Source organism: uncultured Allobosea sp. (genome assembly GCF_945957345.1).
Lineage (GTDB): Bacteria > Pseudomonadota > Alphaproteobacteria > Rhizobiales > Beijerinckiaceae > Allobosea.
In genome coordinates this window covers 1-57,111 of the sequence record NZ_CAMFKW010000034.1, presented here as the reverse complement: position 1 = coordinate 57,111, position 57,111 = coordinate 1, and the positions used below count along the sequence as shown (strand labels likewise).

Below are 57,111 nucleotides of genomic sequence, written 5' to 3'. Positions count from 1 at the left end.
GGCAAGCCCGACCAGCGCGAGTCCCTGATGCGACCCCGCCAGCGCCGCGTCGACACCGGCCTGCAATTCGCCCTTGATCGAGCGCGCCGCCTTGCGCATCCAGAACACCATCGAGGTCAGCATCGCCGCCGCGATCAGGCCGATGACCGCCTCGAACAGTTCCTGACCGCGCTGGGGCAACTCGCCGATGAGGATGTCGAGTAGGGCGCCCGCCGCGAGGCTGACGGCACAGGCGAGGCCGACCCCGATCCAGAGCGCTGGCAGCCATTCGCGCCGCCCGCTCCTCACCAGATAGCTCGCGACGATGCCGACGATCAGCGCGGCCTCGATCCCCTCGCGGAGCATGATGAGAAACGGTACGATCACGGCGAACCCGGCGCGGTTGCGCGTCGCGATCAGGCTATTCGCGGCGCAGATAGTCCGTGCCTAGGCAGTCGAAGAGCAGGGGTCAATCAGAACGTGATAGTTTAGAATGATCGTAAACTATTGATTTCGTGGCGGATACTTGCGTAAAGCTCGGTTGCCGGGGTCATTTGCTTGCAAGCTGTCACAATCGATAGACCGGCGAAGGAGCGCGGCGAAGCGTCACGGCTCCGCCGCACGCGCCTTCAGCGGCGCTTGAGCAGGATCATCTTCTCCTGCGTCATGTCATGCATCGTGTAGGGGATGCCCCCGGTGCCGTAGCCCGAGACGCGCCGGCCGGCGAAGGGCATCCAGTCGGTGCGGAAGGTCGTGGGGTCGTTGACCATCACGGCGGAGGCATCGAGTCGGTTCGCTGCCCGCATCGCGACATCGATATCCTGCGCGAAAATGCTGGCCTGGAAGGCGACGGGGAGTGAATTCGCCCGTGCGATAGCGTCGTCGAGCTTGCTGTAGCGGTAGATCGCGACGACCGGGCCGAACACTTCCTCGCTGGAGATGCGGGCTTCCGGATCGGGATCGATCAGCACGGTCGGTTCCAGCGTCGTCTCGGACAGGCGCCTGCCGCCGGTCGCGAGTTTTGCGCCGCCCTTCACCGCCTCGTCGATCCAGGAGGCGACGCGGTCGGCCTCCTTGGGAACGATCAGGGGGCCGACCTCGGTGTCCTTCAGCGTGGGGTCGCCGGTGCGCAATTTCTTCACCCGGGGAACGAGCCGCTCGGTGAAGTCGTTGATGATCGCGTCATGGACATAGATCCGCTGCGTCGACACGCAGACCTGGCCGGCATGGTAGTAGCCGCCCTTCACGATCGGCTCGATGATTGCGTCGAGATCGGCGCTCCTGTCCACGATCGCGGGTGCGACGCCGCCATGCTCCAGCGCCGAGCGGGCGCCATGGGCGAGCTTGGAGTGCAGGTACCAGCCGACCTTGGCCGAGCCGATGAAGCTGAGGAAGGCGATGCGCGGGTCGGTGGCGAATTTCTCCGCCAGCGCCGTCTCCAGCGGAACGAAGGTCTGGCACCAGGCTTCCGGCAACCCGGCCTCGTGCACCAGTTTGACGAAGTCGATGCAGGAGAGCGGCGTCGTGCCGGCAGGCTTGACGATGACCGGGCAGCCGACCGCGATCGCCGGCGCGACCTGATGCACGATCAGGTTGAGCGGATGGTTGAAGGCCGAGATCGCCGCGACGATGCCGATCGGCTCCTTGGTGGTGAAGGCCCAGCGATCGGCGGCCGCGGCCGAAAGCCCCATGGGGATCTCACGCCCGGCGAAGTTCCTGAGCTCCTCGGCCGCGTTGTAGACGCCGTCGACCGCCCGGTTCGCCTCGACGATCGCGTCGGGCAACGGCTTGCCGCCCTCGCGCGCGATCTGCATGGCGAAATGGTCGCGCCTGGCTTCGAGAAGGCCGGCAAGCTTGCGCAGGATCGCGATGCGCTGATGCGGCTTCAGCCAGTTGTCGCGATCCTTGAAGGCGGCCTGCGCCGCCTGGAGCTTGCGTTCGAGCGCGGCCGCGTCATCGGTCTCGATCTCGGCGATGGGCGCGCGGTCATAGGCTTGAACAACCGTGAGCATGGTCGTCTCCTTGAATTCGCTGGCGTGCCGGGGATCAGGCGAGATCGACGTCCGGCACCTTGTTCCGGAGTTCCTCGACGAGGACGCGGGTGTTCTCGGAATAGTCGATCGGGCAATCGACGAGATGGACGCCGCCGCCCTTGAACGCCGCTTCCAGCGTCGGCACCAGCGCCTCGGCCGAGGTCACGCGCGAGCCCTTGGCGCCATAGGCCTTGGCATAGGCGACGAAATCGGGATTGCCGAAGGTCATGCCGTAATCCGGGAACTGGTCGACGGCCTGCTTCCAGCGGATCATGCCATAGGCGCCGTCGTTGAGGACGAGCACGACGAGATTGAGCCCGAGCCGGACCGCCGTCTCCATCTCCTGCGAGTTCATCATGAAGCCGCCATCGCCGCAGACGGCCATGACGCGCCGCTTCGGATGCAGAATCGCCGCCATCATCGCGGAAGGGAGCCCCGCGCCCATCGTCGCCAGCGCATTGTCGAGCAGCAGCGTATTGGCGACATGGGTGCGGTAGTTCCGCGCGAACCAGATCTTGTACATGCCGTTGTCCAGGCAGACCATGCCGTCTTCCGGCATCACCGCGCGCACGTCATGGACGAGCCGCTGCGGTGTCACCGGGAAGCGGTCCTCCTCGGCGCGGGCATTGATCTTCGCCAGGATCTTCTGGCGCAGCTCCAGCATCTGCTTCTGCTCGGGCAGCTTGCCTTCCAGCCGGTCCGCGAGCCCCGTCATGGCGAAGCCGATATCGCCGATCACCTCGGCGTCGGGGTGATAGACCTGCTCGACATTGGCCGATTGGAAGCCGAGATGGATCACCTTCGGCCCGCCGGCATTGCGCATCAGGAAGGGCGGCTTCTCGATCGTGTCGTGGCCGACCGCGATGATCAGGTCGGCGGCGGCGACGGCTTCATGGACATAGTCGCCCTCGGAGAGCGCAGCCGTGCCGAGATAGAGGTTTGAGCCGCCGGTGACGGCGCCCTTGCCCATCTGCGTGTTGAAGAATGGCAGGCCGATGCGGCGCACGGCGGCCGAGAGCGGCTCGACCAGGCGCGGCCGGTTGCCGGCGGCGCCGATCATCACCAGCGGCCGCTTGGCGGCGAGGATCATCGCGGCTGCCCGGTCGAGCGAGGCTGCAGGCGCGATCGGCCGGTCGAGCGGATGGACCGGGATCAGCGGGATGTCCTCGATTTCTTCCGCCGCGATATCCTCGGGCAGTTCGAGATGAACCGGGCCCGGCCGCTCCTCCATCGCGACGCGGAAGGCATCGCGCACCACGGAGGGGATGCTGCCGGGGCTGACGATCTGGCGCGTCATCTTGGTCAGCGGGCGCATCGAGGCGACGACGTCGACGATCTGGAAACGCGCCTGCTTGGCGGTCATGATCGCCTTCTGCCCGGTCAGCAGGATCATCGGCATCGCGCCGAGATGGGCATAGGCCGCGCCGGTCGAGAAATTCAGCGCGCCCGGCCCGAGCGTCGCGATGCAGACGCCGGGGCGACCGGTGAGGCGCCCATGCGTCGCGGCCATGAAGGCGGCGGCCTGCTCGTGCCGCGTCAGCACCAGCTCGATCTTGGATTTGCGCAGGGATTCGACGACGTCGAGATTTTCCTCGCCGGGAACGCCGAAGACGCGATCGACGCCCTCGTTCTCCAGCGCCTCGACCAGAAGATCGGAACCCTTCTTCATCGCCCATGCCTTTCCCGGAGAGAGCCTCGTTTGACGGCAAGGCTAGGCCTTCGAGTTAGGAAGGCAACCGGGGACATGTCAGGGCGCGCGGCGCATGGCTGTCCTGCCCCGCTGCGACTTGAAGCGAACGTACTGAGGCCGGCTCAGGCAGCCTGTTTCAGCGCGATCTCGAAAGGCGAGAAGGTGACCGCGCCGCCCTGCACCGTGACCAGCGTGTTGCAGGGCAGAGCCTGCCAGCATTCGCGCGCGGCATCGACCGGCTCGGAGGCGACGACGACGCTGTCCGGCCGCTCGCAGACATAGAGGCTCGGCGGCTTGGCATCCGAGGACCAGCGGATCGCGTGGATGCTGTCGCCGTCGGCCAGCGCCGCGGCACAACGCAAGGGCTCGCGCACGCCGGCCTGCTCCATCAGGGAAAATGCATCGCGGAGCGCGGCTGCCAGCGCCTCGCCCGGTGCCATGCCTTCCACGAGGTGTGAGAGGGCGAGCAGGAACAGGGCTTCGGAATCGGTCGTGCCGGCACGGGCGCCGTAAAGCGAATCCGGGATCAGCGCCTCCAGTCGCCGGCGGATCGTGCCGTAACCGCCGATCTGGCCGTTATGCATGAAGAGATAGCGGCCATGGACGAAGGGATGGCAGTTGGCCCGCGTCGTCGCGGTGCCGGTCGCCGCGCGCACATGGGCGAAGAACAGATGCGAGCGCACCTGTCTTGCGATCGAGAGCAGGTTCTCGTCGGACCAGGCGGGCCTGACCTCGCGATACTGGCCGGGTTCGGGCCGCTCGCCATACCAGCCGACGCCGAAGCCGTCGCCATTCGTGCCCGTCTTGGCTTCCTCGGCATGCAGCGACTGATGGATCAGCGAGTGGCAGGGCGAGGCGACGAAGTCCTCGAGGAAGACGGGAACGCCGGAATAGGCGAGGAAGCGGCACATCGGCGCCTCGAATCGACGGATGGAAACAGGTCGGAGAATATTGTTCTCCGAAGATGAACGCGAACATAACGTTTCTTCGGCGCGCCGGCGAGCCAATGCGGACGGTCGCAATTTTCTGCCGCAAAAACAGGCAGTCGCACCCTTCGCCTTTGGTCCAATGGATAAGACCCGCACCGTCTTGCGTGGCGCGCATCGCTCCTATACCGATCCAGCCCATAAACCGCGCATAAACACCGACCGGGCTGACATATCCGGCACATGGCGCGCTTGGACGGGAGCGTAAACGTGAAGGGTCTCCTCGCCATCAGCCGCGTCATCGACGCGGTCAACGGCCAGATCGGCAAGAAGATCGCTTGGCTGATTCTCGCGGCGGTGATCGTGGCGGCTGGCAATGCGATCATCCGCAAGGTCTTCAACTGGTCGTCCAATTCGCTGCTCGAGCTGCAGTGGATGCTGTTCGGCGCGGTCTTCCTGATGTGCGCGTCCTGGACGATGCAGGTGAAGGAGCACATCCGCATCGACATCGTGAACGCGATGCTGCCGAAGCGCGTCCGCCAGTGGATCGAACTGCTCGGCCATGTTCTGTTCCTGATGCCGTTCTGCCTGCTGATCACCTACCATTCCTGGCCGTTCTTCACGCGCTCCTACGCCATCAACGAGCAGTCGCTTTCGGCCGGCGGTCTGCCGCAATGGCCGGCCAAGGGCCTCGTCGTGATCGGCTTCGTGATGCTGACCTTCCAGGGCATCTCCGAGATCATCAAGACGATTGCGATCATGCGCGGCGATCTCGAGGACGACGAGGCGGCGCTCGGCCATGCCGCGGCGGCGGAGGCCGAAGCCCAGCGCCTGCTCGATCAAGCCAAGGAACAGGGCCTCGCTTCGTGAGCGGCCCGCAAGAAGTCCGGAACCGTCCTATGCATGCTCATCGCCTCCCGCGCGTCGCCGGCCTGCTGCTCGCGCTGACCCTCTTCGCCTTCTTCGGCCTCCATACCGGCGACGCCTTTGCGGCGGGCGGCGGTGTCGGCGATTTCCTGCGCGTCAACATGGCGCCGGTGATGTTCGCGGCGCTGGTCGTCTTCCTGCTGCTTGGCTATCCCGTCGCCTTCGCGCTCGCCGCCAACGGCTTGCTCTTCGCGCTGATCGGCATCGAGCTCGGCCTGTTCCAGGAGAACTTCCTGCAGGCCCTGCCTGAGCGCATCTACGGCACGATGAACAACGACGTGCTGCTGGCCGTGCCGTTCTTCACCTTCATGGGCCTGATCCTCGAACGCTCCGGCATGGCGGAGGACCTGCTCGACACCATCGGCCAGCTCTTCGGGCCGGTCCGCGGCGGCCTTGCCTATGCGGTGATCTTCGTCGGCGCGCTGCTCGCCGCGACCACCGGCGTCGTTGCAGCCTCGGTGATCTCGATGGGCCTGATCTCGCTGCCGATCATGCTGCGCTACGGCTACGACCGGCGCCTCGCTTCCGGCGTCATCGCAGCCTCCGGCACGCTCGCCCAGATCATCCCGCCCTCGCTGGTTCTGATCGTGCTCGCCGATCAGCTCGGCCGCTCGGTCGGCGACATGTACGAGGGCGCCTTCATTCCGGGTCTCGTGCTCGCGGCGATGTATGCCGGGTATGTCTTCATCATCACGATCATTTCGCCGAGCCGCGCGCCCGGCCTGCCGCCGGAGGCGCAGACCCTGCGCGATGCCGACGGCAAGACGCGGCGCTTCTCGCTGCTGGTCGTCGCGCTGATCTCGCTCGCCCTTGCCTATAGCTACATGAAGCTCTTCACCAAGCTGACCGCAGGCGCCGATTTCGTCATTCTGACGATGTCGCTGATGGTGGCGATTTCCTTCGTCATCGCGCTGGTCAACAAGTTCCTAAAGCTCAACCTGCTCTCGCGCATGACCGAGCAGGTTATCTTCGTGATGGTGCCGCCGCTGGCGCTGATCTTCCTGGTGCTCGGCACGATCTTCATCGGCGTCGCCACCCCGACCGAAGGCGGCGCGATGGGCGCGGCCGGCGCGATCCTGCTCGCCTACGGCAAGAAGCGCATGACCTTCGAACTGCTCCGGCAGGCGACGGAATCGACGGCCAAGCTCTCGGCCTTCGTGCTCTTCATCCTGGTCGGCGCGCGCGTGTTCTCGCTGACCTTCTACGGCGTCAACGGCCATCTCTGGGTCGAGCATCTGCTGGTCGGCCTGCCGGGCGGCGCGACGGGCTTCCTGATCGTCGTCAACGTGATGGTCTTCCTGCTCGCCTTCTTCCTCGACTTCTTCGAGCTGGCCTTCATCGTCGTGCCGCTGCTCGGACCGGCCGCGGAGAAGCTCGGCATCGACCTGATCTGGTTCGGCGTCATCCTCGGCGTGAACATGCAGACCTCGTTCATGCACCCACCCTTCGGCTTCGCGCTGTTCTTCCTGCGCTCGGTCGCGCCGAAGAACGCCTACAGGGATCGCGTCACCGGCCGGATGATGGAGCCGGTCACCACCGGCCAGATCTACTGGGGCGCCGTGCCCTTCGTGGTGATCCAGTGCATCATGGTCGCGCTCGTGGTGCTCTTCCCGAGTATGGTGATGCACTACAAGGCCTCGGCCGTGCAGCTCGACCAGAAGGCGATCGACAAGCAGTTCGACTCGATCCAGATCCCCGGCCTCGGCGGTACGGGCCTGCCGGGCGGATTTGACCTGAATGCGCCGCCGGTCATCACGCCGCCCAAGCCGTAAGGTCGCGCCGTGACGGGGGGGGCAGGCAGGCTGATCGCGTTGGCATCGCTCGCGCTTGTGGCGATGCCAGGGTCCGCCCTGGCGGCGGGCGATATCGGCGGTGCCGGCATGGGCGCCGGCTGGGCCCTGCCTTTCGCCGGGATGCTGCTCTCGATCGCGCTGGGGCCGGTGCTGTTCCCGCATCTCTGGGAGCACCATTACGGCAAGTTCGCCGCCTTCTGGGCCGCGCTGACGCTGGTGCCGCTCGTCCTGCTGCGCGGCGCCGATCCGGCGCTCGGCGCATTGCTGCATACGGCGCTGCTCGACTATATCCCCTTCATCATCCTGCTCTTCGCGCTCTTCACGATCGCCGGGGGCATCCTGATCTCGGGCAATTTGCACGGCACGCCGGCGACCAACACGGTCCTGCTGGCGATCGGCACGGTGCTGGCGAGCTTCGTCGGTACGACCGGCGCCTCGATCATCATGATCCGGCCGGTGCTGCGCGCCAATGACGACCGGCGCTTCAACGTCCATGTCGTCGTCTTCTTCATCTTCCTGGTCTCGAATATCGGGGGCTCGCTGACCCCGCTCGGCGACCCCCCGCTCTTTCTCGGCTTCCTGCGCGGCGTCGATTTCTTCTGGACCACGACGCATCTGCTGCCGGAAACGAGCTTCGCCGTTGCTGTGTTGCTGGCGCTGTTCTACGCGCTCGACAGCTGGTTCTTCCGCAAGGAGGAGGGCGCGCCGAAGCTGAAGGACCCGACGCCGGACCGGGCCATCAAGCTCTGGGGCAAGGTCAATATCCTCCTGCTCGCCGGTGTCATCGCCGCGATCCTGATGTCGGCGAACTGGAAGCCGGGCGTCGCCTTCACCATCCATGGCGTGCCCGTTGAAGGCCAGAATCTGCTACGCGACGTGATCCTGCTCGTTCTTGCGGGTGTCTCGCTCAAGCTCACACCCGGCCCTGTTCGCGCCGGCAACGAATTCTCCTGGGGCCCGATCAAGGAGGTCGCCAAGCTCTTCGCCGGCATCTTCGTCTGCATCATCCCGGTGCTGGCGATGTTGCAGGCTGGCAAGGCGGGCGCGTTCGCCTCGCTGGTCGCGCTCGTTACCAATGCCGATGGCAGCGCCAATACGGTGGCTTATTTCTGGCTCACCGGCGCGCTCTCCTCCTTCCTCGACAACGCGCCGACCTATCTCGTCTTCTTCGAGCTGGCGGGTGGCGATCCCAAGGTGCTGATGACGACGGGCGCCCTCACGCTGACGGCGATCTCGGCTGGCGCGGTCTTCATGGGGGCGAACAGCTATATCGGCAACGCGCCCAATTTCATGGTCTACGCCATCGCCAAGGACCGGAAGGTGAAGATGCCGAGCTTCTTCGGCTATATGCTCTGGTCCGGCGCGATCCTGATCCCGCTCTTCGTGGTGCAGACGCTGCTGTTCTTCCGGTAGGGACGTGTGTCATCCCGTGCGCGCTGCGGCGCGCAGTGCCGCTGCGCAGACACGGGACCGTCTGACGGAAGGGGCGCCTTTTTCGGCGCGCCTCCAGTGAGCCACCTTATCCTGCGCGCGATCCCGCATCTGCGCAGCAGCATTCGTATGCTGCAGCGCGTGCGGGATGACACCCTTCAGCGGCGGTCACGGCCGCCCGGTCGGGACGCCCTCGCGGATCTTCTCCGAGAAATGCGGGTCGTCGGGCGAGATGCCGCGCGCGCGTTCGCTGATGCTGCCGAGGCGGGTGAGCTCGGCCAGCGGGATGTCCTGCCGGATCGCGCCCATATCCCGGAGATAGCCCGGCAGATAGCCGGATAGGAGCACGCGCGGATCGAGCGGAAACGGCAGCCGCCAGCCGGGCATGACGGTGCCCGCCAGATGATAGACCACCGTCGTGCAATTGGTCGTCAACGTGTTGTACCAGCGCGGCTTCGCGGCGAGGTCGTTGATATCCCCGATATAGGCGAGAAGCAGGTCACGCGCCTGGGCTCCCGAAGCGCTGAGCCGGAACAGCCGGACGTCCTCCCCCCGCGCGTGGGTCCGCAACGCCACGATGTCACGTTCGTCGGAAGCGACATAGGCCATCTCGTAGCTGCGGAAGAAACCGGCCAGCGCCGACCAGGCCTCGCCCTTCTCGCGACGGACCTCGATCGAAAAGGTCAGCGGCACGGCATCCGTGAAGGTGAAGCTCACCAGGAGATGCGCGATCGCCTCTCCCGACCAGTAGCTCAGGAAGATGTCGGCGCCGCTGAGCTTCGTCAGGTCGTAGCGCCGGGTCTCCCAGCGCTGGTCGTAATCCTCCTCGGTCCGCCAGCGGAAGTCGCGGAGATTGGAGACGGTGATCGCCTCGCCGTCGCGCGCGATGGTCGGCAGCTTAGCGAGCTCGGGAATCCAGTCGCGGTCATGCGAGGGCTGGAAACTGCTCCACCATCCGAGCAGGCCGACGAAGACGAAGGCGAAGCCAAGCGGCAGACGCAGATCGCCGGTCCAGATGCCGACGAGCCCGGCCAGCGCCGCGATGCCGAAGCCGATCGCGGCGACGATTCCCGTCGCGCCAGGCAGGCGGAACAGCAGGAACCCCGCGCTCCAGAGCGCGACGCCGAGAACGATGAGGGTGAGGAGAAGCTTCAGCACAATGAAAAAGAGGCGGCTCATGGCCGCCTCTCGTAACCCAGTTTGCAGCTTATCCCAACCGGGATCCATGCCGGAACGGTGCAGGCATTGTCCCGGATCGGTGCCTCTTCCGTCTGGCGGTCCCGTGCCTGCGCAGCAGCATTCACATGCTGCAGCGCGTACGGGATGACAGGCGGATATCAGGCCGCGATCGAGGTCGTCGGCGCCGCTGCCTTCACGGCGTCGTCGACATGGTCCTCGAACTTGGCGAAGTTCTTGGCGAACATGCCGATGAGGTCCTTCGCAGTCTCGGCGAAGGCGGCTTTGTCGGCCCAGGTCTTCACGGGATAGAGGATATGCGGCTCGACGCCGGGCACCGAGCTCGGCACCGCGAAGCCGAAATAGGGATCGCGGCGGAAATCGGCGCGGTTGAGCGAGCCGTCGAGCGCCGAGGAGAGCAGGCGGCGGGTCACGCGGATCGGCATGCGCCGGCCGGTGCCGTACTTGCCGCCGGTCCAGCCGGTATTCACCAGCCAGCAATCGACATGGTGCTTGTCGATGAAGTCGCGCAGCAGGTTGGCGTATTCCGACGGGTGACGCGGCAGGAAGGGCGAGCCGAAGCAGGTCGAGAACTCGGGTTCGACGCCGACGAGGCCGCGCTCCGTGCCGGCGACCTTGGCGGTGTAGCCGGAGAGGAAATGGTACATCGCCTCGGCAGGCGTCAGCTTCGCGATCGGCGGCATCACGCCGAAGGCGTCGGCGGTCAGCATCACGATGTTCTTCGGGATGCCGGCGCGGCCGGTGCGCGAGGCATTGGGGATGAAGTCGAGCGGATAGGCCGAGCGGGTGTTCTCGGTCTTCGACTGGTTGTCGAAATCGACCTCGCGCGTCAGGGGGTCCATGACGATGTTCTCGAGCACCGTGCCGAAGCGCAGCGAGGCCGCATGGATCATCGGCTCGGCCTCGGCCGAGAGGCGGATCGTCTTGGCGTAGCAGCCACCCTCGAAATTGAAGATGCCGTCCTTCGACCAGCCATGCTCGTCATCGCCGATCAGCGTGCGCTCGGGATCGGCCGAGAGCGTGGTCTTGCCGGTGCCGGAGAGGCCGAAGAAGATCGCGGAATCGTCCTTGGAGCCGACATTGGCCGAGCAGTGCATCGGCACGACGCCCTTGGTCGGCAGGACGTAGTTCAGATAGGTGAAGACCGACTTCTTCATCTCGCCGGCATAGGCCGAGCCACCGATGAGTACGATCTTGCGGGTGAAGTCGATGGCGACGACGGTCTCGCTGCGGCAGCCATGGCGCTTCGGATCGGCCTTGAAGCTCGGCAGATCGACGATCGTCATCTCCGGCACATAGGTGTCGATCTCTTCGCGCGGCGGGCGGATCAGCAGGTTGCGGATGAACAGCGAATGCCAGGCCATCTCGGTGAAGACGCGGGCCTTGACGCGATGGACGGGGTCGGCGCCACCGTAGAGGTCCTGCGCGAACAGCTCCTTGCCCTCGGCATGGGCCAGGAAGTCGTCCAGAAGCGTCTCGAAATGCTCCGGCGACATCGCCTGGTTGTTCTCCCACCAGACCGTGTTCTCGGTCAGCGCGTCGCGCACCGTGAACTTGTCCTTGGGCGAGCGGCCGGTATGGGTGCCGGTATCGGCGCAGAGCGCGCCGCCGCGGGCGAGCTGGGATTCGCCCCGCTCCAGCGACGCCTCGTAGAGCTGTGGCGCTTCCAGGTTCCAGCGCACGGCCTTCAGCTTGCGGAAGCCGAAGCCCTCGGCGCCTTGGGCGGCGTTGAACTGACCGATATTGTCCACTGAATTCCTCCGGAGGCCGCCATGCTGTCGGCGGCCCGTTGTCTTCACGAATGCGCCGGGGCCGGTGGCGAGGCCCGGGCGTCGAAGGCGTGGCCTCAAGAGGCTGCTAGGGACCTAACAGCCTTTTGAGGCCACGAAGGTCTTTAAGGCGATGCGGCCTTTCGCTCAAGTCGTTGAAAACGCCCGGCCTCCCGCCGAGGTTTTCTAAATCGATTGAATTTCAACCTGTGGTAAACGGCCGCGCGCTTTTGCGGCTGCCGTGTTTGCAGGCGGTTTCGATGACGTCACACGGCCTGGGCGCGGGCCTTGGCGGCAAGCTCCGCGAGGACGCGCCGTAGGCTGCCGGGCCCGTCCACGGGGGCCGGGAAGGGCAGGCGCAGCACCGCGCTGCCGAGCGCCATGTCGAGCCCGTCCGGATCGAGCCCGATGGCGCGCCAGTCCCCGGCCTTCGCTCCGAGCAACCGCGATGCATAGAGGCCGATCGCCTCGGCATGATCCTCGTTCATGTGGGCGACGGCGCCCGCCTCGATCTCGGCCAGGGCCACGGCATGGGCCGGGTCACTCATCAGGTCCGCCGGCGTCGGCGCGAAGGCGCGGGCGAAGCCGCCATTGAGGCTGGCGCCTTCGATATCGAGGGCGAAGAACGAGAAATCCGGGAAATCGGCATAGAGCGCCGCTTTCGGCTGGCGCGCGAGGTAGCGCCGGCGGACGCGCGCGCCCTCCTCGCTCTCGCGCTCGACCTTGCGGGCGCGGACCTTCAGGGTGATCCGTGCATGGGCGAGCGGGTCGCCCTTGCCGCCGGGCGAGATCAGGAGCGAGGCGCGCGGATCGGCCGCGAGGTTGCCGGTATGAGCGGCCAGCCCCGAGATCAGGATGACAGGCGTGCCGTCGATATCGGTGGCGATCCCCACGAGGCTTGCGCAGGGGTGGCCGTCGGACCCGAGCGTGGCGAGCGCGGCGGAGCGGGCCTCGCGCAGCAGGGCCTTGGCCTCCAGGCGCACGGCCTCGTCCATCGGCTGGATCACGTCTTTGGCGGCCTTGGCCATGGAACCTCACCCCGATTTCCGGCTTGTGATACGGGGTCATAGGCAAATCGCCACGCCCCGGCTAGATTGCCGCCATGCTTTGGCCCCTCTCGCGCGGGAGGGGAGCCCTCTATTGCAACGAGAACAAGAGACGAAAGCCTTATGCCAACGATTGCGCTGGTCGATGACGACCGCAACATCCTGACGTCGGTTTCGATCGCCCTCGAGGCCGAGGGCTATCGCATCATGACCTATACGGACGGCGCCTCGGCCCTCGACGGGCTGAAGCAGAACCCGCCGGACCTCGCGATCTTCGATATCAAGATGCCGCGCATGGACGGCATGGAGCTGCTGCGCCGGCTGCGCCAGAAATCCGATCTCCCGGTCATCTTCCTGACCTCGAAGGACGAGGAGATCGACGAGCTCTTCGGCCTGAAGATGGGCGCCGACGACTTCATCCGGAAGCCGTTCTCGCAGCGCCTGCTGGTCGAGCGCGTCAAGGCGATCCTGCGCCGGGCCGGCGCCAAGGACGTCACTGCCGCCCCCCGCGCCGAAGATGCCAAGGCGCTGGAGCGCGGCCTGCTGCGCATGGATCCCGAGCGCCATACCTGCACCTGGCGCGGCGAGCCGGTGACGCTCACCGTCACCGAGTTCCTGATCCTGCAGTCGCTGGCGCAGCGCCCGGGCGTGGTGAAGAGCCGCAATGCCCTGATGGACGCCGCCTATGACGACGAGGTCTATGTCGACGACCGCACCATCGACAGCCACATCAAGCGCCTGCGCAAGAAGTTCAATCAGGTCGATGCCGAGTTCGACATGATCGAGACGCTCTACGGCGTGGGCTATCGCTTCAAGGAAACCTGAGGCAAGGAAGGCGAGGGCGCGCCGGATTCGCCGCCGCCGTCATCCCAAGCGGAAAGCAAGCCGCAGCCATGGCAACCGTCGACAACAAAGCATCAGCGCCGCCGTCAGGCTGGCGCGCCGTGCTGCGTCGCCGCGTCGGCATCGCGTGGAAGCGCATGGTGCGCGCGATCTCGCTGCGTGCCGCCTCGAGCCTGACGCGGCGCATCCTCGTCCTCAATCTCGGTGGCCTCGTCGCGCTGCTGATCGGCTTCCTCTATCTCAACCAGTTCCGGGAGGGCCTGATCGAGGCGCGCGTCCAGAGCTTGCTGACCCAGGGCGAGATCATTGCCGGTGCGATCGCTTCCTCCGCCACGGTCGAGATCGACACGATCACCATCGATCCCGACAAGCTGCTGCAGCTCCAGGCCGGCGAGAGCGCGGGCATCGCCGAAGACCCGCTCGATTTCTCGATCAATCCCGAGAAGGTTGCCCCGTTGCTGCGCCGCCTGGTGACGCCGACCAAGACGCGGGCCCGGGTCTACGACAAGGACGGCATGCTCACCATCGACTCGCGCAGCCTCTATTCGCGCGGCGACGTGCTGCGGCTCGACCTGCCGCGCGTCGGCGAGCCCGACGAGCCGCCGCTGCTGGAGCGCACCTGGAACATGCTGCGCAACCGGCTCGGCAAAGCCGATGTCCCGACCTATGACGATTTCGAGAATGCCAACGGCAAGTCCTATCCCGAGGTCGCCCGCGCCCTGAACGGCGCCCCGGCAAGCGTGGTGCGCGTCAACACCCGCGGCCAGACCATCGTCTCGGTCGCCGTGCCCGTGCAGCGCTTCCGCACGGTGAGGGGTGCGCTGCTGCTCTCCACGCAGGGCGGCGATATCGACGCGGTGATCGCCTCCGAGCGCTTCGCGATCTTCCAGGTCTTCGCGGTCGCCGCTGGTGTGATGATCGTGCTCTCGATCCTGCTCGCCGGCACCATCGCCGAGCCGATCCGCAAGCTCGCCGAGGCCGCCCAGCGCGTGCGGCGTGGCGTCAAGTCGCGCGAGCAGATCCCGGATTTCAGCAGCCGCCACGACGAGATCGGCCACCTCTCCGGCACGCTGCGTGACATGACCAAGGCGCTCTACAGCCGCATCGAGGCGATCGAGAGCTTCGCGGCCGACGTCGCCCATGAGCTGAAGAACCCACTGACCTCGCTGCGCAGCGCGGTCGAGACCCTGCCGCGCGCCAGGAACGAGGATTCGCGTGAGCGCCTGCTCGCCGTGATCCAGCACGATGTCCGCCGGCTCGACCGCCTGATCTCGGACATCTCCGACGCCTCGCGGCTCGATGCGGAGCTCGCCCGCAACGATTCCGCCCCGGTCGACGTGGCGCAGGTGCTCGGCGCCGTGGTGACGATCCAGAACGAGACGCGGCGCGAGGGGCAGGCCAAGATCGAGCTGAGCAGCGACAGGCGCAGCCAACGCCTGGGCGATGACGCCTTCCTCGTGCTCGGTCACGATTCCCGGATCGGCCAGGTCCTGGTCAACCTGATCGACAATGCCCGCTCCTTCTCGCCGGCCGACAAGCCGGTGAAGGTCGTGCTCTCGCGCGTCGCCAACGACGTGCTGGTCACGGTCGAGGACGAGGGGCCGGGCATCGAACCCCACGCCCTGGAGCGCGTTTTCGAGCGCTTCTACACCGACCGCCCGAACGAGGGTTTTGGCCAGAACTCGGGCCTCGGCCTCTCGATCTCGCGCCAGATCGTCGAGGCGCATCGCGGCTCGATCCGGGCCGAGAACCGGCTTGGTCCCGCCGGCCCCGACGGCGAGGCGCAACGCCTAGGCGCGCGCTTTATCGTCTGCCTGCCGGCGGCCTATGCCCATGCCGCGTGACGCGGGGATGGCTGCCATACCAGCGCCAGAGCGAACCCGTATCCACGCGACCGTCATTGCGGTGGGCGAGGCGGGTATCCTGATCCGCGGCGCGTCCGGCACCGGCAAGTCGACGCTCGCGCTCGCCCTGATTGCGCTCGCATCGCAGGCCGGCCGCTTCGCCCGGCTCGTCGCCGATGATCGCACCGAAATCGTGGCCGGTGGCGATCGGCTGGTGGCACGGCCGGTCGCGCCGCTGGAGGGCATCGTCGAGCGGCGCGGGCTTGGCCTGACACCGGAACCCTATACCGGCGCCGTCGTCGTCAGGTTGATCGTCGATCTCTCGGCCGAGGAGCCGGCGCGGATGCCCGAGCCCGAAGACCTTGTCGACAGCCTCGCCGGGATCGACCTGCCACGCCTGCGCATGACGGGTCGCGCCGGCGACGAGAGGCTTGCGTTGAACGCCTTGGACTTATTCACAGAGGCCGAGCGATAACCACGATTTTGACAAGTTCGACGGCTGACGGCTTGCGTAGACCGCGCTCCTGACGCATAAACCGCGACCTTGTCCGGGCGCTGACGGCGCTCTCCGGTGCTGGATTGAATGATCGGACTGGTCCTCGTGACGCATGGGCATTTGGCGACGGAGTTCCGCGCTGCGCTCGAACACGTCGTCGGCCCCCAAAAGAACCTCGCCACCATCGCCATCGCTCCCGATGACGACATGGAGAGCCGTCGCCGCGACATCATCACGGCTGTCGAGCAGGTTGAGACCGACCGCGGCGTCATCATCCTGACCGACATGTTCGGCGGCACGCCCTCCAATCTCGCGATCTCGGTGATGGAGCCCGGCCGCATCGACGTCGTCGCCGGCGTCAACCTGCCGATGCTGATCAAGCTCGCCAGCGTCCGCGAGGAGAAGACCCTCGACGAAGCCGTCACCAGCGCGCAGGATGCGGGGCGGAAATACATCACGGTCGCCAGCCGCGTGCTGGCCGGCAAGTAACCGCGCCGCGAGAGGGGCAGGATGGACGAAGACTGCGACTGCCCCGAGGTCGAAATTCCCAACGGTGCGCTCTACGGCGAGTTCGAGATCGTCAACAAGAAGGGTTTGCACGCCCGCGCCACGGCGAAATTCGTGCAATGTGCCGCCCGCTACGAAGCCGACATCACGGTGAGCCGCTGCGGCGAGACGGTCGGCGCCACCTCGATCATGGGCGTGCTGACACTCGGTGCCGGCATCGGCTCGACGATCACCATCGTCGCCAAGGGCGTAGAGGCGAAACCGGCGCTCGATGCGCTCGCCGCCCTGATCGCCGACAAGTTCGGCGAGGGCGAGTAAATCCTGACGGGATTGACCGACAGACCCCTGTTTCAAAATTCGAAGCCTCAACCTTTGCTGTGCAGGATGCGAGCTAAGGCGGTTCGAATGAGGGGGTATTGATGGCCGAGCGGGTGGCGCGATTTGTTTATTCCGGCCACGCTATAGAGATGCTGCACGAACGCAGCATCGAGAGCGAATGGGTTGAACGGGCGATTCTCGCTCCGGATGCGATCGAAGGCGATCCAAAGCATGCTGACCGGGTCAGGGCATGCAAGGCCTTGCCGGAACGCGACGGGAGGGTGCTGCGCTTGGTATATGTGGAGATGGGGCAAGCGTATCGCGTGATCACGCTCTTCCTCGACCGGAGCCGCAGACGATGAAGACCCATTACGACACTGAGATAGACGCCCTCTATCTTCGGTTCGCCGATGCGCCGGTGAGCGACAGCGAGGAAGTGCGTCCCGGGATCATCTTCGACTACGATGCCGATGGCAGGATCGTCGCGGTCGAAATTCTGGATGCAACCGAGCATCTCGCGAGCGGTGCGGATCTGTCTAAGTTGGTTGCTGCCTGATCGGCTCGCGGGTTCAGGTTCAACCCGCATATAAAGACATCTTTATATCTTTGATTGCCATTCGCCCCGCGCGCTGCTAGAGAGCGCGCCATCATTCAGGCTGAGCGATTGGAGCCACCCGTGTCGGATTACATCGTCAAGGACATCTCGCTTGCGGATTACGGCCGCAAGGAAATCAACATGGCCCAGGACGAGATGCCGGGCCTGATGGCGGTGCGCGCCGAGAACAAGGGCAAGGCCCCGCTCAAGGGCGCCCGCATCGCCGGCTGCCTGCACATGACCATTCAGACCGCCGTGCTGATCGAGACGCTGAAGGAACTCGGCGCCGACGTCCGCTGGTCGTCCTGCAACATCTTCTCGACCCAGGATCACGCCGCCGCCGCGATCGCCGCGACCGGCACCCCCGTCTTCGCCATCAAGGGCGAGACGCTGGAGGAGTACTGGGAGTACGTGCTGAAGACCGCGACCTGGGGCGACGGCGGCACGCCGAACATGATCCTGGACGATGGTGGCGACCTGACCATGCTGATCATCCTCGGCGCCGAGGCCGAGGCCGGCAACGCCGCCTTCCTCGACAAGCCGGGCAATGAGGAAGAGACGATCTTCTTCGCGCTGATCAAGCGCCAGCTCAAGGCCAATCCGGGCTGGTTCACCAAGACCCGCGCCGCGATCAAGGGCGTCTCCGAGGAGACCACCACCGGCGTGCACCGCCTCTACGAGCTGGCCAAGGCGAACCGCCTGCCCTTCCCGGCGATCAACGTCAACGACAGCGTCACCAAGTCGAAGTTCGACAACCTCTATGGCTGCCGCGAGTCGCTGGTCGACGCCATCCGCCGCGGCACCGACGTCATGATGTCGGGCAAGGTCGCGGTCGTCGCCGGCTATGGCGACGTCGGCAAGGGCTCGGCCGCCTCGCTGCGCCAGGCCGGCTGCCGCGTGCTCGTGACCGAGATCGACCCGATCTGCGCTTTGCAGGCGGCGATGGAAGGCTACGAGGTCGTGACCATGGAAGACGCTGCCCCGCGCGGCGACATCTTCTGCACGGCGACGGGCAATCTCGACGTCATCACCGTCGACCACATGCGCGCGATGAAGCACCGCGCCATCGTCTGCAATATCGGCCATTTCGACTCGGAGATTCAGGTCGCTGGCCTGAAGAACTTCAAGTGGGACAACGTCAAGCCGCAGGTCGACGAGATCGAGTTCCCCGACGGCAAGCGCATCATCCTGCTCTCGGAAGGCCGCCTCGTGAATCTCGGCAACGCCACGGGCCATCCGTCCTTCGTGATGTCCTGCTCGTTCTCGAACCAGACGCTGGCCCAGATCGAGCTCTGGAACCACCACGCGAACTACCAGAACAACGTCTACACCCTGCCGAAGCATCTCGACGAGAAGGTCGCGGCGCTCCACCTCGCCAAGGTCGGCGCCAAGCTCACCAAGCTCAACGACGCCCAGGCGAAGTATATCGGCGTGCCGCAGGCCGGCCCGTTCAAGCCCGAGCACTACCGCTACTGACACCGCGTCAAGGCGCTCACGATCCCGAGGCCCGGCATCCGCCGGGCCTTTTTTCATGGCTGTGCCTTCCGGGAATCACATGTGAGGCCACTACAGATTGTGTCGCGTCGCTTTGCTGCCTCTATTGGTTGATGATCTGCTGCGGCGCCTGAGTTCGTCCGGAAAATCGAACGATTTACCTGCCATTAAGCACTTCCTGACGGAGTCCAGCGATGATTAGAGTGGGAGTGATTCGGTCGCTGCGATGCGCGGGCCGGAACACAGCTCTGATGTGATTGGCGTGGTGGCGAGCGTGGATCGGCCCCTCCGGAGATGGCAGCCCTGTCAGCTCCCCCGGCCGATTCCGATGAGCCCGATGGACAGGCGGCCTGAAGGCCGCCGGAGAGACGACGGACGTAAGGATGGCACGGGCGAGGCGAAAGGGGCGAGATGGCGGCTGGTATCCGCGCGCATTGCTGCCTGGGCTGGCAGCCGCCTCGATCTCCGTTCCGGCCGTGGCGCGCAGCGAGTGGCTGACGCCGCTATCTTCCGATGCCATGAGCTCAGGCGGGCTGTCGCTGATCCTCGCGGGCCTGACCGTCTTCGCCACGACGACATCCCTGATCTATGTGCGCGAGCGGACGCGCTGGCAGAAGCGTGAAGCCAGGTTCGCAGCGGATCTCGAAGCGGCGCGCAGCCATCAGGAGCGGCTCTCCATCCTGCTCGCCGCGGACCCGCAGGTGGTGGTGAGCTGGAAGGGCCGAGACGCCGAGCCCGTCTTCGAGGGCGATAGCGGCTTCCTCGGCGCTCCCGGGGCGACGCTCGCCCTGGCCTATGGCAGCTGGGCGCCGCCAGCCGATGCCAAGCGCCTGGAGCTGGCGACCGATGCGCTCAAGGAGCGTGGCGAGGCGTTCAACGTCACGCTGCGCAGCAAGGCCGGCCCCTTCATCGACGTCGAAGGCCGCCCCGTTGCCGGGCGCGCGGTGATCCGCTTCCGCGAGGTGACGGGCGAGCGGGCGCAGGTCATGACCCTGCGCGGCGAGCTCGAACGCGTGACCGCGGGCCATGCGGCGCTGTCCAGCCTCCTCGCCGGGCTGCCGCACCCGGCCTGGATGCGTAACGCGGACGGCCGCCTGACCTGGGTCAATGCCGCCTATGCCCGCGCCGTCGAGGCCGCCGATGCGGGCGCCGTCGCGAAGGGCGGGCTCGAATTGCTGGACCGCACCGAGCGCGACGCCGCCGCGCGAGCTCGCCGCGAGGGCGGGACCTTCGCCGTGCGGGCACCGGCCGTCGTCTCCGGGCAGCGGCGTACGCTCGACATCATGGAGTTGCCGACCGCGACCGGTTATGCCGGCTTCGCCATCGACATGAGCGAGCTCGAAGCGATCCGGGCCGATCTGCAGCGCCAGATGGACGCCCATGTCGGCACGCTCGACCGGCTGAAGACGGCGGTCGCGGTCTTCGACGGCGCCCAGCGGCTCGTCTATCGCAATTCCGGCTTCGAAACGCTCTGGTCGTTGGAATCCGGTTTCCTCGACGGCCAGCCCACCGACGGGGAGATTCTCGACCGGCTGCGCGCCGAGCGCCGCCTGCCCGAGCTTGGAGACTACCGCAGCTGGAAGGCGGCCGCGCAGGCGGCCTATACCGCGACGCGTGCCAGCGAGGACTGGTGGTACCTGCCGGACGGACGCACCGTCCATGTCGTCGCCAGCCCCAACCCGCAGGGGGGCGTCACCTATCTCTATGACGACGTCACCGAGCGCTTCACGCTGGAATCGCGCTTCAACGCCCTGTCCCGCACCCAGCGCGAAACGCTGGATTCGCTGCGCGAAGGCGTCGCCGTGTTCGGCTCGGACGGGCGGCTCAAGCTCTCCAACCCGGCCTTCGCCCAGTCCTGGCGCATCCAGGGCGGCGATCTCGCGGCGAGCGCCCCCCATATCGACGAGGTCATCCGTCTGTGCCGGCCGCTCTTCCCGCAGGACGAGGTCTGGAGCGAATTGCACAGCGTCGTCACCGGCGTGCGCGATGCGCGCGAGGACTACAGCAGCCGCATCGAGCGGCGCGACGGCACGGTGCTCGACATGGCCGCCGCCCCGCTGCCGGACGGCGCGACGCTGATCTCCTTCGCCGACGTCACCGCCAGCGTGAATGTCGAGCGGGCGCTGACCGAGAAGAACGAGGCGCTGGAGACGATCTCGCGGCTGCGCGAGGATTTCGTCCACCACGTCTCCTATGAGCTGCGCTCGCCGCTCACCAACATCATCGGCTTCGCGCAGCTCCTCGGCACCGAGACGGTCGGCGCGCTTAACGAGAAGCAGCGCGACTATACCTCCCATATCGTCCGCTCGTCGGGCGCGCTGCTCGCCATCATCAATGACATTCTCGATCTCGCCACCATCGACAACGGTGCGCTGACCCTGGAGATTCAGGATGTCGACGTTGCCGATGCCATCGCGCAGGCGGCCTCCGGGCTTGAGGATCGGCTCACCGACAGCAAGCTCGAGCTCAAGGTCGAGATCGACGCCCGCACCGGGCCGCTGCGTGCCGACGGCAAGCGCCTGCGGCAGGTGCTGTTCAACCTGCTCTCCAATGCGATCGGCTTCTCCTCTCCCGGCCAGACCGTCACGGTCAGTGCGACGCGCACGGGCGGGGATATCCGCATCACCGTCGCCGATCAGGGCCGGGGCATCCCCGCTGAGGTGATGGAGAAGGTGTTCGAGCGCTTCGAGAGCCATTCGCTCGGCTCCAGCCATCGCGGCGTCGGCCTCGGCCTCTCCATCGTCCGCTCGATCGTCGAACTCCATGGCGGCCATGTCGAGCTCGATTCCGCGCCGGGCCGCGGCACGCGGGTGACAGCCGTCTTTCCGGCACAGGGCGTGCCGCTCTCGGATGCCGCCGAATGACGGAAGAAGCCCGCAAGGCCGGCACGCACCGGCTTCTGCTGGCGGACGAGGCGGCGACGCTGCGCCTCGCCGCCGATATCGCCGCCATCCTCAAGCCCGGCGACATCGTCGCGCTCTCCGGCCATCTCGGTTCCGGCAAGTCGCTGCTGGCCCGTGCCATCCTGCGCGAACTCGCCAATGATCCGCTGCTGGAGGCGCCGAGCCCGACCTTCACGCTGGTTCAGAGCTACGAGATCGGGCAGGGCACCGTCCTGCATGCCGATCTCTATCGCGTACGCTCGCCCGACGAACTCGACGATATCGGGCTGGTCGAGGATATCGACCGCCTGATCCTGCTGGTCGAATGGCCGGATCGGGCTGGCTCGCGCCTGCCGGCCGCCCGACGTCTCGACATCGTGCTTGATGTCGATCCCGACAATCCCGAAACCGGCCGCATCGCCGATCTCTCCGGCGGCGTGCTCTGGAAGCAGCGGCTCGCCATTGCGGTCGCGTCGCGCCGGCTTGTCGACGCTGCCGGCTGGAGCGATGCCCGCCGCGACTTCATGTTGGGCGATGCCTCGACGCGCGCCTATGAGCGCCTGACCCGGCCGAATGGCGAGACCTCGATCCTCATGATTTCGCCGCCGCGCCCGGACGGCCCGCCGATCCGCCTCGGCAAGCCCTATAGCGCGCTCGCCCATCTCGCCGAGAATGTCGAATCCTTCGTTGCGATGGATCGCGGCCTGCGTTCGCTCGGCTATTCGGCTCCGGATATCCTCGCCGCGGACCTGACGACCGGCCTGCTCGTCCTTGAGGATCTCGGCAACGAGGGCGTGATCGACGCCGAGCGCCAGCCTATCGCGGAGCGCTACGAGGCAGCCGCCCGGCTGCTCGCCGATCTCCACCGCCATACCCTGCCGGCGATCCTCCCGGTGGCCGAGGGGATTGACCACACCATCCCCGAATATGACCGCCAGGCCATGGCGATCGAGACCGAGCTGATCCTGGAATGGTATGCGCCGCATATTGCCGGGGTGACCCTGCCGGCCGTGACGCAGGCCGAGTTCGCGCGGATCTGGAACAAGCTCTTCGACGAAATCCTCGCCCAGCCGTCGACCTGGACCTTGCGCGATTACCACTCGCCCAACCTGATCTGGCTGGAAGGACGTGAGGGCCATGCCAAGCTCGGCCTGATCGACTTCCAGGACGCGGTGCTCGGCCACCCCGCCTATGATCTCGCCTCGCTCGGACAGGACGCGCGCGTCGACGTGCCGGCTTCGCTGGAACTCAGGCTGCTCGCGGCCTATGGCGCCGCCCGCCGGGCCGATACACCGGATTTCGACCTCGCCGGTTTCGCCCGCGCCTATGCCATCCTCGGCGCCCAGCGCAACACCAAGATCGCCGGCATCTTCGCCCGCCTCGACAAGCGCGACGGCAAGCCGGACTATCTGAAGCACTTGCCGCGCATCGAGGGCTATCTGCGCCGCAATCTCGACCACCCCGCCCTCGAAGAGCTGAAGGCCTGGTACCAGGCGCATATGCCGAAGCTGTTCGAGGCGCCGTGAGGAGCCTCCGTCATGCTCGCACGTGTGGCGAGCATCCACGTCTTGAACACCGCACTGCCGCCACGAAGACGTGGATGGTCGGGACAAGCCCGACCATGACGCGCTATGGAAGGCTATTCGCCTGTTTCGGGAGATTCGCGTGACCACAACCGCTTCGCCGCCGATCCGCCGGGCGATCGTGCTGGCGGCCGGCCTCGGGCAGCGCATGCGCCCGATCACCGACACGTTGCCCAAGCCGCTGGTCAAGATCGGCGGCAAGGCGATGCTAGATCACGCGCTCGACCGGCTGGCCGATGCCGGCGTCGAGGACGCCGTCGTCAACGTTCATCACCTCGCCGGGCAGGTCGAGGCGCATCTCGCCGGCCGGACGCGCCCGCGCATCACGATCTCGGACGAACGCGGCGAATTGCTCGAAACCGGCGGCGGCGCCAAGAAAGCCTTGCCGCTGCTCGGCGACGACCCCTTCTTCAGCGTCAACTCGGATTCACTCTGGAGCGAGCAGGGCGTCTCCAATTTCGGCGCGATGGCTTCGGCCTGGGACGGCGAGACGATGGACATGCTGCTGCTGCTGGCCGAGCGCGAGAGCAGCGTCGGCTTCAACGGTCCCGGCGATTTCTTCCGTGACGAGGCCGGCCGCCTGACGCGCCGCGGCGCCGCGGCGAACGCGCCTTATGTCTATGCCGGCATCGCGATCGTCACGCCGGGCTTCTTCGTGGATACCCCGGCCTCGTTTTCGTTCAACCTGCTCTTCGACCGCGCTATTGCGCGGGGCCGCCTCTCCGGCCATGTCCTCGAAGGCCGCTGGCTCCATGTCGACCGGCCGGAGGCGATCGCGCCGGCCGAGGCCGCCTTCGCAGCCGCTCAGCCGGTCGATGCCTGAGCTCAACCTGTTCAGCATCCCGGTCGGTGCGCCCTTTCTGGAGGTGCTGGCGCAGGCGATGCTGGATGGCCGGCTCGGGCCGGTCCATGACCCCGCCGATCCCGCCGCGATGGCGCGAACGACGCTCTATCTGCCGACGCGCCGCGCCGCCCGCGCCTTCGCCGCGATCCTCGCCGGAAAACTCGGCGGTAAGCCGCTGCTCCTGCCGCGCATCGTCCCGCTCGGCGATGTCGACGAGGCCGAGACGGCCTTGATCGGCGCCGGTGCCTGGGCAGAGGAGCGCGTCGTCCCGATCGCGCCGCTCGAACGCCGCATGCTGCTGACGCGTCTCGTCGATGCCTGGGGCCGCACGGCCAACCGCAAACATCTCCGGCTCGATCCGTCCGAGCCCGCCCTCGTGCCGGCGACGCTGGCCGAGGCCTATGGGCTCGCCGGCGATCTTGCCGCTCTGCTCGACCAGATGCAGACCGAGGGCGTCCCGGTCGAACGGCTGGCCTCGCTCGACGCGGCCCGCTTCGACCAAGTCTGGCAGCTCAATGCCGGCTTCCTCGCCATTCTCGGCGAAGCCTGGCCCGAAATCCTGGCCGAGCGTGGAGCCTGCGATCCGGCCACCTTCCGCAATCGCATGCTCGCGGCCGAGCGGGACAGGCTCATCGGCGGTGGCGCGACAGCGCCGATCATCGCCGCCGGCTCGACCGGTACTGTGCCCGCGACCGCGCGCCTGCTCGCGGCCATCGCCCGCTTGCCGAACGGAGCCGTGGTCCTGCCCGGCATCGATCTCGGGCTGGAGCAGCGCGCCTGGGATGCGATCGCAAGGGAGCCCGCCCCCTCCCATCCGCAAGCGGCCCTGCACCACCTGATGGAGACGCTCGAAGCCGTCCGCGACGATGTGCGCGAGCTCTCGCAGCCCGACCCGGCGCTTGGGGCGAGGGCGGCGCTGTTGCGCGAGGCGATGCTGCCGGCATCGGTCACCGAGCTCTGGTCCGATCTCGGCGCGCGCATCCCGGACGCGGTGGCGGCCGAGGGATTCGAAGGCCTGCGCGTCGTCGAAGCCGCCGACGAGCGCGAGGAGGCGTTGATCGTCGCCATCGCCTTGCGCGCGACATTGGAGCGCTCCGGCGCCCACGCGGCGTTGGTGACGCCGGATCGCGGTCTTGCCGAACGCGTTGCCGTCGAACTCAAGCGCTGGGGCGTTGAGGTCGACGATTCCGCCGGCCTGCCGCTTGGACGCTGGCCCGCCGGTTCGCTGCTGCGGCTGATCCTCGAAGCGGTGCTGGCCGAGATGGCGCCGGTCGCGCTGGTGCCGCTGCTGGCCCATCCGCTCTGCCGGCTCGGGCTCGGTCGGGATGTGCTGGCGCAGGGCGCGGCTGCGCTCGAGATCGGGACATGGCGTGGTCAGGCCGTGGGCCGTGGGATGGCGGGCCTGGAGGCTGCTCTCGGCAACTGGGAGGCCATCCGCGACGGCGGGCATGTCCCGCAGCCGCGTAAGCGATTGGCTGCTGAGGATCAGGCTGCCGCCGCAAAGGTGTTGCATGCGCTTGGCGCAGCCAGCACCGCCTTGCGCGAGGCATTCGCTACCGAGACTCCGACACTCGCATCGGTCGTCGCGACAGCGCGTGCGGCGGTCACCGCTTTTAGCTTGAGCGAGGCCGGCACGCCGCTCGCCTTTGTCGGCCCGGATGGCGAGGCGCTCTCCGGCCTCTTCGACGAGTTGGCCGGTGCGGAAGCCGTCATGCCCCCGAACGGCACGGCACGGGATTTCGTCGCGATCTTGGACGGTCTGCTGGCCGAGACTGTGGTCAAGCGCGCAGCGCCCGCCTATCCGCGCGTCGCGATCTGGGGCCTGCTCGAAGCGCGTTTGCTGGAAGCAGACCATGTCGTCCTCGGCGGCCTGAACGAGACCGTCTGGCCGCCGCAGACCACGACCGATTCCTTCATCAACCGGCCGATGCGCGCCGAGCTCGGCCTGTCGCCGCCGGAACGCCGCATCGGCCAGACCGCGCATGATTTCGTCATGGCCGCACTGGCGCCGCAGGTCACGCTGACGCGTCCACGCAAGGCCGGCGAGTCCGAGACCATCGCATCGCGCTTCTGGCAGCGCCTGCAGGCCGTGACGCCGCAATCGGTCTGGACGAAGGCCGTGGACGAAGGCGCAAAGCTGCGGGCGTTGGCTGGCGTGCTGAGCGCCGCCGCGGATGCCAAGCCGATCGGCCGCCCGGCGCCCCGCCCGCCGCGCGATCTCCAGCCGCTCTCGCTCAGCGTCACCGAAGTCGAGACGCTCTACCGCGACCCCTATCAGATCCACGCCCGCAAGATCCTGAAGCTCGACGCGCTCGACGATCTCGTCGCCGACCCGACCGCACAGGACCGCGGCAAGCTGCTGCACGGCATCGTCGAGGAATTCACCACGACCTATCCTCACGACTTGCCGGCCGACGCGTTGGGGCAACTGGTCGGGATCGGCACGCGGCTCTTCCGCGCCTACGACGACGTGCCGGAGGTCAGGGCCTTCTGGTGGCCGCGCTTCCTGTTGACTGCTGGCCATTTTATCCGATGGGAGGAGAGCCGGCGCGCCGATATCGGCCGCATCGGCGTCGAGCTCTTTACGGCCGCGAGCTTCCCGCTCGCCGACGGCAGCGAATTCCGTCTGAGCGGCAAGGCTGATCGGATCGAGCTGACGCGCGCGCCCTCGCTGCGCATCGTCGATTTCAAGACCGGTGCACCGCCCTCCAAGAAGCAGGTCGAGAAGGGCTTTGCCCCGCAATTGACGCTGGAAGCCGACCTGGCGGCGCGCGCCGGCTTCAAGGGGCTCTCCGGGCCGCTGCCGGTCGACGATGTGCTCTACGTCAAGCTCCACCACGACCCGAAAGGTTGGGGAGCGAGCGCGCCGCTCAAGTTCGGCGACGAGACCCTGGCCGATGTCGCCGCGCGCCATCTCGAGTACCTTCTGGAATATCTCGACCGCCTGCGCTCCGGCCGCGAGCCCTTCGTCTCGCGCCGTGCGCCGGACTACATCCGCTACGCCAGCCCCTATGACCATCTGGCCCGCGTCAAGGAATGGTCGGCCGCGCCGGGCGGGGACGAGGGGGGCGAGGCATGAAGCCCGGCTGGATCGTTCCGCCGCTGACCAATCAGCGCCAGGCTCAGGCCGCCGATCCAGGCCTCTCCGCCTGGGTCTCGGCCAATGCCGGCTCGGGTAAGACCCATGTGCTGGTCAATCGCGTGCTCAGGCTGCTGCTCGACGATGTCGCGCCCAGCCGGATGCTCTGCATCACCTATACCAAGGCCGCGGCCGCCAACATGGCGAACCGCATCTTCAAGGCGCTGAGCAACTGGGCGACGCTTTCGGATGAGGCGCTGGGGCGTGAGCTGGCGAGACTGACCGGCGAGGCGTCGACCCCGACCGAGCGCGCCAAGGCGCGCCGGCTTTTCGCACAGGCCCTGGAAACGCCGGGCGGGTTGCGCATCGAGACCATCCACGCCTTCTGCACGCGCGTCCTGCAGGCGGCGCCCTTCGAGGCCAATGTGCCGCCGCGCTTCGAGGTCGCCGATGATCTCGCGCAGGCCGAGATGCTGCGCGCGGCGCGCCGTGAATTGCTCGCTCACGTCGCGGCCGAGCCGAATGGGCCGGAGGCGCGTGCGCTCGACCTGCTCGCGCGGCTCGCGGCGCAGGACAGTTTCGAGACCATGTTCCAGGAGGCGCTGCGCCAGCGCGCCCTGTTCAGCGATGAAAACGGCCGTGCCCGCGAAGCGAACGCTGTCAAGGCTGGTATCGCCGCCTTCCTCGGCATCGCGCCTGACCTGTCGGCCGATGCTATCAGGGCGAGCTTCCGCGCCGATCTGGCGTCGTTGCCGGGATTGCATGCGCTGATCGGGGCGCTTCAGGCCGGTAGCGCCACGCGCCAGAATTTCGCGACGAACTTGCGCACGCTCCTTTCCGGGCAGGATGACGGCGATCCCGTGAGCTTCTGCCGGCGCGGTTTCATCACGGCCGAGGGCACGATCAACGCCAATATCCGCGGCAAGGGCAAATCCGAGTTCGATGGCGCCCTGCTTGCTACGCTGGAGGATCTCGCCACCTGCCTGCTCTCCGCTTCCGAGCAATTGAACGCCGTCGCGATCCGCGACCGCAGTGCGGCGCTCGCTTTGCTGGTGACGCGCATGCTCGCCTCCTACCAGCGCCAGAAAAGCCTGCGCTCGCTGCTCGACTACGACGACCTGATCGCGCGCACGCGTTCGCTGCTGGAGCGGGTCGAGGCCGCCTGGGTGCTCTACAAGCTCGATGCCGGCATCGACCACATCCTGCTCGACGAGGCGCAGGATACTGGCGAGGCGCAATGGGCAATCCTGCGCAAGCTCGCCGAGGAATTCACCAGTGGCGGCGATCTCCGGGCGAAACCACGCACCATCTTCGTCGTCGGCGACGAGAAGCAGTCGATCTACGGCTTTCAAGGTGCGGCCCCCTCCGCGTTCGGCGAGGAGCGCCGCGCCCTGGGCAACCGCATCCGGGCGGCGGAGCGGGATTTCGAGGCGATCAGCCTGAACACCTCCTTCCGCTCGGCGCCGGACATCATGCAGGCGGTCGATGCCGTCTTCGCCTTGCCCGAGCATGCGCGGGGTCTGGTCTTCGACGGCGCGGAACGGCCGGAAATCCACGATACCGTCCGCCGCAACGCGCCGGGCACGGTCGATATCTGGCCGCTGGCCGCCAACGACACTGGCGAGCCGCCCGATGCCTGGACGACGCCGGTCGATGCGCCGGAGCGGCGCAGCGGCACGGTCAAGCTCGCTGAGCGCATCGCCCGCACCTTGCAGCGCTGGCATCGCGACCGCCGCGACGATCTCGGCCATCCCTTCGCGGCCGGCGACGTGATGATCCTGCTGCGCCAGCGCGGCGCGCTGTTCGAGGCGATCGTCAAGGCGCTGAAGGATGCCGATGTTCCCGTCGCCGGCCGCGACCGGCTGACGCTGGCCGAGCATCCGGCGGTGGAGGACCTCGTCGTGCTCGGCCGCGCCCTGCTCCTGCCGGATGACGACCTGACGCTTGCGACCGCGCTCAAGACGCCGCTGATCGATCTCGACGACGATGACCTGCTTCGCCTCGCGCCGAACCGCAAGGGCTCGCTGCGCGACGCCTTGCAGGAAGCCGCGGCCGGCGAGCCGCGCTATGCCGCTGCCGAAGCGAAGCTTGTGCGCTGGACGCAGCAGGCCGGGCGGCAGGGGCCGTTCCGCTTCTTCGCCGATCTGCTCGGCCCGGGTGGCGGGCGCAATCTCGCATTGGCCCGGCTCGGTGCCGAAGCCGGCGACGCGCTCGATGCCTTCCTCAACGCGGCACTCGATCACGAGCGCCGCTCCGGCCCCTCGCTCGCCGGCTTCCTCCAGCATGTCGCGGGCAGCGCCGCCGATGTGAAGCGCGATCTCTCGGCCAGCGCCGGCGAGGTCCGCGTCATGACCGTGCATGGTTCGAAGGGTCTGGAAGCGAAGATCGTCATCCTCGCCGACCTCGGCGTCGAGCCCGGAGCCCGGCGCCTACCGAAGATTCTGGCGGTGCGCGCGCCATCCGGCGGGCTCGTGCCGCTCTGGCCGCCGGCCTCCGCGGAGGACGTATCGGCGACCGAAGCGGCCAAGGCTGAGGTGGTCGGGCAGATGGTCGAGGAGCATCACCGCTTGCTCTACGTCGCGATGACCCGCGCCGAGGACCGCCTGATCGTCTGCGGAGCGCAGCCCAAGGGCGAGGCGCCGCCCGGAAGCTGGTACGCGATGATCGAGCAGGGATTGATGCAGTCGGATGCCGGCTTGCAGCAGCTTGGCGAAGGCGACGAGGCAGTTCTGCGCTTCATGGTTTCGGCGCCGTCATCGATAGAGGAAGAGACCAGCCGGTCGGAAGGCGAAGCAAAGCATCTTGCCGTGCCGGATTGGCTGGCCAGGCGGGTCATCCGCGAGGCCGAGCCCCTGCCGCCGCTGAAGCCGTCGAGCGCACTGACCGCCGCCGATGGCGAGGAGCGGCCTGGCGATGGCCCCTTCCTGGCCGAAGCGGCGGCGGCAGGCCGGCTGGCGCATCTGCTTTTGCAGGTCCTGCCAGGCGTTCCCGAGGCCCGCCGTCCCGCGACGGCGGAGGCCCTCGCGGAAGCGCGCGGCGGGGCCCTGCGGCCTGAAAGGCGGGCGACCATCGTGGCCGATGCCTTGCAATTGCTGGCGGCACCGGCATTGACCGGGCTCTTTTCCCCGGAGGCTTTGGCGGAGGTCCCCGTGGCTGGTTCGATCCGCTTGCCGGATGGCGAAACCCGCGCCGTGTCCGGACGGATCGACCGGCTGGCCGTCACCCCCGACAGCGTCATCGTCGCCGATTTCAAGACGACGGCCCGGCCGCCGCGCGAGGTCGATGCGATCCCCGTCACGACGATCGCCCAGCTCGCCGCTTATGCCGCGCTGATGCGGGAGATCTATCCGGGCCGTCAGGTGCGGGCCCTGGCGATCTATACGGCGAGCCTCTCCTGTTTCGAACTGGACGCCGCGCGCCTCGATGATGCGCTTGCGGCGCTGGCAGCCGGCGAGGGCATTGCCTCTACCGAGGGAGCATTCAGGTCATGAGATTCGTGCCGCATTCCCTGTCGCTGCGCCCGCGCCTGTTGATCGCTTTGGCTATCGGGGCGCTGCTTGCAGCCCTGCTGCCGGGCGACTGGCGCTGGGCGACGCGTCTGCTCGTTGCCTGGGATGCGGGCGCCGCCCTCTATCTCGGCCTGTTGGCGACGACGATGTTCACCGAGACGGTCGACCAGATCCGGGCGCGGGCGGAGCAGCAGGACGAGGGCGCCGTCGCTATCCTCGTCATCTCCTGCCTCGCGGCGAGCGCCAGCCTCGCCGCCATCGCTGTCCAGCTCGCGGGGATTGGCAAGGTGCCGGCGGATGAGCGCGGCATCCATCTCGCGCTCGGCGGCGTCACGATCCTGTGTTCGTGGACGCTGCTGCACGCCTTCTTCACGCTGCACTATGCCGGCATCTACTATCGCGGCGGCAAGGCTGAGCCCTGTCTCGCCTTTCCCGGCAACGGCGAGCCCGACTATGTCGATTTCCTCTATTTTTCCTACACGATCGGTTGCACCTCGCAGACCTCCGATATCGGCGTCAGCACCCGTCAGGCGCGCGGAATCGTGCTGGCGCATTCGGTTCTGACCTTCATCTTCAACACGTCGATCCTGGCGATGGCGATCAATGTCGGCGCGAGCCTGGTTTCGGGCGGGTCGTGACGCGCCGGCTTCATCTCTGCCCTGCTATGCAGGCGCCTTGACCCAAGGGGGCGGCGTTCATAGCTTTGCTGGCGAAGGGCGGCGATGCCGCCCGTGGAATCGAAAGGCGGCCAGTCATGGCAACGAGCAAGGTAACCGATCAGAGCTTCGAGGCCGACGTCCTGAAGTCGTCCGAGCCGGTCGTGGTGGATTTCTGGGCGGAGTGGTGCGGTCCCTGCCGCATGATCGGCCCGGCGCTCGAGGAAATCGCGACCGAGCTCAACGGCAAGGTCAAGATCGTCAAGATGAACGTCGACGAGAATCAGCAGATTCCGGCCCAATTCGGCATCCGCTCGATCCCGACGCTGATGCTGTTCAAGGACGGCAAGCTCGCCTCGCAGAAGGTCGGCGCCGCCCCCAAGAGCGACCTCTCGCGCTGGATCTCCGCCGCGGTCTGATTCGCGTTCCGCAATAAAAAAGCCCCGCTTCCGTGAGGAGGCGGGGCTTTCTGCTTTTCAGCGATGCCGCTGGGTGGTCAGCCGCGGCTGTCCTTGTCGATCGCGAAGGCACCGGCGCCCGCGAAGACGAGGTAGAGGAAGACGAAGCAGTAAAGGATCGCCGCATCGCCGCCATTGGCGACCGGGAAGGGGCTCTTCGGCGCGTGGGCCATCCAGTAGGCGAAGGCCATCTGGCCCGACAGGATGAAGGCGACGATCCGGGTCTGGAAGCCGACGAGGATCAGCAGGCCGCCGACGAGCTCGAGTGCGCCCGCGAACCAGTACAGCGTGAAGGCCGGCGGGAAGGCGCCGTTCGGCGGCGCGATCGGGAAGCCGAACAGCTTCTGGGAGCCGTGTGCGATGAAGATCAGCGCGGCGACGATGCGCAGGATGCCGAGGAACTGCGGCGCGTAGCGATTGAGCGACTGCATGGATTGGGCCTCTTTGACGAAGGATGGGTCGAGCAGTTCGCCTCAGGCACCGCCATGACCGTGTGGATGAAGCGCTTGTAGTCAACCCGCCGGAGTTTGCGCAATATCCAGGTTGTTGACGATTTCGTTTGCGTGTTTGCAAGTTGGATCACGTTTGCGCGACGACTGTGTCCGTCACGTCGCGCTGCAGGCTTTACGAACCCTTAAAAGCGCCATGTTTGAATCCTGTGTGACCTGACCGCATTTGCGAGGCGGCTTGGCGGCCGAAAACGGGGCAGGATGAACGACCGGATTGCACGAGGCGAGCGGCGCGAGCCCTCCTTTGGTTATGAGCGTGGCGAGCGCCACGTGGACGGTGACATGCGCCTTTCTCCAGACGACCGTCCCTCCCGCTTTCAGAAGGCCGCGGCGCAGCCCGAGCCGAGCCGGCAGCTCCGCAACCCGCCAAAACGCGACAAGCGCGGTGGCGGGGGAGGTGGCAAGCGTCGTAGTCGTCGGCGGCGCTCGCTGCTGGGTGGCCTGTTCTACTGGACGATGGTGCTCGGCCTCTGGTGCGTCATCGGCGTCGGCGGCATCGTCGCCTATCACGCCTCGCAATTGCCGCCGATCAACCAGCTCACCGTGCCGAAGCGGCCGCCGAACATCGCGATCCTCGCTGCCGATGGCTCGCTGCTCGCCAATCGCGGCGAGACCGGCGGGCGTACCGTCACCATCGGCGAGATCCCGCCTTATCTGCCGAAGGCTTTCGTCGCGATCGAGGACAGGCGCTTCTACGAGCATTTCGGCATTGACCCGGTCGGCATCAGCCGCGCCATTGTCAACAATCTGCGCGGTCGCGGCGGCGTCCAGGGCGGCTCGACGCTGACCCAGCAGCTCGCCAAGAACCTCTTCCTGACGCAGGAGCGCACCGCCGCCCGCAAGATCCAGGAGGCGATTCTGGCGCTGTGGCTGGAGCGCACCTACACCAAGGACCAGATTCTCGAGCTCTATCTCAACCGCGTCTATTTCGGCTCCGGGGCCTATGGCGTCGAGGCGGCGGCGCAGCGCTATTTCAACAAATCGGCGCGCTCGGTGACGATCGCGGAGGCGGCGATGCTGGCCGGCCTCGTCCAGGCCCCTTCGCGCCTTGCGCCGAACCGCAATCCCGATCTGGCCGAGAAGCGCGCCCAGCTCGTCATCGCCGCGATGGCCGACCAGGGCTTCATCACGCAGGCTGCGGCCAAGACCGCGCTGACCGCGCCGGCCGAGGTGCCCGAGCGCGTCGGGGCGGGCTCGGTCAACTATGCCGCCGACTACGTCATGGATGTGCTCGACGATTTCATCGGCGCGGTCGAGGGTGACGTCACCGTTCTGACCACGATCGACTCGAAGCTGCAGTCCTCGGCCGAGACGACGCTGGTCGATGCGCTCTCCGCGCAGGGCGCCAAGCTGAATGCCTCGCAAGGCGCGGTCGTCTCGCTCGCGCCCGATGGTGCGATCCGCGCCCTGATCGGTGGCCGTGACTACACCAAGAGCCAGTTCAACCGTGCTACGGCTGCCCGCCGTCAACCGGGCTCGTCCTTCAAGCCCTTCGTCTATCTCACGGCGCTCGAAAAGGGCATGACGCCGGACACGATCCGCGACGATGCTCCCGTGTCGATCAAAGGCTGGGAGCCGGAGAACTATTCGCGCACCTATCGTGGCCCGGTGACGCTGGCGACGGCGATGCAGCATTCGCTCAACACGGTCGCCGCACGATTGATCCAGGAGGTGACGCCCAAGGAGGTCGTCCGCACCGCCCAGCGCCTCGGCATCACCTCGGCCCTGCAGCCGAACCTCTCGCTGGCGCTCGGCACCTCGGAGGTGACGCCGCTGGAGATGACCGCCGCCTACGCGACCTTCGCCAATGGCGGCCAGTCGGTGCTGCCCTATGTCATCCGCGAGGTGCGCCAGACCAATGGCAAGGTCGTCTATGCCCGCAAGGCCGCCGGCCTGGGCCAGGTCATCCAGCCGCAGCAACTCGCCATGATCGATACGATGTTCAACGGCGTGATGAATGGCGGCACCGGCAGCAAGTTCAACATCCCGGGCTGGCAGGTCGGCGGCAAGTCCGGCACGACGCAGGATTACGGCGACGCCTGGTTCGTCGGCTTCACCGCCAAGCTCGTCACTGCCGTCTGGGTCGGCAACGACGACAATTCGAAGATGAAGCGCGTCACCGGCAGCGGCCTGCCCGGCGAGATCTGGGGAAAGTACATGAAGGCCGCCCATGCCGGCTCGCAGCCGATCCCGCTGCCGGGAGGCCTCTGGCAGGGCGCGCCGAAGACGATTGGCGAAGGGGCGCCGGTTGCCGACGCGCGGGTTCCGACGGCACCCGTGCAGACCGGGAACGCCAGAACCTGGACGCCTCCGCCGCCGCAGGAGAAGAACTTCTTCGAGCGGCTCTTCGGCGGCTGAATCTAGCTCTTCGCGGCCCGGATGCCTCGCGTTGCGCGGAACAGCACCAGCGCCGTCACGCCGAGCGCCGACATCACCAGAGGCAGTGGCAACGCGGCGTTTTTCAGCAGGTGCCCGACGACGAGCCCGACGCAGGCCGAGAGCAGCATCTGGCAGAGCCCGTTGAAGGATGATGCCGCGCCGGCCCGGTCCGGGAAGGGCATCATCGCCGAGGCCTGGGCCTGCGGCATGGTGAGCCCGACGCCACAGGCATAGAGCGCCATCGGCACGACGACCCCGGCCGCGCCGCCCAGCCCGGTCAGGACGCAGACCAGCATGGCCAGCCCGCCACCGGCGAGACAGGAGACCCCGAAGGAAATCACGCCGTCCATGCCGCGCCGCCCGACCAGGCGCTGGGCGATGATCGTGCCCAGGATGAAGCCGAGCACGCCGAAGCCGAAAGAGAACCCGTATTCGATCGGGCTCAACCCATAAATGCCGATCAGTACGAAGGACGAGCCCGAGATGAAGGCGAAAAGCCCGGCATAGGCCAGTGCCGTCAGTGCGACATAGACGCGGAAGGCGCGGTTGTGCAGCAGTGTCCCGAAGCCCCGGAAAATGCCGACGAGGGAGAGCGGCTGCGGCGAGCGCGCCCGTAGCGTCTCCGGCATCACCGTGACGATGACGCTGGCGAGCGCGAGCCCGAACACCAGCGAAGCGAGAAAGGTCGAGCGCCAGCCGAAAGCGACCTGCAGCACGCCGCCGATCACCGGCGCGATGGCCGGAACCAGCCCCATGATCATGCCCATGCGGGCGAGTTCGCGGCCGGCGCGGGGGCCGTCATAGAGATCGCGCACCATGGCACGGCCGAGAACGATCGGGCCGGACGCACCGAGTGCCTGAAAAGCCCGCGCCAACGTCAGTGCGCCGATCGAGGGCGCGAAGGCACAGGCCAGCGTCGCCAGCCCGAACAGGCCGAGCCCCGCGAGCAGCACAGGCCGGCGCCCCAGCCTATCGGAAAGCGGCCCCCAGAAGATCTGCCCGGCGGCGAAGCCGAACAGGAAGGAGGAGAGCGTCGCCTGCGCGCCGGCGACATCGGTCTGCATCACCCGCGCGATCTCCGGCAGGGAGGGCAGGTAGAAATCCGTGGAGAGCGGCCCGAGAGCCGTCAGCATGGCGAGGACGGCGGTCATCGCCAGCGTATCGGGACGAAGCTTCATGCGCGGCCTCCGGCGCGGCTGGGGCAGTGGCCGCGCTGCCGGGCTCTGCTACGACGTCACCCGGTCATCCGGCAATGGCCTTAAGCTGCCGGCCGGTCCTGCGTTTCACCGTGATAGGCCGTCGCCCGCATCGAGGCGCGTTCCGAGAACGTCTCGTACCAGCGCGTCAGCCGCGGCCGCCCGCTGCGGAAATCCGGCAGGTCGCGGAATTCCAGCCAGGCGAGCGCGGTGGCCAGCCCGATATGGCCGATCTGGACGGGCTCATCGAAACTCTCGCTACGCTCCAGCACGTCGAAGGATTCGACGAGCTTTGCCGTCTGACCCTTCTGGAGTGGCGGATAGCGCAGAGGTTCCGGTCGTCGCAGCGTCTCCCAGCGCAAGGCGATACCGGCATCGCAGAGCCCTTGCGCAATGGCGTGCAGGCGCAGCGCCTGCCAGCGAGCTTTGCCCTCGACCGGGATCAATCGACGTCCGCCATGAAGCCCGTCGAGATAATCGCAGATCACGAGCGAATCGAAGATCGCGCCAGCTTCCGGCGTAATCAGCACCGGCACCTTGCCGAGCGGATTGACGGCGAAGACATCGGGGTTGCGGTTGGTCGGACTCGTCTCCTGATCGACAATCGCGAGCCGGTCGACGATGCCCGCCTCATGCGCGAAGACGATGGTCTTGCGCGCATAGGGCGAATGGCTCTGCGAATGAAGTGTCAGCCGCTCGGAGGCTTGCGTGGTCACTCGACCTCCTCCGGCTTGAGGCCGACGAGCTCGGCATAGCGCGCCGGATCGGTCGCGCCCTCGGTATTGACCAGGAAGACGCGCGATTGGCCATCGAGCTTCAGCGCTGCGCGGGCCTGCGGGTCGCGCAGGGCCGCGAGCAGGCCGGCGAGCCCGGCCGCTCCGCTCTCGCCGGCGACGATGGCCGGGTCGCCCCCTGCCGGCCGGGCAAGCCGGTTCATCGCTTCGACGGCGTCCGAATCTTCGGCGGTCATGAAGGCATCCGCCGCGCGATAGAGCACGCGCAAGGCGAGCGGCGAAGTATCGTAGCATTCGAGCATCGCCATCACGGTCGGCGCGCCATGCGGAATCTTGCCGGGCTTGCCGCGCTTGGCCGCCTCGAAGACGCAGGCTGCGCGTGACGGCTCGACCACGGTGAAGAACGGCCGCTCGCCGCCAAAGCTCGTTTCCATTTGCGCCGCGAGTGCGGCGGCGATGCCGCCGACACCGGCCTGCACGAAGACATGCGTCGGCCGCTCCGGCATCTGCGCCAGCCCCTCGCGGGCGATGGCGGTATAGCCCTGCATCACCAGCCCGGGGATGCGCTCATAGCCGTCCCAGGACGTGTCGGAGACGATGGTCCAGCCGCGCTTCGTCGCGACACGGGCGGCCTCGACCACGGAATCGTCATAGGTGCCGGAGACACGCACCATCTCGGCGCCGAAGCGGGCGATGGCCGCGACGCGCTCGTCGCTGACGCCGCCATGCACGAAGATCACGGCCCGGGCTCCGAGCAACTGCGCGCCCTGTGCGACGGAGCGGCCATGATTGCCATCAGTCGCGCAAGCGAAAGTCATGCCGGCCGCTGCCGCGCGCACGGCGGGGTCGTTCATGTCGGCATCGCTGAGTTGCCTGCCGAGTTTTTCGGAAGCCGTTTCGAGCGCAAGCCGGATCACCGCATAGGCGCCGCCGAGCGCCTTGAAGCTGCCGAGACCGAGGCGCTGGCCCTCGTCCTTGATGAAGAGCGCGCCGATGCCGAGCGCGGCGGCCAGCGCCGGGAGGCTGTGCAAAGGGGTCGGCACATGGTTCGGCCGCTGCGTCAGATGCGCCGCGATCGCATCCGCCCCGGCGGGCCCGAGCGTCTCGACATCCTCCGGATGGAGGGCGGAGCGATAATCCGGATGATGGTTCAGCAGGAACATGGCGGCCTCGTCTGGCTGGGCTGCCTGAATGGATATTGCATCCCAAGCGAAAAAGGCGCTGGATTTGGCCCACGACCTTGCAAGTTTCTTTCTCAGGATGAGGCATGGCCGAGCCGACCGCTCATGATCTCGACGCTTTCGACCGGGCGATCCTCGCGATCCTCCAGCAGGACAACACCACGCCGCAGCGGGTGATCGGTGAGCGCGTCAATCTGTCCGCGCCGGCCGTGCAGCGTCGTATCCGCCGGATGGAAGCGAACGGCGTCATCCGGGCCAATGTCGCTGTGGTCGATCCCGCCGCGCTTGGCCATCCGATCACGCTCTTCGTCGAGGTCGAGCTGGTCAGCGAGACGGCCGGCGATATCGACGCTGCCAAGAACGCCTTCCGGGCCGCGCCCGAGGTGCAGCAATGCTATTACGTCACCGGCGAGGTCGACTTCATGCTGGTCGTGCTGGCGTCGAGCATGGCGGCTTACGAGGCGCTGACGCGGCGCCTCTTCTTCGCCAATCCCAATATCCGCAAGTTCCGCTCCTTCGTCGCGATGGACCGGGTGAAGACGGGCCTTGCCGTGCCGATTTCATAGCGCCCTGCGGCAAAAACAGGGCTGCCATCGCCGAGATGTCTTGTTACGGCCGCTTCGATATGCGACCGCGTGCGGACGTGACGAACGAGCCTGACGGGCCTTGCCGTGATCACCGTGAAAGCCACCGAAACGCCGGCCGCGACAGGCGATGCCTCGCAGGGATGGCGCGCGCTCGTCCGCTCCAGCGAGATCGGCATCGTGGTTCTCGCCTCGGTGGTCGGCGTCCTCGCCGGGCTTACCGTGCTGGCGATGTCCTTCACGACGCAACTCCTGCATGAGTTGATCTTCGGCCTGGAACATGGCGCCCGGCTCTCGATCACCACGACGATCCCGTCCTGGCGGGCCATTGCCGGGCCGGTGCTCGGCGGTCTCGCCATCGGCTGCGCCTCCTGGCTGTTCTTCCGCCGCCGCAAGCAGCCGATCGACCCGATCGAAGCCAATGCCTTGCATGGCGGGCGCATGTCCTTCCGCGACAGCGTCTTCGTCGCGCTCCAGACCATGGGCTCGAGCGGCGCCGGCGCCTCGGTCGGTCTCGAAGCCGGCTATACGCAGGCCGCGAGCGGGCTCGCCTCGCATATCGGCCGTCGCCTGCGGCTGCGCCGGGCGGATATGCGGCTGATGGTCGGCTGCGCCGCCGGGGGAGCCATCGGCGCGGCCTTCGATGCACCCTTGACCGGCGCCTTCTACGCCTTCGAGCTGATCCTCGGCAGCTATTCGATCGCCGCCTTCGTGCCGGTCATGGCCGCGACCTTCATGGCGACCGTCACCCACAGCCTGCTCGCGCCCGCGCTGTTGGCGGTCGAGGTCCCTCCGATCGGCACGATCACCATGGCCAACCTGCCGCTGGTCGTCCTGCTCGGCGCCGCCTGCGGGCTCGTCGGCATCGTCGTGATGCGCGCCGCCGCCTTCGTCGAGGCCGGCTTCCGGCGCTCGCGGATCCCGACCTGGCTGCGGCCCGCTTTCGGCGGCCTCGTCGTCGGTGCGCTGGCGATCTGGATTCCCTCGGTCTTCTCCGCCGGCCATGGCGCGATCAATCTCTATGTCAGCATGGATGCCAACTTGCTGCTCTTCGCGCTGGTGCTCGTCGCCAAGGCATTGGCCTCCTCGGTCTCGATCGGCTCCGGCTTCCGCGGCGGCCTGTTCTTCGCCTCGCTCCTGCTCGGCGTGCTGACGGGCCGCTTGTTCATCGGTCTGCTCGGCCTGGCCTTCCCCAACCTTGCCGGGCACGAGACGCTGTTCGCGCTGGTCGGTATGAGCTCGCTCGCGGTCTCGGTCGTGGGTGGCCCATTGACCATGACGCTGCTCGCGCTCGAGATGACCGGTGACCTCAAGCTGACATTGGCCGTGGTCGGCGCGGCTGGTGCGGCCTCGCTCGTCACGCGCCGGCTGTTCGGCTTCTCCTTCGCGACCTGGCGCTTCCATCTGCGCGGCGAGAGCATTCGCGGTGCCCACGATGTCGGGTGGATGCGTGACCTCACCGCCGGCAGCATGATGCGCATCGAGGTGCCGAAGATCGCAGCCGACGCCACCATCGCCGAAGCCCGGCTGAAATACCCGCCGGGATCGACCAATTACCTCGTCGCCATCGGCCCGGGTGGCGCCTATGCCGGCATGGTGCCCCCGGGGGCGCTCTACGAACCGGACGCGGCGCTGGATGAAGAGGCAGCGGCGGAGCCCGCACCGCGCACGGTCCGTCATCTCCTGCGCAATCCCGATCGGATGTTGCTCACCGACATGTCGGTGCGCGACACGCTGAAGCTGTTCGAGGCAGCCGAGAGCGAGGCGCTGCCCGTGGTCGCCGATCGCGAGAGCCGCCGTCTCGTCGGCATCCTCAGCGAGGCGCACGCGATCAAGCGCTATAGCGAGGAAGTCAGCCGCCGCAATCGCGAGCTGACCGGCGAATAGCAGAGAGGCTCAGGCCGAGCGCAGCGCGACGCTCGCGACGACGCGCCAGTCGGCGATCGGCACGTCCTGGCCGGAGGTCACGATGCCCACGCGGTCGAAACGAATGGCGCGGCCGGCGAGGCGGGCATTGATCTCGGCGATCGCCGCAGCCTTCGCTTCGGCCTCGACCTCCCCATAGAGCAGCGAAACATGCGGCATGAAGCTCGCGAAGCCCTCGGGGTCGAGCGCCTGCTTCAGCTTGGCCAGCGCAGGCGAAACCGCGAAGCGGGCATAGAACGAGCGGAAATAGGCCTCGCTCCCTTCGACGACGGAGACCGGCGCGGCGAAGGCCGCGACAGCTTCGGCTGCCGCCGTGATCGCCTGTTCGAGCAGCTCGGGCGTCGTCTCGGTGTCGCCCTGCAATGTCAGATGCGGAGCGAACAGAGGAGTGCTGAACCGGCTCGACAGGTCGCCGACGATGCCGGCCAGCATCGCCTCGTCCGCAGGTGCGGGCATCAGCCAGAGAGAATGAATCCGCACTGTCATCCGACTTTCACAAAGCTCTTGCATAGACTGCGCCCCGTGCGTAACGTTTATTTCAACTGAGCCGATTGTGGAAGAAATATTCCATTGTCAGGCGATAAGAGCAGAACCGGGGGAGTAGGCGCCTTGCAGCCGGAAACGCAAGCCAGAGCGGGTAGCGGCGCGGCCATCGGCGTGCGCGGCCTCAAGGTCGCCTATGGCGGCACGCGCGTGCTTCATGGCATCGATCTGGACTTCACCCCCGGCAGCTTCACCGCGCTCCTCGGCTCGTCCGGTTGCGGCAAGACCACGCTGCTGCGTTCGCTCTCCGGTTTCGTCCCGGTCGAGGACGGCTCGATCGTCGTCGGCGGCAAGGATGTCGCCGGTCTGCCGCCGGAAAAGCGCGGCATGGCGATGGTCTTCCAGTCTTATGCGCTCTGGCCGCATATGACCGTGCTGCAGAATATCGGCTACGGCTTGAAGCTGCGTGGCAAGTCCAAGGCCGAGATCGCCGCCAAGGTCGGCGAGATGCTGAATTTCCTCGGTCTCACGGGCTATGAGGACCGCAAGGTCACGGCGCTCTCGGGCGGTCAGCGTCAGCGTGTCGCGCTCGGCCGGGCGCTCGCCATCGATCCCGGCATCCTCCTGCTCGACGAGCCGCTCTCCAATCTCGACGCCAAGATCCGCATGGTGATGCGCCACGAGATCCGCGCCATCCAGCAACGGCTCGGCCTCACCGCCGTCCATGTCACGCATGACCGCGAGGAGGCTATGACCATGGCTGACCGGCTGGTGATCATGCAGGCCGGCCATATCGCGCAGGTCGGCACGCCCGAGGAGGTCTATGACCGCCCCGCCAGCGCCTTCGTCGCCAATTTCATGGGCGCGGAGAACGTGTTGCCGCTCAGCGTCACCTGCGGCGAGGGCCAGGCGTCAGTCACCTCCGGTGCCGCTCGCGCGACGCTTGCGGGCAACGCCGCGGCTGCCCTGCCGAACGGCGAGGCGCTCGCCTATTTCCGCGACGATGTTGCGAGCCTCGACGCGCATGATGCGATCGCGGCAGGCGGCGACCTCGTCGTCCCCGGCACCATCGCCGCGCGCGCCTACCCCGGTGGCATCTACCGCTACAAGGTCGAAGCCGCCGGCCGTCAGATCACGGTCGACGATGTCGCCCGTCACGAACTCGGAACGAAGGTTGGACTGCGCATTCCGCTGCAGCGCCTTCACATCTTCCCGGCGACCGAGGCCGGGATCGCCGCCTGACAAGGAGTCAGACACATGCGCATCCTCACGCTTGCCTGCTCGCTCGCCGCGCTGATCGTGGCATCGCCGCTATCCGCGCAGACTCTCAACGTCGCCTCCGCCGGCGACCAGAACATGGTCGACTATGTCAAGGACTATCTCGGGCCAATGTTCGAGAAGGCCCATCCGGGCGTGAAGGTCGTCTCGGTCGGCACGGGCCCGGGCGATTCCGGCTCGCAGAAGATTTACGAGAAGCTCGATGCCCAGAAGGGCGCCGCCTCGACCGATTTCGACGTGGTCGTCATCCACCAGAAGGCCGCCGGCCAGATGGTCAAGGAAGGCCTGCTTGCCAAGTACACGGCCAATGTCGACACCTCGAAGCTCGTCTCCAGCGAGACCGCCAAGAACTCGCTCGGCTCCGACGTTTCCGGTTATGTCATGCCGATGTTCCAGTCGCAGACGGCGCTGGCCTACAACGCCGACATGCTGAAGAATCCCCCGGCCAACTTCACCGAGTTGAAGGAGTGGGTGAAGAAGAACCCCAAGCAGTTCGGCTATAACGGCATCAAGGGCGGCATGTCCGGCGTCGCCTTCGTCGCCGGCTGGGTCTACGCCTTCGGCGGCGACGCCAACAAGCTGATCCAGGGCCCTTATGATGCGGCCGAGAAGGCCAAGTGGGACGCCGCCTTCGGCGAGCTCAAGGAGTTCAACAAGAACGCCGTGATCACCCCCGGTAATGCCGGCACGCTCGACATGCTCAACCGCGGCGAGATCGCGATGGGACCCGTTTGGGTCGACATGTTCTATTCCTGGCAGGCCGACGGCAAGCTGCCGCCGAGCATGAAGCTGAAGCTCGCCTCGCCCGGCATGCCCGGCCAGCCGATGTATTATTCGGTTCCGGAGAAGTCGGCGCAGAAGAAGCTGGCTGAGGAGTTCATCGCGCTCGCCACCAGCCCGCAGGTCCAGGCCGACGGCATCGTCAAGAAGTTCAACTGGTATCCGGGCATCGACGCCAAGAACCTCGAAGGCAAGCTCGACAAGGCCGCCTGGGACAAGCTCTTCACCGACATCACCCCGACCGACCTGTCGCAGAACGCCAAGCCCTTCCCGATCGCCCCCTATTTCAACGACATCCTCGAAGGCTACGAGAAGAAGGTCGCGAACTGAGCCGTTTCCTGCCTGGGTTGATGCGGAAACGCCGTCATCCCGGGCGTAGCGAAGCGAAGACCCGGGATCCATGCCGGAACCGTTCAGGCATGGATCCCGGATCGGCACCGCTCTCGCGGCTTGTCTGGAATGACCACGCGATTTCTCGAAGAAGCGCAGCGGAATGAAGCTCTCCCAACGCAATCTCGCCCTGCTGCTGATCGCGCCCGGCCTCGCCCTCGTCGCGGCGCTGTTCCTCTATCCGCTCTGCTTCTCGCTGATCTCGGCTTTCACGGGGCCGCAAGGCGGCTTCTCGCTGCAGGCCTTCGGCAAGGCCTGGGAGCTCTATTCCGGTGACGTCGTCTTCACCGTCGTCATCGTGCTTGCCTCCTGCCTGCTGACGGGCCTCGCCGCCATCGTCATCGCCGGCACGCTGACGCTCGGCGAGAACCGTTACATCGTCGGCACGCTGAAAGCGCTTTATCGCTGGCCGCTCTTCATCCCCTTCATCGTCGCGGCGCAATGCATGCGCACCTTCCTCGCCAAGAACGGGCTGATGAACAACAGCTTCGTCTCGCTCGGGCTGATGGAGCCGCTGCAGGCGGTGAGCTTCCTCGACTGGCGCGGCATCATCGCGACCTTCGTCTGGAAGCAGACGCCCTTCGTCGCCTTGCTGCTCGCCGGCGCGCTCGCCGCGCTCGACCGTGCGACGCTGGAGGCCGGCCGCAATCTCGGGGCATCGCGGATGCGCGTCCTCGTCGAACTCGCCCTGCCGCAGGTCATGCCCCAGCTCCTCGTCGCGCTCGTCCTCTCCTTCGTGACGATGCTCTCGGTGCTCTCGGTGCCGATGATGGTCGCGGGCTCGCAGCCGACCATGCTGACCGTCGACATGGCCTTCCGCATCAACGCCTATGGCGACTACGCCACGGCCAATGCGCTCGGCGTCATCACCTATCTGATCTCGGCCGGCGCGGCGATCATCTATCTCAAGCGCGGCATGGCCAAGGAGGGCACGCCATGATCCGTGCCGTCTCCGGCCTGCGCATGGTCCTTGCCGCCTTCGCGCTCGCGGCTTTCGCCTTCTTTCTGATCGGGCCGCTGGTCAATCTGGCGCTGTGGTCCGTCGCCGAGCGCTGGTACACGCCCTACAAGCTGCCGGTCGTCTACGGCACGCGTTACTGGGAGCAGGTCTTCCGCCCGACCGGCGACGCCATGGCCTCGCTCGGCACCTCGGTCTGGATCGCGGTGCTGACGGTTCTCGTCGCGCTCGCGCTCTCGATCCCCGCCGGCTATGCGCTGGCGCGGCTGAAGCTGCCGGCGCGCGCCTTCTTCATGGTGCTCTTCCTGCTGCCGCAGGCTTTCCCCTCGGTCGCGATCTACATCAACGTCGCCCGCATCTTCTACAATATCGGCATCAACGGCACGGTCTTCGCCGTCGTGCTGGTCCATGCCGCGCATGGTCTGGTCTATTCCGTCTGGATCGCGGCTGCGGCCTTCGCCGCCGTCGACAAGGACCTCGAGCTTGCCGCCCGCAATATCGGGGCATCGCCGCTGAAGACCTTCTTCTCGGTGACGCTGCCGCTGGCGGCGCCCGGCATCATCGCCAGCGGCATCTTCGTCTTCCTGGAATCGCTCGACGAGTTCACCGGCACCTTCTTCGTCGGCGTGCCGCAGGTCACGACCTTGCCGCTCCTGCTCTACAGCGCGGCGATGGGCGGCAATTATCAGGTCGCCTCGATCACGGCGCTGATCCTGCTCGTGCCCTCGGTGCTGTTCATGCTGTTCATAGAGCGCTTCCTGCGGGCCGATGTGCTCGCAAAGGTCGGGGCCTGAGGCGAGGGCAGGGCTTGCGCGCTTTCGGGCGATCCGCAAATCTGCCGCTCCCTCCTGCCTACCGGATCAGCGATGACGAACGGCGTTGAACTCTCCCCATCCGGGACGGAACCGGGTCCCGTTCCGCCGGGCCGTCCCTTCGCGGGCCTCATCCCCAGCCTGATCGGCTTCGGCGGCGCGCCGCTCGGTGATCTCTACGGGCATCTCGACGAGGTGACGGCGCAGGACACGGTTCGCGCCGCGCTCGCGGCCGGCATCAATCTCGTCGATACCTCGCCGCTCTACGGCCATGGCCTCTCCGAGCATCGCATCGGCGCCGCGCTCCGCAGTGTGCCGCGCGAGAACGTCATCGTCTCGACCAAGGTCGGCCGCTGGATGCAGGCCGGCGAGCCGAAGCGCGACGGCTCGGGCTATACCGGCGGACTGCCGCATCCGGCGGTGGTCGACTATTCCTATGACGGCGCGATGCGCTCCTTCGAGCAGTCTCTGCTCAGGCTCGGTACCGACCATATCGACATCCTGCTGATTCACGACGTCGATGTCTGGACCCATGGCGACCGGATGGAGCAGCGCTTCTCTGAGGCGATGGACGGCGCCTATCGCGCCCTTGAGCAATTGCGCGCGTCCGGCGCGGTCAAGGCGATCGGCGTCGGCGTCAACGAGGCCGAGATGTGCGTGCGCTTTGCCCGTGCCGGCGATTTCGACGTGATGATGCTGGCCGGCCGCTATTCGCTGCTGGAGCAGGGCGCTCTGCCTGAATTCCTGCCGCTGGCACTGGAGAAGAAAATCGCAGTCATGCTGGCCGGTGTCTTCAATTCCGGCATCCTCGCCACCGGTGCAAAACCCGGAGCCTTCTACAACTACAAGCCGGCGCCGCCAGAGGTGCTGACCCGCGTCACCCGCATCGAGGCGGTTTGCGCCAGGCATGGTGTCGCCCTGCCGCAGGCGGCGCTGGCTTTCTGCGCCGCCCATCCGGCGGTTGCGACGATCGTGCTCGGCGCGGTGACGCCGCAGGAGGTCGCACGCAATCTCGATCTCGTCGCGCGGCCGGTGCCGGCCGCGCTCTGGCGTGATCTCAAGGTACAGGGCCTGCTCGCCGAAGAGGCGCCTGTCCCCGGGGCCTGAGCCTTACATCGCGGTCGGCCCGGTCGAGCCGAGATAGTCGACCGCGCAGGCGACGTGCAGCTTCATCACCGCGATCGCCTCGTCGACGGTGACGTGCTCCTCGTCTGTGCCCATGCTGATCGGGGAGGGGCCGCAGATCAGGGCGGGCACCCCACGCCAGCGCCAATAGCGCGTATCGGTGCCGCCGAGGCTCGAGACCGGCGGCGCGTCATGGCCGAGCAGCTCGCGGATATTGCCGCGCAAGATATTGGCCATCTCGCTGAACGGATCGGTCAGGCTCGCGGGATAGCTGTGGTCCTCATTGACCACCATCTCGCAATCCGCCTCGCGCGCGAGGCTTTCGAGATCGGCGCGGATCGCGTCGCGGTCGGAGCCGATCGGGATGCGCATGTCGAGATGTGCAATGCAATGCGTCGGAATCTGTGTCGCCTTCTGCCCGCCCTGCAGGATGCCGACATTGACGGTGATGCGCCTTGCGACATCGCCCGCGCCCTTGCCGAGGTTGAGATCGGCCGCGGCGATCGTCTCGGGCGAGGTCAGCACCGCGTCGATCTCGGGCGGCAGCGCGGCGAGCTTGAGATGGTAGCGGTCATAGATCGCGGTCACGAGCCGGCTCACATCCGCGATCGGATTGCGCGCCCGGTGGGCATAGCCGCCATGGCCGCCGATGCTCTTGGCCGAGAGCGAGAAGCGCAAGGTGCCCTTCTCGGTGAAGCGCAGGTTGGCGAGGCCGCTCGGCTCGCCGTTCAGGCAGCAATCGGCCTCCATCTCTTCGCCGAATTCGTCGAACAAGAATTTCGTGCCGTAGCGACCGCCGGACTGCTCGTCCGAGACCACGGTCAGCGACAGCGCGCCGTTGAGTTTCTCGCGGTGGGGAAAGAGCTGGCAGAAGGCGAGGATCGAGGCCAGCGTCCCGGTCTTCATGTCGGAAGCGCCGCGGCCCATGATCTTGCCGTCGACGATCTCGGCCTCCCAGAGCTTCTCGTTGGTGACCGGGAAGATATCCATATGGCCGTTGAGCATGAGGTGTCTGCCGGGCTTTCCGGCCTCCCAGCGGCTGATGATGTTCGGCATCTCCGGCACGAAGGCCTCGGTGCGATGCGCCACGCCGGTGGCATCGAGCAGTTCGCGCACGAAGGCCGCAGCCTCGCGCGTGTCGCCCGGCGGGTTGACGCTCTTGATGCGCAGGAAGCGGCGCAACAGTTCGACGATCTCGTCGCGTCGCTGGTCGATCGCCTGAAGCAGCTCGGCTTTCAGGGCGGCGGTATTCTCGGACATGGTCGATCTTCTTGGTCGGCGTTTCGAAGGTGAGTGAAGGGGATCAGCCGCGGTCGCGAAACGACATCGCGCGCGTGAGTCCGGTCTTCTCCAGCCGGGCGGCGACGCAATAAGCGGGGTTGAAGACATTGGCGATGTCGTATCGCACCGCCTGCCCGAGCAGGTGGCTCGCCTCGATCGGATCGACGCCAAGGGCATCGCCGACCCAGCGCAGCAATTCCGTCGTGGCGAATTGCAGGGGCTGGTCGAGCGGGCGCCCGCTCGCGATCACCAGGAGGTCGGTCTCGGTCTCGCAGCGCGGCCAGCGCAGGTTCTGTTTCTTGATGAGCTTCACCGAGAATTCGACCTCGAACGAAGTCTCGACGCCGGTGCCGGCGATCTCGCCGTCGCCCTGGCAGGCATGGCCGTCACCGAGGAAGAACAGCGCGCCATCGACGAAGACCGGGAAGGCGATGGTCGCGCCGGGGCCGAACAGCCGGTAATCCATATTGCCGCCATTGGCGCCGCTGGTCGCGGTCGAGATCGCCTGGCCGCGCTCGGGCGCGACGCCGAAGCAACCCATCATCGGCGCGAGGGGGAAGCTCCACTCCTTGATCCGGGCGGAAGGCTCCAGCAGCTTCACCGTGCCGGCCTGTGCATCGATCGCCCATTCGTAGCGCTCGCGCTTCGGCAATTCGTGCAGCATGCCGGGATCGAGCACGCCGGGTGCCAGGGGCGAATAGGTCCAGCCGGTCTTCCGGTTCGGCGTCATCCGCTCGATCGTCACGAGCAGGGCGTCGCCGGGCTCGGCGCCGGTGACGAAGAAGGGGCCGGTCATCGGGTTGCCGCGCGGGGCGTGCTGCTCACCATCGCCGCCGAAGCCGGCCGCATCGAGCGTGGTGGTGACGACGCTGTCGCCGCTGGCGATCTCCAGAACCGGCGGCAGGGTGGCGAGCACGTTCGAATAGCGGGTCGGAACGAAGTTGTGGCGCGCCATGGAAGCCTTCCTGAGCCGGGTTCGCGTCGATGTCTCGCGATGACCGTAGGAGCAAGCCTGTGACTTGAGAAGCGTTCGCCAGCGAGGGGGCGCCCTGCATTGCGGGCGGCCAGGAGTCCGCCGAAACGCCGGCCACAGCCCGCGTGGGAACGTCGGTATGGTGTGCTTCGATGAGCCGCGCCGGTCGGACCGAAACGAGCGAGGCCGAGGGTGCTCCGCAGGAAACCTCGCTGGCTCTGCACCTCTCGCACCGTGCCTCGCCGTCATAGCGGTTTCGAGACTGCCTGCCGTCAGGCCGCCTTGCTCGCGGATGCTTGCCCTAGCACCGACAGCAGCCGACTGAGATCGGCCCACAGTTCGTCAGGTTCTTCGAGGCCGATGCTGATGCGTAGCAGTGGGCCTGGCGCGGTCCAGGCTGTTGCCGTCCGATCTGATGCGACGGCCTGCGGCGCAACGAGGCTGCGCGTTCCGCCCCAGGACGCGCCGATCGCGAAGACGCGCAAGGCGCTCAACGCCGCGCTCATGGCCTCGTCGTCGACGGGTTTCAGCACGAGGCTGAAGAGGCCCGAAGAGCGGCCCATGTCGCGCTCCCAGATCGCGTGGCCCGGGCAGGAGGGCAGGGCCGGATGAAGCACGCGCTCGACCATGGGGTGATCGACGAGCCGCCGGGCGAAATCCTCGGAAACCCCGCCCATATGGGCGACACGCAGGCCCATGGTCTCGATGCCGCGCAAGGCGAGCTGGCACTCGTCGGGCGAGACGCCGACACCGAAACCGCGCAGGGTCTCCTTCAATTTCTGGCGCAGCGCCATGTCCCTGACCGTCACCGAACCCAGCAGCAGGTCGGAATGGCCACCGACATATTTGGTCAGCGCCTCGCAGGCGAAATCCGCGCCGTGTTCCAGCGGCTTGAAGATCAGCGGCGTCGCCCAGGTGTTGTCGCAGCCGACGAGCGCGCCTTTCGCCTTCGCCGCCGCGACGATGGCCGGTACGTCCTGGACCTCCATCGTATTGGAGCCGGGGGATTCGACCCAGACCAGCTTGACGGTCTCGTCGATGAGATCGGCGATGCCGGCGCCGATCAGCGGATCGTAGACGCCATAGGCGATGCCGCGCGGTTCAAGGTACTCGGCGCAGAAGCTGCGCACCGGCGGATAGACATGGTCCGGGATCAGCACCTTGTCGCCGGGCATCAGCACCGACAGCATCACGATGGTCACGGCCGCCTGCCCGGACGGCACCAGAACGGAGCGCACGCCATCGTGCAAGGCCGTCAATTGCGCTTCCAGCGTGCGGGTCGTCGGGGTGCCGTGCAGCCCGTAAGTGTAGCCGTCGAAGCCGCGATATTTGCGAGCCATGAAGCTCGCGCCATCCGGATAGACGATGGTCGAGGCGCGGTGCGTGGGCACGGCAAGCGAGGCATAGCCTTCCTCGTCGACGGCCGGATGGTGAACGCAAAGTGTCAGGTCATGCATGGTCGTTTTCTCTTGTCGGGTCGATACTCAAGCTGCCGAGAGAACGGGACAATCCGCCGAGCGGTATCGGGCGATGCCGCGGCATTATGGCTTTGGAGGCTCGTCATTCAGCGCGCGCTTGGCGAGTTCGTGCATCCAGTCGATCGCGACTGGCAGGATGGTGTCGTTGAAGTCGTAGCGCGCGTTGTGGAGCTCGCCGTCGGGCCCGGCTGGGCCGTTGCCGATCCAGACATAGGCGCCAAGCTTGTCCTTGATCAGGAAGGAGAAGTCGTCGCCGGTCGTGCTGGGCCGAAGGTCGGTACGGACCCTGGCCCCGATGGCTTCCCCCGCCGCGACGGCGAGCTTCACCTCGGCTGGCGTGTTGATGATCGCCCGGCCGCTCGAGAGGATCTCGATATCGGCGTGCATGCCGTAGGCTTCGCAGGTGCCGGCGATAAGGCTCTGCATGCGCTTGATGACCGCTTCGCGCACCTCCTGCCGATAGGTCCGCAGCGTGCCCAGCAGCGTGACGCTCTCGGGGATCTGGTTGCTGACCGTGCCGCCATGGATCTGGCCGATCGACAGCACGACGGCATCGCACGGGTCGACATTGCGCGAGACGATGCTGTGCAGCCCCATGATCAGATGGGCCGCCGCCAGGATCGGATCGCGCGTCTGGTGCGGGATCGCGGCGTGGCCGGCGAGGCCGTGCAAGGTCACCTGCCAGCGCCCGCCGGCCGCCATCACCGGCCCGTCATGGACGGCAACGGTTCCGGCTTCGAGCCCCGGCCAATTGTGGAAGGCGAAGATGCGCTCCATCGGGAAGCGCTCGAACAGCCCGTCGGCGATCATCGCCTTGGCGCCGGCGCCATTCTCCTCTGCCGGCTGGAAAATGAACTGGATGGTACCTTTCCAGTCGGGATCGGAAGCCAGCATCGCCGCGGCGCCGAGCAGGGCGACCGAATGGCCGTCATGGCCGCAGGCATGCATCACGCCCGACACCTGCGAGGCATAGGGTGCGTCGCTGCGCTCGGCGATCGGCAGGGCGTCGATGTCGCCGCGCAGGCCGACCGAACGGTTCGAGCCCGGCCGCGACAGCGTCGCCACGATGCCGGTGCCGCCGACGCCCGCCTCGAAAGGGATGCCGAGCTCGCGAAGGCGGTCCTGGAGGAAGGCCGAGGTCTTCGTCTCCTGCTCGGAGAGCTCGGGATGAGCGTGGAGATGGCGGCGCCATTCGGTCAGCCGGGGGAGGAGGGTGGTATCCATGATCGGTCCGTCGGTAGGTGATCAGCGTTTCGCCGAAAGCAGCAGGCGCTCTTCCAGCCGCCTGACGAACCAGGCGAGCACGAGGGCGATGGCGAGGAAGACCGCGCCGACCACGACCATCGGCTCGGTGTAGCGGAAGGTGTCGGAGGCGATGTCGAGTGCCGCGCCGAAGGCTTCGTAGACCGCGATGGCAGCGAGATAGGGCGTCGATTTGAAGATGCCGATGAAGTAGTTGCCCAGGGGGCGGCGATATTGCGCAGCATCTGCGGCGCGATCACCAGCACGACGGTCTGCAAACGCGTGAGGCCGAGCGCGCGCGCCGCCTCGAACTGGCCGGGCTTCACGCCGTCGATGCCAGCCTTGAAGACCTCGGCCAGATAGCCGCTGTAATAGAGGCTGATCGCGATGACGCCGATGGCGAGCGCCGGCAGCTTGATGCCGTAGGACGGCAGCACGAAGTAGAGCTGCACGAGCAGCGGCGTCGAGCGGATGAAATCGATCAGGAAGCGCATCGCATAGCGCATCACCCGGTTGCTGCGCCGTGCGATCTCCAGGCCGAAGCCGAGCAGCGACGCGCCGACACAGCTCAGCAGCGCGACCAGGATCGAGGTCCAGAGCGCACCGGCTATCTTCGGCACGGTCGAAAGTGCGAAGCCGGGATCAAACAGCATGGTCGAGCTTCCGTCCGGCGCCGATCTTGCGCTCGACCCAGCGGCCGATGATCGTCGCGGGGTAGCAGAGGATGAAATAGGCGACGAGCAGCGCGAAATAGACCTTCGGCGGATCGTAGAAGAGCTGCGAGATCTCCTTGGCGCGGAAGGGCATGTCGGTCAGCGTCACCAGCGAGACCAGAGCCGTGCCCTTCACCAGCTGGATGAACTGATTGATGAAGGTCGGCACCATCGCGAGCAGCGCCTGCGGCAACTCGATCAGCATCAGGATCTGCCAGCCGCGCAGGCCGAGCGATCGCCCGGCCTCGCTCTGGCCTTTGTCGAGCGATTGCAGGGCGCCGCGCACGGCTTGGCTGCCATAGGCGCCGATATGCAGCCCCAGCACCATCGAGCCCACCGTGATGCCCGAGAGCCGCAGGCCGAAGGATGGCAGCGTGTAGTAGAAGCCGTAGAGCAGGATCACGACCGAGGTCGAGCGCCAGAACTCGATCACGGCCGTGATCGCGCCATAGGCGAGGCCGCGCCAGCTATGCTGGGCGATGCCGGCGGCGAAGGCGAAGGGCACGGCATAGAGCATGCCGAGCACGGTCACCGTCAGCGTGACGTTCAACCCCTGGAAGATGCCCGAGAGGACGTCGAGAAAGCTCATAATGCCGGCCGTTTCGCTCAGCCGTTGCCGGCGCAGATCTGCGCCGTGGTGATGGCGCCGGCATCCTCGTCAGCGGTGAAGTTATATTTCTCCATGATCGGCTTGAGGCCGCCGCTGGCGCGCAGCTTGGCGAGTTCGGCGTTATAGGCGTCGCGGAGCTTGGCGCTGCTCTTGGGGAAGACCGTGCCGGTATAGAGCTTGGCCGGCTGGCCGTTCGGCTTGATCAGCCCCTTGAACGGCACGGCGCGCTCGACGCCCGCGACCTTCTGCTCGTCGATCACGCCGATGGCGCTCGGCACCGAAAGGGTGGTGACGTCGGCTCGGTCCGCGAGGATAGCGCTGACCGCGGCCTCGTTGTTCGGGAAAAGCGCGATCTGCGCTTCCGGCACGCCGGCGGCGATGGCGTTCTTGGTGTTCTCCGAGCCGCGGCCGCCGGCGAGGCGCACCTTCGGATTCTTCGCGATGTCCTCGTAGGAATGCAGGTTCAGCGGGTTGCCGGTCTTGACCAGCAGGCTGTCGCCCACAGCCACGTCCGGCTCGCTGAACAGCACCTGCTCGCAGCGCGGCGGCGTGATCGCGACACCGGACGCGATGATGTCGAAACGGCCGGCCAGGAGGCCTGGGATCATCGCGCCGAAATCGGAAACCACGAACTCGAAATCCTTGACGCCGAGCGGAGCGAAGGCGGCGCGGATCACGTCCGGATGAATGCCGACGACCTTGTTGTCCTTGTCGCGATAGGCCCAAGGCGTGCGGTTATGGATCCCGACGACCAGCTTCTTGCCGGCCCATTCCGAGGACTGCGCCTGCGCCGGAGAGGCGCCAAGGCCGGCAAATGCGGACAAGGCAGTAAAGGCGCAGGCCATCAGAAGAGGAAGGCGGCGACGCGTGGTGATGGTCATGTCGGGCTCCGATCCGAAACGGTTGCTCTGCACGGCACAGGATCTGGGGGAAGACGAGCGTCGCGCGCTTACATCGGGAGGCTGCGTCTGAGGTCGTGCCTCATTGCTTGCAGGCTTGGCAGCCCGCGGCATGGTCGAATTCATCGGTACCCCTCGAAAGAGCGTCTCTGGCGCATTTCGAGGGAGGATAGCCGGCGAGGGAGGTCTGGCCATTCGAGCGAAGGTATAACTCGATGCCGTATTGTTATGGCTTCAGCGCGCTTCCATCAGGCAGTCGATGAAGTCGCGCACGAGCTGCGATTTCGGACGGTCCGGCGGCAGGATGAGGAAGCTGCGGCTCTGCACCGCCGGCTCGAACGGACGCAAGACGAGCTGGCTCTGGTCGTGACCCGCGATCGCATACGGGCTGATCAACCCGACGCCGACACCCTGCGCCACCAACGCGCAGACCGTCGCCGCATGGATCGTCTCGACCACGACGCGCGGCGGCGCCGCCCCCGCCTCCGACATGATCATGTCGAAGCGCTGCCGGGCGCGATCCTCCGGCACATAGGCCACGAATTCGACGCCCGACAGGTCATGCGGGCCGATCGTCTCGCGTTCGGCCAGGGGATGGCCGAGCGGCATGGCGCAGAGTGCGCGCGGCTGGACGAAGACCTGGTGGACGACGCCGGTGACATCGATCTCGTCGGCGGCGAGGCCGACATCGTAGATGCCGGACGCGACGCCGTCGCGAACGTCCCGCGATGGCAGGACCATCAGCGTGACGGTCGCGTCGGGGCGCAGGGTGCGGAAGCGCAGCACGGCGTTCGGGACGATGGACGAGCTCAGCGCCGAGAGGGTCGCAACCCGGAGCTGCCCGGCTCCGTAGTCGCGGATGCGGGCTGCGCCGGCGCGCAGCCGGTCCATGCCGCGGAAATTGGCCTCGACCTCGGCGAAGAAGATTCGTCCTTCCGGCGTCGGCACGATGCGGTTGCGCACCCGGTCGAACAGGGCGAAGCCCAGCGATCTCTCGAGCTCTGCGATCAATCGGCTCACGCCGGGCTGGGTGACCCCGAGGATTTCAGCCGCCCGCGAGACGGTTCCCGCTTTCATGACGGCGGCGAAAACCTCGATCTGACGGCTGTTCACGTTCGATCCGCCCTGCGCATCGCATTCCCGTAGACGCTAACGCAGGTGGCCGGCAAGCGGACATCCCCGATGCTTCCTTCGCAGGCTCCTGTCACCCTATTGATGGGAATGTCGGCTTCCGAGCTGCGGCGTCCCCAATGCCCAAGCGAATGCGTAGCCCAGGACCATGTCGAGTCTCGACCGACCGTGATCGACACCGCGGCTAACGGGGATAAGATCGCGAGGCATGGTCCTGTTCGAGTCGCTTCTCGCCATCATGTTCGGGGCTGTCATCCTCGCGGCGGCGTCGCGGCGGGCCGGCATCTCGCCGCATCCGGGCTCGACGTGCTTCTGATCGAGGCGACGGACAGGATCGGCGGGCGGGCGCACACCGCCTTCCACGACGGCCTGCATTTCCACCTCGGCTGTGGCTGGCTCCATTCGGCGGACCGCAACGGCTGGGCTGTGGTGGCGCCGGAGTTCGGTTTCCATATCGACCGGACAACGTCGCCATGGATCACCGGCATCGACGCGTCGGGCCATGCATTGCGATTGACCAGCGCGAGAGGCGAGATCGAGGCGGCGCGCGTCATCGTCACGGTCCCGACCGATGTGCTTGCATCCGGCGCGATCCGTCTGCCACCGCGCGCAGCGGACCATATCGACGCCGCCGGCGCGCTGCCGCTAGGCCTGGCGGACAAGATCATCTTCAAGCTGTCCGATTGCGACGGTTTCGAGCCGGGCACGCAGGTCCTGGGCAATCCGTTCGTGAAACGAACGGCGAGCTATCATCTGCGGCCCTTCGGCTGGCCGCTGATAGAAGGCTTCGTCGGCGGCGAGGCCGCCCGCGAATTCGAAGCCGACGGCGATGCCTTTGCCGCTTTCGCGCGCGACGAGCTGGCGGGACTGTTCGGCTCCGGGATCAGGCGCCGGCTGGAGCCGATCGCGCAATCGCGCTGGGCCCGCCAGCCCTTTGCGCGAGGCTCGTACAGCCACGCGCTACCCGCTCATGCCGAGGCGCGGGTGGTCCTCGCCGGAGATGTCGATGGCAGGCTCTTCTTTGCCGGCGAAGCCTGCTCGATGCAGGATTTCTCGACGGCGCATGGAGCCCTTCAGACCGGCTTGGCCATCGCGCAAAACATATTGAAAGCGCGGCGTTGATCTGAGCTGATCTGATCATTTCAACGCGCTGGAGCTGCGGATTCACCCTCTCTACGATAATCGATCGGAGGGCGACCTTCCCAGCGCAGGAACGCGCGGTTGAAATGCGACGGTGCCGAGTAACCCAGCCTCATCGCGACTTCCGTCACGCTGATGCGCTCATCCCTCAGCCAGGCTGTCGCAAGCTGATGTCGCCGGTCGTCCAGAATCTGTTCGAAAGGGGTCCCGCAATCATCCAGCCTGCGCTGAAGCGTGCGGGACGACAAACCCAGGATACGAGCAGCGGTGGACAGCGTGACGGGGCGATGGGCCAGAGATGCATCGACCATCCGGCGGACTGCAAGGTCGATGTCGCTCACGCTCGGTCGGAAAGCTTCGATCAGCTCCTGACTTGCGGAGCCAGGCAAGCGATCGCGAACCGAGCTCTTCATGCGCAGAGGAGTCGAAAGGTCTGCGCGCTTCATGTGGATACGCATTTCGCCCTGGTCACCGAAGCTGACTGGCGCCCGGAAATGGTCCTCGTAACGCGTGCGCCGTCCCTTGCAGTGATGCGGGAAGCTGATGTGGTTCGGCGCCCATCCATCGCCCAGGAGGTGGCGAAGCATGGACACGATGAAGGTTCCCGCGCCCTCGTTCAGAAGCCAGGACGACTCGTCGTCGCCAACGAGTTGATGCGTCCAGACGATCTCGTCATCGCGCTTCTGCAGCACAATGGCGGTATGCGATTGCATCGTCGGCATCAAGTTGATCTGGGCCTGAAGACAGGTCTCGGCCGTTGCGCCGACCTCCATTGCCAAGCCGATTGGGCCGAGTTGCGCAGGATCTGCGGTGGCGCCGAGCGAAAGCCCGATCTCAGCCACCCCGACATAGCGTGCAGAAAGCGCGAGAGCGTGGTGAATCTGCGATCGAGAAACCACCTTTGCCGAGGTGACATCGTCCGGGCTCATGCCGACCTGGCGAAAGACCTTGTCGGGCTTCACCCCGGCCGATGCCAGATACGCTGGCAGCATGTGAAGCAGAGCTGCTCTGGCTGCGGCGCGTGACATCTGGCCCCCCGCCCATGTCGTCGCATCTGGACCTGCCCTCGCGGGTAACGCAAGGGCAGGCTCTCATCATGATCCATACCGCTACGGATGCAACGGAATTCACACGCTCATCGTGTTATATGGCGCGGCGCCGCTCAGTCACCCGTGGCGAAGAAGGCGTCGTCGTTAGGGAAGGCCGGGGCCGGGACGTTACGGCCGAAATAGGCCTTGAACGTCGACTGGAAGAACAGCGACGGCTTCATCTCCTTGGCGAGATCGTCGATGCGTTTCTGCAGCGCGGCGACCATCGGCTGGTTCTCGGCCGCGAGGTTCTTCGTCTCACCCGGGTCCTTGGCGATGTCGTAGAGTTCGACCTGCGCCGGCAGCGTGGTGCGCCAGAACA

The 57,111-nt window shown here is 66.7% G+C and carries 47 protein-coding genes and 2 pseudogenes (1 of these 49 only partly in view); 27 read left to right on the top strand and 22 right to left on the bottom strand.

Annotated features, from left to right (window positions below; all coding sequences use genetic code 11):
* From efeU to Q0Q36_RS17020, 4 genes and pseudogenes are all read right to left on the bottom strand, one after another.
* Window positions 1-366 (bottom strand): annotated as a pseudogene (gene efeU, locus Q0Q36_RS17035) (iron uptake transporter permease EfeU) (its annotated part extends 420 nt beyond the left edge of the window); the annotation flags it as partial.
* 242 nt (window positions 367-608) lie between these two features.
* Window positions 609-1,991: an aldehyde dehydrogenase family protein gene (locus Q0Q36_RS17030; RefSeq protein ID WP_293799566.1), complete on the bottom strand. Its 1,383-nt coding sequence runs from the start codon at window positions 1,989-1,991 to the stop codon at window positions 609-611.
* A gap of 34 nt (window positions 1,992-2,025) precedes the next feature.
* On the bottom strand, window positions 2,026-3,681 hold the full coding sequence (locus tag Q0Q36_RS17025) for an acetolactate synthase large subunit (RefSeq protein WP_293799564.1): 1,656 nt from the start codon (window positions 3,679-3,681) through the stop codon (window positions 2,026-2,028).
* 143 nt (window positions 3,682-3,824) lie between these two features.
* The gene (locus tag Q0Q36_RS17020; protein WP_293799562.1) at window positions 3,825-4,613 is read right to left on the bottom strand and encodes a class II glutamine amidotransferase; all 789 of its coding nucleotides are present in this window, start codon (window positions 4,611-4,613) and stop codon (window positions 3,825-3,827) included.
* A 285-nt stretch (window positions 4,614-4,898) separates the two neighbouring features.
* Between Q0Q36_RS17020 and Q0Q36_RS17015 the strand changes: the two genes are divergently transcribed.
* The 3 genes from Q0Q36_RS17015 (at window position 4,899) to Q0Q36_RS17005 (ending at window position 8,761) form a co-directional block, all read left to right on the top strand.
* Window positions 4,899-5,498: a TRAP transporter small permease subunit gene (locus Q0Q36_RS17015; RefSeq protein ID WP_293799559.1), complete on the top strand. Its 600-nt coding sequence runs from the start codon at window positions 4,899-4,901 to the stop codon at window positions 5,496-5,498.
* A gap of 158 nt (window positions 5,499-5,656) precedes the next feature.
* Complete coding sequence (locus Q0Q36_RS17010) at window positions 5,657-7,327, top strand: TRAP transporter large permease subunit (RefSeq protein ID WP_293799581.1); 1,671 nt, start codon at window positions 5,657-5,659, stop codon at window positions 7,325-7,327.
* Between the two features lie 63 nt (window positions 7,328-7,390).
* Window positions 7,391-8,761, top strand: coding sequence for a sodium:proton antiporter (locus tag Q0Q36_RS17005; protein WP_293799556.1), 1,371 nt, complete (start codon window positions 7,391-7,393; stop codon window positions 8,759-8,761).
* A gap of 186 nt (window positions 8,762-8,947) precedes the next feature.
* On the opposite strand, the gene Q0Q36_RS17000 is transcribed toward Q0Q36_RS17005, so the two are convergent.
* From Q0Q36_RS17000 to Q0Q36_RS16990, 3 genes are all read right to left on the bottom strand, one after another.
* Window positions 8,948-9,958, bottom strand: coding sequence for a DUF4105 domain-containing protein (locus tag Q0Q36_RS17000; protein WP_293799553.1), 1,011 nt, complete (start codon window positions 9,956-9,958; stop codon window positions 8,948-8,950).
* Between the two features lie 158 nt (window positions 9,959-10,116).
* Window positions 10,117-11,727: a phosphoenolpyruvate carboxykinase gene (locus Q0Q36_RS16995; RefSeq protein ID WP_293799550.1), complete on the bottom strand. Its 1,611-nt coding sequence runs from the start codon at window positions 11,725-11,727 to the stop codon at window positions 10,117-10,119.
* Between the two features lie 284 nt (window positions 11,728-12,011).
* Window positions 12,012-12,773 carry a HugZ family protein gene (locus Q0Q36_RS16990; protein WP_293799547.1) on the bottom strand — a complete coding sequence of 254 codons (762 nt, stop codon included), beginning with the start codon at window positions 12,771-12,773 and terminating at the stop codon, window positions 12,012-12,014.
* A 141-nt stretch (window positions 12,774-12,914) separates the two neighbouring features.
* Here Q0Q36_RS16990 and Q0Q36_RS16985 point away from each other — a divergent pair, with 141 nt between their 5' ends.
* From Q0Q36_RS16985 to trxA, 15 genes are all read left to right on the top strand, one after another.
* Complete coding sequence (locus tag Q0Q36_RS16985; RefSeq protein WP_265057314.1) at window positions 12,915-13,616, top strand: response regulator transcription factor; 702 nt, start codon at window positions 12,915-12,917, stop codon at window positions 13,614-13,616.
* Between the two features lie 155 nt (window positions 13,617-13,771).
* On the top strand, window positions 13,772-15,478 hold the full coding sequence (locus tag Q0Q36_RS16980) for a sensor histidine kinase (protein WP_293799580.1): 1,707 nt from the start codon (window positions 13,772-13,774) through the stop codon (window positions 15,476-15,478).
* Window positions 15,479-15,485: 7 nt separating this feature from the next.
* On the top strand, window positions 15,486-15,953 hold the full coding sequence (locus tag Q0Q36_RS16975) for a serine/threonine protein kinase (protein WP_293799545.1): 468 nt from the start codon (window positions 15,486-15,488) through the stop codon (window positions 15,951-15,953).
* Window positions 15,954-16,061: 108 nt separating this feature from the next.
* The gene (locus Q0Q36_RS16970; RefSeq protein WP_265057316.1) at window positions 16,062-16,463 is read left to right on the top strand and encodes a PTS sugar transporter subunit IIA; all 402 of its coding nucleotides are present in this window, start codon (window positions 16,062-16,064) and stop codon (window positions 16,461-16,463) included.
* 21 nt (window positions 16,464-16,484) lie between these two features.
* The gene (locus tag Q0Q36_RS16965; protein WP_293799542.1) at window positions 16,485-16,799 is read left to right on the top strand and encodes an HPr family phosphocarrier protein; all 315 of its coding nucleotides are present in this window, start codon (window positions 16,485-16,487) and stop codon (window positions 16,797-16,799) included.
* Between the two features lie 101 nt (window positions 16,800-16,900).
* The gene (locus tag Q0Q36_RS16960; RefSeq protein ID WP_293799539.1) at window positions 16,901-17,161 is read left to right on the top strand and encodes a DUF4258 domain-containing protein; all 261 of its coding nucleotides are present in this window, start codon (window positions 16,901-16,903) and stop codon (window positions 17,159-17,161) included.
* Entirely contained in the window at window positions 17,158-17,355 is a 198-nt protein-coding gene (locus Q0Q36_RS16955; RefSeq protein ID WP_293799537.1) for a DUF2283 domain-containing protein, read from the top strand. The genes Q0Q36_RS16960 and Q0Q36_RS16955 overlap by 4 nt, the downstream gene beginning before the upstream one ends.
* 120 nt (window positions 17,356-17,475) lie before the next feature.
* Window positions 17,476-18,870 (top strand): adenosylhomocysteinase, encoded by a 1,395-nt coding sequence (gene ahcY, locus Q0Q36_RS16950; protein ID WP_047577958.1) that lies wholly within the window; start codon window positions 17,476-17,478, stop codon window positions 18,868-18,870.
* Between the two features lie 401 nt (window positions 18,871-19,271).
* Entirely contained in the window at window positions 19,272-21,752 is a 2,481-nt protein-coding gene (locus Q0Q36_RS16945) for a PAS domain-containing sensor histidine kinase (protein ID WP_293799534.1), read from the top strand.
* Window positions 21,749-23,296 (top strand): tRNA (adenosine(37)-N6)-threonylcarbamoyltransferase complex ATPase subunit type 1 TsaE, encoded by a 1,548-nt coding sequence (gene tsaE, locus Q0Q36_RS16940; RefSeq protein ID WP_293799531.1) that lies wholly within the window; start codon window positions 21,749-21,751, stop codon window positions 23,294-23,296. Before Q0Q36_RS16945 ends, tsaE begins: the two co-directional genes overlap by 4 nt.
* Window positions 23,297-23,435: 139 nt before the next feature.
* Window positions 23,436-24,176: a nucleotidyltransferase family protein gene (locus Q0Q36_RS16935; protein WP_293799528.1), complete on the top strand. Its 741-nt coding sequence runs from the start codon at window positions 23,436-23,438 to the stop codon at window positions 24,174-24,176.
* Entirely contained in the window at window positions 24,169-27,276 is a 3,108-nt protein-coding gene (gene addB / locus Q0Q36_RS16930; protein WP_293799526.1) for a double-strand break repair protein AddB, read from the top strand. The genes Q0Q36_RS16935 and addB overlap by 8 nt, the downstream gene beginning before the upstream one ends.
* Complete coding sequence (gene addA / locus Q0Q36_RS16925; protein ID WP_293799524.1) at window positions 27,273-30,767, top strand: double-strand break repair helicase AddA; 3,495 nt, start codon at window positions 27,273-27,275, stop codon at window positions 30,765-30,767. The genes addB and addA overlap by 4 nt, the downstream gene beginning before the upstream one ends.
* Entirely contained in the window at window positions 30,764-31,423 is a 660-nt protein-coding gene (locus Q0Q36_RS16920) for a DUF1345 domain-containing protein (protein ID WP_293799522.1), read from the top strand. Before addA ends, Q0Q36_RS16920 begins: the two co-directional genes overlap by 4 nt.
* Window positions 31,424-31,539: 116 nt before the next feature.
* A complete protein-coding gene (trxA, locus tag Q0Q36_RS16915; RefSeq protein ID WP_038366779.1) occupies window positions 31,540-31,860 on the top strand; it encodes a thioredoxin in 321 nt (106 codons plus the stop codon).
* A gap of 77 nt (window positions 31,861-31,937) precedes the next feature.
* Here trxA and Q0Q36_RS16910 read toward each other — a convergent pair whose 3' ends face one another.
* The gene (locus Q0Q36_RS16910) at window positions 31,938-32,330 is read right to left on the bottom strand and encodes a DoxX family protein (protein ID WP_265057324.1); all 393 of its coding nucleotides are present in this window, start codon (window positions 32,328-32,330) and stop codon (window positions 31,938-31,940) included.
* Window positions 32,331-32,690: 360 nt separating this feature from the next.
* On the opposite strand from Q0Q36_RS16910, the gene Q0Q36_RS16905 reads away from it, so the two are divergent.
* On the top strand, window positions 32,691-34,766 hold the full coding sequence (locus Q0Q36_RS16905; RefSeq protein ID WP_293799508.1) for a transglycosylase domain-containing protein: 2,076 nt from the start codon (window positions 32,691-32,693) through the stop codon (window positions 34,764-34,766).
* Window positions 34,767-34,768: 2 nt separating this feature from the next.
* Here the strand turns inward: Q0Q36_RS16905 and Q0Q36_RS16900 are convergent, their stop codons facing one another.
* The 3 genes from Q0Q36_RS16900 to Q0Q36_RS16890 form a co-directional block, all read right to left on the bottom strand.
* Window positions 34,769-35,965, bottom strand: a complete 1,197-nt coding sequence (locus Q0Q36_RS16900) for a multidrug effflux MFS transporter (RefSeq protein WP_293799505.1) — start codon at window positions 35,963-35,965, stop codon at window positions 34,769-34,771.
* Window positions 35,966-36,045: 80 nt separating this feature from the next.
* Window positions 36,046-36,699, bottom strand: coding sequence for a glutathione S-transferase family protein (locus Q0Q36_RS16895; RefSeq protein WP_367187180.1), 654 nt, complete (start codon window positions 36,697-36,699; stop codon window positions 36,046-36,048).
* Entirely contained in the window at window positions 36,696-37,880 is a 1,185-nt protein-coding gene (locus Q0Q36_RS16890; protein WP_293799502.1) for a diaminopropionate ammonia-lyase, read from the bottom strand. Before Q0Q36_RS16890 ends, Q0Q36_RS16895 begins: the two co-directional genes overlap by 4 nt.
* 104 nt (window positions 37,881-37,984) lie before the next feature.
* Between Q0Q36_RS16890 and Q0Q36_RS16885 the strand changes: the two genes are divergently transcribed.
* Window positions 37,985-38,464 carry an Lrp/AsnC family transcriptional regulator gene (locus Q0Q36_RS16885; protein WP_293799499.1) on the top strand — a complete coding sequence of 160 codons (480 nt, stop codon included), beginning with the start codon at window positions 37,985-37,987 and terminating at the stop codon, window positions 38,462-38,464.
* A gap of 105 nt (window positions 38,465-38,569) precedes the next feature.
* On the top strand, window positions 38,570-40,369 hold the full coding sequence (locus tag Q0Q36_RS16880; protein ID WP_293799496.1) for a chloride channel protein: 1,800 nt from the start codon (window positions 38,570-38,572) through the stop codon (window positions 40,367-40,369).
* A gap of 9 nt (window positions 40,370-40,378) precedes the next feature.
* Here Q0Q36_RS16880 and Q0Q36_RS16875 read toward each other — a convergent pair whose 3' ends face one another.
* Window positions 40,379-40,894 (bottom strand): 2'-5' RNA ligase family protein, encoded by a 516-nt coding sequence (locus Q0Q36_RS16875; protein ID WP_293799493.1) that lies wholly within the window; start codon window positions 40,892-40,894, stop codon window positions 40,379-40,381.
* 123 nt (window positions 40,895-41,017) lie between these two features.
* Here Q0Q36_RS16875 and Q0Q36_RS16870 point away from each other — a divergent pair, with 123 nt between their 5' ends.
* The 5 genes from Q0Q36_RS16870 to Q0Q36_RS16850 all read left to right on the top strand — a co-directional run bounded on the left by Q0Q36_RS16870 (window position 41,018) and on the right by Q0Q36_RS16850 (window position 46,216).
* Window positions 41,018-42,133 carry an ABC transporter ATP-binding protein gene (locus Q0Q36_RS16870; protein WP_293799491.1) on the top strand — a complete coding sequence of 372 codons (1,116 nt, stop codon included), beginning with the start codon at window positions 41,018-41,020 and terminating at the stop codon, window positions 42,131-42,133.
* Window positions 42,134-42,148: 15 nt separating this feature from the next.
* Window positions 42,149-43,279, top strand: a complete 1,131-nt coding sequence (locus Q0Q36_RS16865; protein WP_293799489.1) for an extracellular solute-binding protein — start codon at window positions 42,149-42,151, stop codon at window positions 43,277-43,279.
* Window positions 43,280-43,442: 163 nt separating this feature from the next.
* Window positions 43,443-44,279 carry an ABC transporter permease gene (locus Q0Q36_RS16860; RefSeq protein ID WP_293799487.1) on the top strand — a complete coding sequence of 279 codons (837 nt, stop codon included), beginning with the start codon at window positions 43,443-43,445 and terminating at the stop codon, window positions 44,277-44,279.
* Window positions 44,276-45,091, top strand: a complete 816-nt coding sequence (locus Q0Q36_RS16855) for an ABC transporter permease (protein WP_293799485.1) — start codon at window positions 44,276-44,278, stop codon at window positions 45,089-45,091. Before Q0Q36_RS16860 ends, Q0Q36_RS16855 begins: the two co-directional genes overlap by 4 nt.
* Before the next feature lie 72 nt (window positions 45,092-45,163).
* Entirely contained in the window at window positions 45,164-46,216 is a 1,053-nt protein-coding gene (locus Q0Q36_RS16850) for an aldo/keto reductase (protein WP_293799483.1), read from the top strand.
* A gap of 3 nt (window positions 46,217-46,219) precedes the next feature.
* On the opposite strand, the gene Q0Q36_RS16845 is transcribed toward Q0Q36_RS16850, so the two are convergent.
* The 8 genes from Q0Q36_RS16845 to Q0Q36_RS16810 form a co-directional block, all read right to left on the bottom strand.
* Window positions 46,220-47,494, bottom strand: coding sequence for a M20/M25/M40 family metallo-hydrolase (locus Q0Q36_RS16845; RefSeq protein WP_293799482.1), 1,275 nt, complete (start codon window positions 47,492-47,494; stop codon window positions 46,220-46,222).
* A gap of 43 nt (window positions 47,495-47,537) precedes the next feature.
* Window positions 47,538-48,470, bottom strand: a complete 933-nt coding sequence (locus tag Q0Q36_RS16840; RefSeq protein WP_293799447.1) for an acetamidase/formamidase family protein — start codon at window positions 48,468-48,470, stop codon at window positions 47,538-47,540.
* 290 nt (window positions 48,471-48,760) lie between these two features.
* Window positions 48,761-49,945: a PLP-dependent aspartate aminotransferase family protein gene (locus Q0Q36_RS16835; RefSeq protein ID WP_293799446.1), complete on the bottom strand. Its 1,185-nt coding sequence runs from the start codon at window positions 49,943-49,945 to the stop codon at window positions 48,761-48,763.
* Window positions 49,946-50,029: 84 nt separating this feature from the next.
* Window positions 50,030-51,190, bottom strand: coding sequence for an amidohydrolase (locus tag Q0Q36_RS16830; RefSeq protein ID WP_293799444.1), 1,161 nt, complete (start codon window positions 51,188-51,190; stop codon window positions 50,030-50,032).
* Complete coding sequence (locus tag Q0Q36_RS16825) at window positions 51,163-51,861, bottom strand: amino acid ABC transporter permease (protein ID WP_293799443.1); 699 nt, start codon at window positions 51,859-51,861, stop codon at window positions 51,163-51,165. Before Q0Q36_RS16825 ends, Q0Q36_RS16830 begins: the two co-directional genes overlap by 28 nt.
* Window positions 51,851-52,510, bottom strand: coding sequence for an amino acid ABC transporter permease (locus Q0Q36_RS16820; protein WP_293799442.1), 660 nt, complete (start codon window positions 52,508-52,510; stop codon window positions 51,851-51,853). The genes Q0Q36_RS16825 and Q0Q36_RS16820 overlap by 11 nt, the downstream gene beginning before the upstream one ends.
* Window positions 52,511-52,527: 17 nt before the next feature.
* Window positions 52,528-53,412, bottom strand: coding sequence for an ectoine/hydroxyectoine ABC transporter substrate-binding protein EhuB (ehuB, locus tag Q0Q36_RS16815; protein ID WP_293799440.1), 885 nt, complete (start codon window positions 53,410-53,412; stop codon window positions 52,528-52,530).
* Between the two features lie 252 nt (window positions 53,413-53,664).
* A complete protein-coding gene (locus tag Q0Q36_RS16810; protein WP_293799439.1) occupies window positions 53,665-54,543 on the bottom strand; it encodes a LysR substrate-binding domain-containing protein in 879 nt (292 codons plus the stop codon).
* Window positions 54,544-54,588: 45 nt separating this feature from the next.
* On the opposite strand from Q0Q36_RS16810, the gene Q0Q36_RS16805 reads away from it, so the two are divergent.
* Complete coding sequence (locus Q0Q36_RS16805; protein WP_293799438.1) at window positions 54,589-55,683, top strand: FAD-dependent oxidoreductase; 1,095 nt, start codon at window positions 54,589-54,591, stop codon at window positions 55,681-55,683.
* A gap of 20 nt (window positions 55,684-55,703) precedes the next feature.
* Here Q0Q36_RS16805 and Q0Q36_RS16800 read toward each other — a convergent pair whose 3' ends face one another.
* Together Q0Q36_RS16800 and Q0Q36_RS16795 are read right to left on the bottom strand one after the other, a co-directional pair.
* Window positions 55,704-56,729, bottom strand: coding sequence for an AraC family transcriptional regulator (locus Q0Q36_RS16800; RefSeq protein WP_293799437.1), 1,026 nt, complete (start codon window positions 56,727-56,729; stop codon window positions 55,704-55,706).
* Window positions 56,730-56,863: 134 nt separating this feature from the next.
* Window positions 56,864-57,111 (bottom strand): annotated as a pseudogene (locus Q0Q36_RS16795) (sulfatase); the annotation flags it as partial.

Bases quoted from the DNA above. Each gene is read 5' to 3' on its own strand.
- Q0Q36_RS17030 (WP_293799566.1), bottom strand. From the start codon at position 1,991: ATGCTCACGGTTGTTCAAGCCTATGACCGCGCGCCCATCGCCGAGATC.
- Q0Q36_RS17025 (WP_293799564.1), bottom strand. From the start codon at position 3,681: ATGAAGAAGGGTTCCGATCTTCTGGTCGAGGCGCTGGAGAACGAGGGC.
- Q0Q36_RS17020 (WP_293799562.1), bottom strand. From the start codon at position 4,613: ATGTGCCGCTTCCTCGCCTATTCCGGCGTTCCCGTCTTCCTCGAGGAC.
- Q0Q36_RS17010 (WP_293799581.1), top strand. From the start codon at position 5,657: ATGGCGCCGGTGATGTTCGCGGCGCTGGTCGTCTTCCTGCTGCTTGGC.
- Q0Q36_RS17005 (WP_293799556.1), top strand. From the start codon at position 7,391: ATGCCAGGGTCCGCCCTGGCGGCGGGCGATATCGGCGGTGCCGGCATG.
- Q0Q36_RS17000 (WP_293799553.1), bottom strand. From the start codon at position 9,958: ATGAGCCGCCTCTTTTTCATTGTGCTGAAGCTTCTCCTCACCCTCATC.
- Q0Q36_RS16990 (WP_293799547.1), bottom strand. From the start codon at position 12,773: ATGGCCAAGGCCGCCAAAGACGTGATCCAGCCGATGGACGAGGCCGTG.
- Q0Q36_RS16985 (WP_265057314.1), top strand. From the start codon at position 12,915: ATGCCAACGATTGCGCTGGTCGATGACGACCGCAACATCCTGACGTCG.
- Q0Q36_RS16980 (WP_293799580.1), top strand. From the start codon at position 13,772: ATGGTGCGCGCGATCTCGCTGCGTGCCGCCTCGAGCCTGACGCGGCGC.
- Q0Q36_RS16975 (WP_293799545.1), top strand. From the start codon at position 15,486: ATGGCTGCCATACCAGCGCCAGAGCGAACCCGTATCCACGCGACCGTC.
- Q0Q36_RS16970 (WP_265057316.1), top strand. From the start codon at position 16,062: ATGATCGGACTGGTCCTCGTGACGCATGGGCATTTGGCGACGGAGTTC.
- Q0Q36_RS16965 (WP_293799542.1), top strand. From the start codon at position 16,485: ATGGACGAAGACTGCGACTGCCCCGAGGTCGAAATTCCCAACGGTGCG.
- Q0Q36_RS16960 (WP_293799539.1), top strand. From the start codon at position 16,901: ATGGCCGAGCGGGTGGCGCGATTTGTTTATTCCGGCCACGCTATAGAG.
- Q0Q36_RS16955 (WP_293799537.1), top strand. From the start codon at position 17,158: ATGAAGACCCATTACGACACTGAGATAGACGCCCTCTATCTTCGGTTC.
- Q0Q36_RS16945 (WP_293799534.1), top strand. From the start codon at position 19,272: ATGGCACGGGCGAGGCGAAAGGGGCGAGATGGCGGCTGGTATCCGCGC.
- tsaE (WP_293799531.1), top strand. From the start codon at position 21,749: ATGACGGAAGAAGCCCGCAAGGCCGGCACGCACCGGCTTCTGCTGGCG.
- addB (WP_293799526.1), top strand. From the start codon at position 24,169: ATGCCTGAGCTCAACCTGTTCAGCATCCCGGTCGGTGCGCCCTTTCTG.
- addA (WP_293799524.1), top strand. From the start codon at position 27,273: ATGAAGCCCGGCTGGATCGTTCCGCCGCTGACCAATCAGCGCCAGGCT.
- Q0Q36_RS16920 (WP_293799522.1), top strand. From the start codon at position 30,764: ATGAGATTCGTGCCGCATTCCCTGTCGCTGCGCCCGCGCCTGTTGATC.
- trxA (WP_038366779.1), top strand. From the start codon at position 31,540: ATGGCAACGAGCAAGGTAACCGATCAGAGCTTCGAGGCCGACGTCCTG.
- Q0Q36_RS16910 (WP_265057324.1), bottom strand. From the start codon at position 32,330: ATGCAGTCGCTCAATCGCTACGCGCCGCAGTTCCTCGGCATCCTGCGC.
- Q0Q36_RS16905 (WP_293799508.1), top strand. From the start codon at position 32,691: ATGCGCCTTTCTCCAGACGACCGTCCCTCCCGCTTTCAGAAGGCCGCG.
- Q0Q36_RS16900 (WP_293799505.1), bottom strand. From the start codon at position 35,965: ATGAAGCTTCGTCCCGATACGCTGGCGATGACCGCCGTCCTCGCCATG.
- Q0Q36_RS16890 (WP_293799502.1), bottom strand. From the start codon at position 37,880: ATGTTCCTGCTGAACCATCATCCGGATTATCGCTCCGCCCTCCATCCG.
- Q0Q36_RS16885 (WP_293799499.1), top strand. From the start codon at position 37,985: ATGGCCGAGCCGACCGCTCATGATCTCGACGCTTTCGACCGGGCGATC.
- Q0Q36_RS16875 (WP_293799493.1), bottom strand. From the start codon at position 40,894: ATGACAGTGCGGATTCATTCTCTCTGGCTGATGCCCGCACCTGCGGAC.
- Q0Q36_RS16865 (WP_293799489.1), top strand. From the start codon at position 42,149: ATGCGCATCCTCACGCTTGCCTGCTCGCTCGCCGCGCTGATCGTGGCA.
- Q0Q36_RS16860 (WP_293799487.1), top strand. From the start codon at position 43,443: ATGAAGCTCTCCCAACGCAATCTCGCCCTGCTGCTGATCGCGCCCGGC.
- Q0Q36_RS16855 (WP_293799485.1), top strand. From the start codon at position 44,276: ATGATCCGTGCCGTCTCCGGCCTGCGCATGGTCCTTGCCGCCTTCGCG.
- Q0Q36_RS16850 (WP_293799483.1), top strand. From the start codon at position 45,164: ATGACGAACGGCGTTGAACTCTCCCCATCCGGGACGGAACCGGGTCCC.
- Q0Q36_RS16845 (WP_293799482.1), bottom strand. From the start codon at position 47,494: ATGTCCGAGAATACCGCCGCCCTGAAAGCCGAGCTGCTTCAGGCGATC.
- Q0Q36_RS16840 (WP_293799447.1), bottom strand. From the start codon at position 48,470: ATGGCGCGCCACAACTTCGTTCCGACCCGCTATTCGAACGTGCTCGCC.
- Q0Q36_RS16835 (WP_293799446.1), bottom strand. From the start codon at position 49,945: ATGCATGACCTGACACTTTGCGTTCACCATCCGGCCGTCGACGAGGAA.
- Q0Q36_RS16830 (WP_293799444.1), bottom strand. From the start codon at position 51,190: ATGGATACCACCCTCCTCCCCCGGCTGACCGAATGGCGCCGCCATCTC.
- Q0Q36_RS16825 (WP_293799443.1), bottom strand. From the start codon at position 51,861: ATGCTGTTTGATCCCGGCTTCGCACTTTCGACCGTGCCGAAGATAGCC.
- Q0Q36_RS16820 (WP_293799442.1), bottom strand. From the start codon at position 52,510: ATGAGCTTTCTCGACGTCCTCTCGGGCATCTTCCAGGGGTTGAACGTC.
- ehuB (WP_293799440.1), bottom strand. From the start codon at position 53,412: ATGACCATCACCACGCGTCGCCGCCTTCCTCTTCTGATGGCCTGCGCC.
- Q0Q36_RS16800 (WP_293799437.1), bottom strand. From the start codon at position 56,729: ATGTCACGCGCCGCAGCCAGAGCAGCTCTGCTTCACATGCTGCCAGCG.